This window comes from Thiorhodococcus mannitoliphagus, from assembly GCF_010915725.1.
GTDB lineage: Bacteria > Pseudomonadota > Gammaproteobacteria > Chromatiales > Chromatiaceae > Thiorhodococcus > Thiorhodococcus mannitoliphagus.
In genome coordinates, this window is sequence record NZ_JAAIJR010000009.1 from 1 (window position 1) to 57671 (window position 57671).

At 61.5% G+C, this 57671-nt stretch carries 46 protein-coding genes, 1 tRNA gene and 2 pseudogenes (1 of these 49 running past the window's edge); 23 read left to right on the top strand and 26 right to left on the bottom strand.

The window, feature by feature from the left end:
* Positions 1 to 240: 240 nt before the first annotated feature.
* The 6 genes from G3480_RS03565 to G3480_RS03590 all read right to left on the bottom strand — a co-directional run bounded on the left by G3480_RS03565 (position 241) and on the right by G3480_RS03590 (position 12304).
* Complete coding sequence (locus G3480_RS03565) at positions 241 to 3594, bottom strand: glycosyltransferase (RefSeq protein WP_164652303.1); 3354 nt, start codon at positions 3592 to 3594, stop codon at positions 241 to 243.
* 312 nt (positions 3595 to 3906) lie between these two features.
* Positions 3907 to 5136, bottom strand: a complete 1230-nt coding sequence (locus G3480_RS03570; RefSeq protein WP_164652304.1) for a hypothetical protein — start codon at positions 5134 to 5136, stop codon at positions 3907 to 3909.
* Between the two features lie 575 nt (positions 5137 to 5711).
* Positions 5712 to 6440 (bottom strand): hypothetical protein, encoded by a 729-nt coding sequence (locus G3480_RS03575; protein ID WP_164652305.1) that lies wholly within the window; start codon positions 6438 to 6440, stop codon positions 5712 to 5714.
* Between the two features lie 103 nt (positions 6441 to 6543).
* Entirely contained in the window at positions 6544 to 8925 is a 2382-nt protein-coding gene (locus tag G3480_RS03580) for a glycosyltransferase family 2 protein (protein WP_164652306.1), read from the bottom strand.
* A complete protein-coding gene (locus tag G3480_RS03585) occupies positions 8922 to 11486 on the bottom strand; it encodes a glycosyltransferase (protein ID WP_164652307.1) in 2565 nt (854 codons plus the stop codon). The genes G3480_RS03580 and G3480_RS03585 overlap by 4 nt, the downstream gene beginning before the upstream one ends.
* Positions 11487 to 11581: 95 nt before the next feature.
* Positions 11582 to 12304, bottom strand: coding sequence for a calcium-binding protein (locus tag G3480_RS03590; protein ID WP_164652308.1), 723 nt, complete (start codon positions 12302 to 12304; stop codon positions 11582 to 11584).
* A 1007-nt stretch (positions 12305 to 13311) separates the two neighbouring features.
* Between G3480_RS03590 and G3480_RS03595 the strand changes: the two genes are divergently transcribed.
* The 4 genes from G3480_RS03595 (at position 13312) to G3480_RS29410 (ending at position 17278) form a co-directional block, all read left to right on the top strand.
* On the top strand, positions 13312 to 15204 hold the full coding sequence (locus tag G3480_RS03595; protein ID WP_164652309.1) for a type I secretion system permease/ATPase: 1893 nt from the start codon (positions 13312 to 13314) through the stop codon (positions 15202 to 15204).
* Complete coding sequence (locus tag G3480_RS03600) at positions 15201 to 16577, top strand: HlyD family type I secretion periplasmic adaptor subunit (protein WP_164652310.1); 1377 nt, start codon at positions 15201 to 15203, stop codon at positions 16575 to 16577. Before G3480_RS03595 ends, G3480_RS03600 begins: the two co-directional genes overlap by 4 nt.
* A gap of 159 nt (positions 16578 to 16736) precedes the next feature.
* Entirely contained in the window at positions 16737 to 16949 is a 213-nt protein-coding gene (locus G3480_RS03605; protein ID WP_164652311.1) for a hypothetical protein, read from the top strand.
* 68 nt (positions 16950 to 17017) lie between these two features.
* A complete protein-coding gene (locus tag G3480_RS29410) occupies positions 17018 to 17278 on the top strand; it encodes a DUF1800 family protein (protein WP_206171475.1) in 261 nt (86 codons plus the stop codon).
* Here G3480_RS29410 and G3480_RS03615 read toward each other — a convergent pair.
* The 4 genes from G3480_RS03615 to G3480_RS03630 form a co-directional block, all read right to left on the bottom strand.
* Positions 17218 to 18003, bottom strand: coding sequence for a MinD/ParA family protein (locus G3480_RS03615; protein WP_164652312.1), 786 nt, complete (start codon positions 18001 to 18003; stop codon positions 17218 to 17220). The genes G3480_RS29410 and G3480_RS03615 overlap by 61 nt on opposite strands.
* Before the next feature lie 19 nt (positions 18004 to 18022).
* Entirely contained in the window at positions 18023 to 18625 is a 603-nt protein-coding gene (locus G3480_RS03620) for an SPOR domain-containing protein (RefSeq protein WP_164652313.1), read from the bottom strand.
* A 449-nt stretch (positions 18626 to 19074) separates the two neighbouring features.
* Complete coding sequence (locus tag G3480_RS03625) at positions 19075 to 20406, bottom strand: ParA family protein (RefSeq protein ID WP_164652314.1); 1332 nt, start codon at positions 20404 to 20406, stop codon at positions 19075 to 19077.
* A 315-nt stretch (positions 20407 to 20721) separates the two neighbouring features.
* Positions 20722 to 21495, bottom strand: a complete 774-nt coding sequence (locus G3480_RS03630) for an outer membrane protein (protein ID WP_164652315.1) — start codon at positions 21493 to 21495, stop codon at positions 20722 to 20724.
* Between the two features lie 238 nt (positions 21496 to 21733).
* Between G3480_RS03630 and G3480_RS03635 the strand changes: the two genes are divergently transcribed.
* Positions 21734 to 22069: a hypothetical protein gene (locus tag G3480_RS03635; protein WP_164652316.1), complete on the top strand. Its 336-nt coding sequence runs from the start codon at positions 21734 to 21736 to the stop codon at positions 22067 to 22069.
* A 331-nt stretch (positions 22070 to 22400) separates the two neighbouring features.
* Here the strand turns inward: G3480_RS03635 and hrpB are convergent, their stop codons facing one another.
* Positions 22401 to 24947 (bottom strand): ATP-dependent helicase HrpB, encoded by a 2547-nt coding sequence (gene hrpB, locus G3480_RS03640; protein ID WP_164652317.1) that lies wholly within the window; start codon positions 24945 to 24947, stop codon positions 22401 to 22403.
* A 300-nt stretch (positions 24948 to 25247) separates the two neighbouring features.
* Between hrpB and G3480_RS03645 the strand changes: the two genes are divergently transcribed.
* The 7 genes from G3480_RS03645 (at position 25248) to G3480_RS03675 (ending at position 31779) form a co-directional block, all read left to right on the top strand.
* Positions 25248 to 25964, top strand: a complete 717-nt coding sequence (locus G3480_RS03645; protein WP_164652318.1) for a transposase — start codon at positions 25248 to 25250, stop codon at positions 25962 to 25964.
* Positions 25965 to 26014: 50 nt separating this feature from the next.
* Positions 26015 to 26350: a cupin domain-containing protein gene (locus G3480_RS03650; protein WP_164652355.1), complete on the top strand. Its 336-nt coding sequence runs from the start codon at positions 26015 to 26017 to the stop codon at positions 26348 to 26350.
* Positions 26351 to 26520: 170 nt separating this feature from the next.
* The gene (locus G3480_RS03655) at positions 26521 to 27123 is read left to right on the top strand and encodes a flavin reductase family protein (RefSeq protein WP_164652319.1); all 603 of its coding nucleotides are present in this window, start codon (positions 26521 to 26523) and stop codon (positions 27121 to 27123) included.
* Between the two features lie 406 nt (positions 27124 to 27529).
* Positions 27530 to 28978: a pyruvate kinase gene (gene pyk, locus G3480_RS03660; RefSeq protein WP_338114054.1), complete on the top strand. Its 1449-nt coding sequence runs from the start codon at positions 27530 to 27532 to the stop codon at positions 28976 to 28978.
* A gap of 77 nt (positions 28979 to 29055) precedes the next feature.
* A tRNA-Val gene (locus tag G3480_RS03665) sits at positions 29056 to 29130 on the top strand.
* Positions 29131 to 29422: 292 nt separating this feature from the next.
* Positions 29423 to 30901: a SulP family inorganic anion transporter gene (locus G3480_RS03670; protein WP_206171476.1), complete on the top strand. Its 1479-nt coding sequence runs from the start codon at positions 29423 to 29425 to the stop codon at positions 30899 to 30901.
* 14 nt (positions 30902 to 30915) lie between these two features.
* Complete coding sequence (locus tag G3480_RS03675) at positions 30916 to 31779, top strand: universal stress protein (protein ID WP_164652320.1); 864 nt, start codon at positions 30916 to 30918, stop codon at positions 31777 to 31779.
* 22 nt (positions 31780 to 31801) lie between these two features.
* On the opposite strand, the gene G3480_RS03680 is transcribed toward G3480_RS03675, so the two are convergent.
* Both G3480_RS03680 and G3480_RS03685 read right to left on the bottom strand, forming a co-directional pair.
* Positions 31802 to 32278, bottom strand: a complete 477-nt coding sequence (locus tag G3480_RS03680; RefSeq protein ID WP_164652321.1) for a hypothetical protein — start codon at positions 32276 to 32278, stop codon at positions 31802 to 31804.
* Positions 32275 to 32520, bottom strand: coding sequence for a hypothetical protein (locus tag G3480_RS03685; protein WP_164652322.1), 246 nt, complete (start codon positions 32518 to 32520; stop codon positions 32275 to 32277). Before G3480_RS03685 ends, G3480_RS03680 begins: the two co-directional genes overlap by 4 nt.
* Before the next feature lie 520 nt (positions 32521 to 33040).
* Here G3480_RS03685 and G3480_RS03690 point away from each other — a divergent pair.
* Both G3480_RS03690 and G3480_RS03695 read left to right on the top strand, forming a co-directional pair.
* Positions 33041 to 33199 (top strand): hypothetical protein, encoded by a 159-nt coding sequence (locus G3480_RS03690; RefSeq protein ID WP_164652323.1) that lies wholly within the window; start codon positions 33041 to 33043, stop codon positions 33197 to 33199.
* A 240-nt stretch (positions 33200 to 33439) separates the two neighbouring features.
* Positions 33440 to 33919: pseudogene (locus G3480_RS03695) on the top strand (L,D-transpeptidase family protein); the annotation flags it as partial.
* Between the two features lie 23 nt (positions 33920 to 33942).
* On the opposite strand, the gene G3480_RS03700 reads toward G3480_RS03695, so the two are convergent.
* On the bottom strand, positions 33943 to 35217 hold the full coding sequence (locus G3480_RS03700; RefSeq protein WP_164652324.1) for a CNNM domain-containing protein: 1275 nt from the start codon (positions 35215 to 35217) through the stop codon (positions 33943 to 33945).
* A gap of 143 nt (positions 35218 to 35360) precedes the next feature.
* Here G3480_RS03700 and G3480_RS03705 point away from each other — a divergent pair, with 143 nt between their 5' ends.
* Positions 35361 to 36275: a recombination-associated protein RdgC gene (locus tag G3480_RS03705; protein ID WP_164652325.1), complete on the top strand. Its 915-nt coding sequence runs from the start codon at positions 35361 to 35363 to the stop codon at positions 36273 to 36275.
* A 184-nt stretch (positions 36276 to 36459) separates the two neighbouring features.
* Here the strand turns inward: G3480_RS03705 and G3480_RS03710 are convergent, their stop codons facing one another.
* From G3480_RS03710 to crcB, 8 genes are all read right to left on the bottom strand, one after another.
* Positions 36460 to 37467 (bottom strand): NAD-dependent epimerase, encoded by a 1008-nt coding sequence (locus tag G3480_RS03710; RefSeq protein ID WP_164652326.1) that lies wholly within the window; start codon positions 37465 to 37467, stop codon positions 36460 to 36462.
* A 49-nt stretch (positions 37468 to 37516) separates the two neighbouring features.
* The gene (gene tviB, locus G3480_RS03715) at positions 37517 to 38809 is read right to left on the bottom strand and encodes a Vi polysaccharide biosynthesis UDP-N-acetylglucosamine C-6 dehydrogenase TviB (protein WP_164652327.1); all 1293 of its coding nucleotides are present in this window, start codon (positions 38807 to 38809) and stop codon (positions 37517 to 37519) included.
* A 55-nt stretch (positions 38810 to 38864) separates the two neighbouring features.
* Positions 38865 to 40166 (bottom strand): FGGY-family carbohydrate kinase, encoded by a 1302-nt coding sequence (locus tag G3480_RS03720; protein WP_164652328.1) that lies wholly within the window; start codon positions 40164 to 40166, stop codon positions 38865 to 38867.
* Positions 40167 to 40242: 76 nt separating this feature from the next.
* On the bottom strand, positions 40243 to 41211 hold the full coding sequence (locus G3480_RS03725) for a metal ABC transporter solute-binding protein, Zn/Mn family (RefSeq protein ID WP_164652329.1): 969 nt from the start codon (positions 41209 to 41211) through the stop codon (positions 40243 to 40245).
* A 621-nt stretch (positions 41212 to 41832) separates the two neighbouring features.
* Positions 41833 to 43086: an LbtU family siderophore porin gene (locus tag G3480_RS03730; protein WP_240905566.1), complete on the bottom strand. Its 1254-nt coding sequence runs from the start codon at positions 43084 to 43086 to the stop codon at positions 41833 to 41835.
* A gap of 478 nt (positions 43087 to 43564) precedes the next feature.
* A complete protein-coding gene (locus tag G3480_RS03735; RefSeq protein ID WP_164652331.1) occupies positions 43565 to 43717 on the bottom strand; it encodes a hypothetical protein in 153 nt (50 codons plus the stop codon).
* Positions 43718 to 43863: 146 nt separating this feature from the next.
* Positions 43864 to 44202 (bottom strand): DUF190 domain-containing protein, encoded by a 339-nt coding sequence (locus G3480_RS03740; protein WP_338114055.1) that lies wholly within the window; start codon positions 44200 to 44202, stop codon positions 43864 to 43866.
* Between the two features lie 22 nt (positions 44203 to 44224).
* Positions 44225 to 44605 carry a fluoride efflux transporter CrcB gene (gene crcB / locus G3480_RS03745; RefSeq protein WP_476718464.1) on the bottom strand — a complete coding sequence of 127 codons (381 nt, stop codon included), beginning with the start codon at positions 44603 to 44605 and terminating at the stop codon, positions 44225 to 44227.
* Positions 44606 to 45091: 486 nt separating this feature from the next.
* On the opposite strand from crcB, the gene G3480_RS03750 reads away from it, so the two are divergent.
* Positions 45092 to 45622, top strand: coding sequence for a cell wall hydrolase (locus G3480_RS03750; RefSeq protein ID WP_164652333.1), 531 nt, complete (start codon positions 45092 to 45094; stop codon positions 45620 to 45622).
* 118 nt (positions 45623 to 45740) lie between these two features.
* Here the strand turns inward: G3480_RS03750 and G3480_RS03755 are convergent, their stop codons facing one another.
* The 3 genes from G3480_RS03755 to lexA form a co-directional block, all read right to left on the bottom strand.
* Positions 45741 to 47225 carry a DNA polymerase Y family protein gene (locus G3480_RS03755; RefSeq protein ID WP_164652334.1) on the bottom strand — a complete coding sequence of 495 codons (1485 nt, stop codon included), beginning with the start codon at positions 47223 to 47225 and terminating at the stop codon, positions 45741 to 45743.
* Positions 47203 to 47823, bottom strand: a complete 621-nt coding sequence (locus G3480_RS03760) for a recombinase A (protein WP_164652335.1) — start codon at positions 47821 to 47823, stop codon at positions 47203 to 47205. The genes G3480_RS03755 and G3480_RS03760 overlap by 23 nt, the downstream gene beginning before the upstream one ends.
* A 386-nt stretch (positions 47824 to 48209) precedes the next feature.
* On the bottom strand, positions 48210 to 48857 hold the full coding sequence (gene lexA, locus G3480_RS03765; RefSeq protein ID WP_164652336.1) for a transcriptional repressor LexA: 648 nt from the start codon (positions 48855 to 48857) through the stop codon (positions 48210 to 48212).
* Between the two features lie 366 nt (positions 48858 to 49223).
* Here lexA and groES point away from each other — a divergent pair, with 366 nt between their 5' ends.
* From groES to G3480_RS03800, 7 genes and pseudogenes are all read left to right on the top strand, one after another.
* The gene (groES, locus tag G3480_RS03770) at positions 49224 to 49514 is read left to right on the top strand and encodes a co-chaperone GroES (RefSeq protein ID WP_164652337.1); all 291 of its coding nucleotides are present in this window, start codon (positions 49224 to 49226) and stop codon (positions 49512 to 49514) included.
* 77 nt (positions 49515 to 49591) lie between these two features.
* On the top strand, positions 49592 to 51238 hold the full coding sequence (gene groL / locus G3480_RS03775) for a chaperonin GroEL (RefSeq protein ID WP_164652338.1): 1647 nt from the start codon (positions 49592 to 49594) through the stop codon (positions 51236 to 51238).
* A 162-nt stretch (positions 51239 to 51400) separates the two neighbouring features.
* Positions 51401 to 51841 (top strand): annotated as a pseudogene (locus G3480_RS27610) (DEAD/DEAH box helicase family protein); the annotation flags it as partial.
* Between the two features lie 144 nt (positions 51842 to 51985).
* On the top strand, positions 51986 to 52897 hold the full coding sequence (locus G3480_RS03785) for an aldose epimerase family protein (RefSeq protein WP_164652339.1): 912 nt from the start codon (positions 51986 to 51988) through the stop codon (positions 52895 to 52897).
* Positions 52898 to 52906: 9 nt separating this feature from the next.
* Positions 52907 to 55777, top strand: coding sequence for a bifunctional [glutamate--ammonia ligase]-adenylyl-L-tyrosine phosphorylase/[glutamate--ammonia-ligase] adenylyltransferase (gene glnE, locus G3480_RS03790; protein ID WP_164652340.1), 2871 nt, complete (start codon positions 52907 to 52909; stop codon positions 55775 to 55777).
* 106 nt (positions 55778 to 55883) lie between these two features.
* Positions 55884 to 56807 carry a branched-chain amino acid transaminase gene (locus G3480_RS03795; RefSeq protein ID WP_164652341.1) on the top strand — a complete coding sequence of 308 codons (924 nt, stop codon included), beginning with the start codon at positions 55884 to 55886 and terminating at the stop codon, positions 56805 to 56807.
* Positions 56808 to 56865: 58 nt separating this feature from the next.
* On the top strand, positions 56866 to 57060 hold the full coding sequence (locus G3480_RS03800; RefSeq protein ID WP_164652342.1) for a zinc-finger domain-containing protein: 195 nt from the start codon (positions 56866 to 56868) through the stop codon (positions 57058 to 57060).
* A 131-nt stretch (positions 57061 to 57191) separates the two neighbouring features.
* Here G3480_RS03800 and G3480_RS03805 read toward each other — a convergent pair whose 3' ends face one another.
* A protein-coding gene (locus G3480_RS03805; RefSeq protein WP_164652343.1) for an MBL fold metallo-hydrolase crosses the window boundary here: on the bottom strand, positions 57192 to 57671 show its final stretch. It continues 489 nt past the right edge of the window; 480 of the gene's 969 nt are visible here — the last part of the coding sequence; its start codon lies off the right edge, out of view; it ends in the stop codon at positions 57192 to 57194.

The following is a 57671-nucleotide window of genomic DNA, read 5'->3' on the forward strand; positions in this document are numbered from 1 at the left end:
GTCGCGCAATCGCGGCGGGGCGCCGCTCCCACGTCGCTTTGCCTTGAAGGATTCACGGTGTCGACTCAACCGACTGGACGGTTCGATGATCAACGCCAAGTTCCGCAATCAAGCAATAACCGCATCGTGCACTGGCGAACCCTTGTCCGACGCCTGCCTTATGAAGGATTCCAGCGCCCTCAAACTCATGATTCAAGTCGGTTAGCGAACGAAACTCAAGCATGGCCTCATTCGTGACGCTCATAGCGACGTCGATTGTCGTCCACGCGCGGGCTTCCTCGTCCTCACTTTACCGCCTTTAGCCGATTGTACAAGCGCTTGGATCACTTGGCTGGATGTCATCGGGCAAGGCAGAACCCACCCGGCCGGCAAGGCGCTAACGCGCTCTCCCAAGGCCCCGAGGTTCGGCACGATGGGCGTCAGCCCAGCAGCTAATGCTTCGGACAACGTATAGCTGTAGGTCTCCGGCCAGGGGCTGAGAAAGAGCGCGAGATGACAGTCGCTGTCGGCCAGCAGATCCGGCAGCCTCTCAGGCTGATATTCCCCGCTGATCTGGACATTCCCAAGGGCGTCGAGGGGGGTATCGTCCATGGTGTAACCCACGAGGAAAAATCGCAGGTGCGGCGCCTCCCGGTAGGCCCGCTGAGCCGTTTCGACCAGCAGATCGTAGCCCTTGTTGGGTCCGATGGCGCCGATGACCGCGACGCGCCGCTCCATGCCGGATTTTGGCAGTGGTTTGGGGGTGAAAAGCTTGTCCCTGTCATCGTGTGGTCGGACCTCAACCCGTTCGAGCCGAAACACTTGCTTGATGCGCGTGGCGGCATCCTGGCATGGCGCGGTGATTTGGCGCGCTGTTGCGAGTCGGGCCTGATGAAAGGCGCGCCAGTCGGCCATGCTGCCGCCGAGTTGTTCGAAGGCGTTCGCGACGGCATGTTCGAGCGGTTTCGCGGTGACGCAATAGTCACAGCGTCCCAGCGATGGCTGTTCACAAAATTGATCCCGATGATCCAGCAGGTGGATACGTGGGCAGGCCGCGTAGTAGTCGTGCAGGCTGTAATCGAAGGGGACACCGAGCATCTCGGCAAGGTTCCAGACGCCAAGCGGCAGACCAATCCACTGGTGCATCCGGACCGAGGAGACGCCCAGTTGACGGAGCGTGTCGAGGAGTTCCGATGATGACTGTGGCGAGGGGACGGATAGGCTGTCGAGATCGCGCATGGGTAGGCTGAGCGCGAGATCCGTTGCGGGTTGGATGAGTTCGATGCGTTCATCAAGGGTGGGCCGCAGGATGAGCGCCGCCTCCCCTTGTTGCATGCGCTTTTCGATCAGTTCATCGACATGGCGCCGGACGCCGCCACCCCAGGCATGTGTGATGTGCAGGACATGGTGCCGCGCGGACTGTCGCATCAAGGGTAGGACGATGCGCGCGCGCGCGCTGGCCAGTGGGTCGCGGCGGATGAAGCGGGCGACACGCTCGGCGTAATCGGGGTAGAGGGCAGTCAACAGGCCGAGGTTGTCCCGTATCCGGGCCTGTTTCTCGTCCTGAAAGGAGACGGCGCCATGATGTTGGACGAAGACATCGCAGGCGGCGACATGCCGCCAGCCGATCGCCGATGCCTTGAGACAGAAGTCGTTTTCCTCACCATAGCCCATGCCCCAGCGCGCTTCGTCGAAGTATCCCACCTCATCCAGCGCCTGGCGCTTGATGAACATGCAGAAGCCGATGGCGGTGGGGATGTCGATCTGGAGACCGGGGTTGGCGTCGGCGCACAGCCGATCCAGATCCGTGACCGTCATGTCTTTCGGCAGGTCGTTATCCTCCTGCGGGCGGGGGAGCGAGCAGATAGTGGCGCGGTTGGAAAAGGGCGTGACGGTCGCGATCCGTTCGTCGGCATGGGCGGCATGTCGCAGTCGGCTGAGCCAGTCGGCGGTGGGCAGACAGGTATCCGCGTTGAGCAGGATGACATCGCGCTCCGGGTGCAGGGCCATGCCACGATTGACGCTGGCGACGAATCCTTGATTTCGGGTGTGTTCCAACAGGGTGATGCCGGGATGAGCCTCGGTGAGACGACGCAGATCGGCGCTCAGTTCCGGGTCCGGACTGGCGTCGTTGATGAGGATGATGTCATGTGGCCATGGATCGCCGCATTCGAGGAGACTTCGAATGCAATCGAGCGTTTCCCGGCGGCCCTTGTAGACTGGAATGATGACATCCAGTGTCCGCTCGGACGGCGCATCCGGCGCGGCTGGAACCTCTTTATAGAGGCTTCCGTCGGGCGTTTCCCTCTGACGAAGCTGTTGTATGTAGTCATGGATCCACCAGCGTAAATCGGGGTCGAGTTGCGCCGCGCGCTCGGCGACACGCATGATTTCAGCCCGTGCGCCAATCAGGATGTCCTTTCCCGTTGCGGACTGGCGTGTGCCGGCGATCGTGAGTCGAATCCGCCTGGCTTGGCTGTTTTGCATGGCCGACGGTAAGTGGAGTGTCAATCCTACCCGCCTAATTTTATCTGTGTCTTTGCGCTTTTTGCCATCTGGCGGGATTGGATGCGTGTCATTCGCTTGAGCGGAGGCGATGCGCCGTCCCTGTTCCCAGGCCTCGACCCTGATCTGTTTGAATGGCGATTCCTCGATAAACATCCAGCCGACAATGATGCTGTTGTTAGCGTATGTGATGCCATGACGCAGGGTCGCGATGAACCGCTGTTCACCATTGGCGAGGATGTCGCCCGTTGCCTTATGACGCACGACCAGGGTGTGGGGTTCGCCGTCGAGGTATGGACCTGGAACGCTGAGCGCAAAGCCGCATCGCGTGTGTTGGAGTCGAACGCTTGCGAAATCCTTGCGCTGGAGGTCGGCCTCCTGTTCCAGCACTTTCTCGCCATCGATCCAAAGCTCAACCTTGGCGGTTGTCTCGCTTGGACCGGAGAGCGTCGCCCAACCGAGGAGGTCGATCCCGTCGCAATCGGCGACATGGCCCCAGCCTCGGACTTCCATTGGGTTCAGGGGACTTCCAGCGAGATCCTTGCCGCTGTCGCGATGAATGATGCGGATGGACTTACCGTGATCGCCTTGGGATAGGAGCCAGCGCTTGAGATCGACACGATAGCCGTGGGCGGCATCGGCCATGCCTTGTTGAACGATGTCTGGACGAGGGGCAGTGATGTCCCCGCTGGCGATTTCCTCGTCATCCAGCAGCGCCACGACCGAGGGCAAGGCTCTGTCCGTGGTCTGCTTAACCCAGCCGAACACAATGCCATCAACGATACCATCAATGTTGCCCACGAGCGGATCAGTTGTGATGGCCGCTGTTGGCAAATGCTCGCCCTCAAGCCACTCGCCGGATTGCATGATGCGCGCGCGCAACGGGCGGCGGGCGTTCATCGTCTTGGCGGGCAGGGGGATGGCGAAGCCATGGTGTCCATCGCCAAAGCCTTGTTCGACGAGATCCTTGCGAAGAAGGTCGGCACACCCATTGGCGATCGGGGTCTCACCATCGAGTATCTCGATGACGGTTTGTGTTCCAGGTTGGTCTGTGACGAACGCCCAACCGATCGCGTGGTTATCTTGGATGATGTCGAGGCAGCCTGGCATGAGGTTAGTGAATCCAAGGGAGATGTGTGTAACGAGATTGCTCTTACCCTATGTGGCTCTCCTGACCTTTGATGCTGCTTCTCTACAGGCCAGGATTTCAGCCACGCGTCGTCTGGTGGTCTATTCCTCGATCATCGTTTGATTCAAGGCTGAGTTGAGCCTTGATCGTCAGTTGGACCGGTAGGTTGGACGAGCGAGAGCGAAGTCCAACCAATTCCTCACCGTTGTTGGTAGACTGCGCTCCGCCCCTCGTAACGTCAACGAATACATGAGATGCGTATCAATTCGGCTTGTAAACTTCGCTCGATTGTATTAGCTGGAACGATCATTGTAGACTTTGAGCTTGTCGTTGATGAGCGGTCCGTTCGGGCGAAAGCGCTGTGCAATCGTCATGAGCTTCTCGGCGCCATGGACGTTGGTTTCCTCAATCGCGATTGCCTCGTTGCGGACGAGGTTGATGGCATCCTCGCGCAATGCCTTTGGCAGCTTGCGAACGATGTCTTCGAGTGCCTCAATCGACGCGTCGTTGGACCATGGGATGATATCTCGCCCATAAGTCTCCTCAGGGAACTCCGCATAGTCGACGCCAGAAGCCGCGAGCAGCCAGCCACGATCATTGAATGAGGTGTTCCAGATCTTGCGTGCGATATCGGAACGAAGCCGATATCTCGGTCCGGGGATGCCCTGCAGCTTCGCCTTGATCTTGATGTAGCCGTCTTCACCACCGGCGAGCTGCCTCCTTCCGGCCATTTGATTCAGCCTCGAGAGCAAGCGCACGCACTCGGTAGATAGGCTTTCGTTTAGCTTTGAGCAGTTTACCGACTTCGCGAGGGCGTCGGGAGCCCCGATGCGATTCAGGAAGAAACCAAGGGGGCCGGTTTGGAAATCCACAGCTTGCTCGTAGGGGTAGATTGAAACGGCATCGCCGAACTCCGCGAGCCAAGGCTCGAGGCGTGATCGAAAGAGCTGCGAAGAATCCCCAACGAATTGTGACACGGCTGCGTTGAAAGTCGCGCCGCCCTTGATACGTTCCTGCACCGCACTTGAGCAGAATGTCACGGTATGCCGAGTGAAGGCTATCGCCCTGATCTCGAAATCCGCTACCGGATGCTCTAGGAAGAACCTATGCAACCGTTGGATCTCGCTTGCACGCATAAAAGATAAGTCTTCACCTGACAAGATGAGTGTAGGATTCTGGAGTACTTTGATTTTGTTAATCCAAGTATCGAGCTGATTGCGCGTTGATGCATTTTGCGCAACGATTTCGTCTGTCGTTAATCGCGCGTTGCGGTTTAGAACGTAGTCGGTCGGGCTGTCACAGAAAAAACTATAAAGTGCATGCGAATGATTACTATGGATGACACCATTGACGTCGAACGTTGGAAAATATGTTTGATGATTTTCAATAGTCCTGGGGTTGTTTGCAAGATCGTTTTGAATGCTTGTCGTGGCGGTCTTATGGAGTCCAATATGCAGAATGAGCCGCACGAGAGGACGAGCCGACTGGGGCGGGTCTAGGCGGCGCGTCTCAGCAGTTTTCATTCAGCTGACCTAAGAACGCGTCCATCAATTGTTTCTCGGTGCGAGCGATCCCGCCCGAAATCCCCCCTGGCCCCCTTTGCGAAAGGGGGAGGTTGTTGATGGTCACTTTCTAAGTTAGAAAAATCGGTTGGCATAATATGCTTTGGTTCTTGTCGCAGGCGAATACGAGGATGCTCAGGTCGCTTGTCTGGGCCCTTTGCCGTGGGAGGGACTATTCCTAAGTTTCTCGATGCGAGCGATCCTGCCCGAAATCCCCCCCTGGCCCGAATGGCGCTAACTTAAGCAGGACACCAATATAGATTAGCAGCTTAGCGACGCCCGAGGCTGCCAACCAGCGGCGTTTCAGGTGCCTTCTCGGGTCGAAACCGGCCGAAACCAGGGCGGGACGACAGACTCTTCCATGGCGGTGCTTCTGTAAGTCTCCGATCTATAATGGGAGCGCCGTTAAGTTAGCGCCATTCCCCCCTGGCCCCCCTTTGCGAAAGGGGGGAGGTTGTTGATGGTCACTTTCTAAGTTAGAAAAATCGGTTGGCATAATATGCTTCGGTTCTTGTCGCAGGCGAATACGAGGATGCTCAGGTCGCTTGGCTGGGCCCTTTGCAGTGGGAGGGACTGTTCCTAAGCTCGGTTCCACTCGGGCCGGCATAGGCTCGGACTTGATCCCCGGGGGCGAGTGCCTCGTCCGATGATAGCTCGAGTCGGAATCCGCAGTTACCAGTCGGATGAAGCCCGTGCTCCAGGATGTCTGGCCGCATGTAATCAGCCAGAATTTTGAGCACGCGATCATCATTGATGCGCACTTGGATCTCGCAGGGCTGCTCCGTCCCCATCTGCATCGCCCAACCTGTGATTAACCGCGGGGTGACTTTGTCGATGCAGCCCTTCACCTCGGGCACCGACGCCGTTTGTGTTGCCGCAGCCTCGATTCTGACAGGGGCTTCGGCATCCAGGAAGGCTTCCAGTGCCTGCATCGCAGCGGTGATTCGCAGCGCAATGTAGCTGGCCTCGGGGTGATCGGTCGTGGCCAGCCAGCGCTCGGCAGTGGCAAGTGTCTGAGGCAGCCGGAGTGAGGTGATGGCGTCTTCCAGCGCCTCCGTGTCGCGGTCAAAGGCACTCAGTTTTCCGATCCATCCCTTGAGCGCTTCGAGGTCTTTGGTGCTGCATGACTCTCGCAGGTCCGCCGTCATGGTGTAACCGCCTTCACTGAGCCTGCGGATGTAGCCTAGGGGCTCATGGCTCTCGGGTTCGTCGGTCTTTGCGCGACCGACCTCGATGTCCTTCTCGTTCAGTCTGAAAACAAGCATGCGACTTCGTGTCTCGATAAGTGTGACGAGATCGGTGATGGCTCGGTCAGCGATGGCGAGGTAGCTCCAAGCCGGTTGGGAAAGAACTGCAACATGTCTTGTTTCAGCGGGGCTTGCGGTCGCGGGGCGGTAACGCGAGTCCCTCGAATGGCGACTGGCGGGCGTAGAGGGACAGGCTCGGATGGTAGTAGGGGTCTGCGGCGATCCGGGCGCCCCAGCGTCGGTGCAGCATGGCGATCTCGCGTCGGGCGCGCGCCTGCTTTTCTGGGATGGCGTGATCGAGTCCGCGGCTCTGTGACTCAAGGTGGTAGAGCGTTGCGAATGGCGTCCACAGCACCCGCTGTCCGACTTCTTGGACGCGAAGGCAGTAGTCAACGTCATTGAAGGCGACCGGATAAGCATTGGCATCCAACCCGCCAAGCTCGAGATAGAGGGGCTTGGGGGTGAGCAGACAGGCTGCGGTGACTGCGGAGGATGCGTGCGGCAATTGGTTTAGATGACGGTAGCCGGAATCCCTGTCCATCCAGGTGTTCCCGATATGGCCGGCGATTCCTCCGACGCCAAGAACGACTCCGGCGTGCTGGACCATATGGTTTTGCCAGATCAGCTTTGCGCCGACGGCGCCAACGTCCGGCTGCTGTAGGCGACTGACCATCTCCTTTAGCCAATGCGCAGAAGTTTCCGGCACCAAGGTGTCGTTATTGAGGAGGCAGAGCAGCTCGCCCTCGCTTGCCGCGACTCCCAGGTTGTTGATCCGCGAGTAATTGAAGGCACCTGGGCAGGGAATAACTCGGCAGCGCGGTTCCTGGGAGAGCTGTTTCAACCAGTCTAGCGTTTCGGTCTCCCGGGAGTCGTTGTCGAGGATCAGGACCTCAAAATCGGGGTAGTCGGTGTGTGAGAGCAGGCTTTCGACACATGCTCGGAGGAGATCCAGCCGGTCGCGGGTCGGTATGAGTATGCTGACCTTGGGAGAGTTATCGGCAGGCCATCGGACGTATCGAAGCGATGGGTCTCCGCTTTGATGGGGCAGCACCTCAAGCGTGCGATTGGTGTAGATGGTCTCAAGAAGGCTTTGCACACGCTGGCGTCTGCGTTCGCTCATTTTTGGGCCGAAGGTGGCTGTGTGGCGGCGATGGTAGAGCACGCGCGGCAGATGCCATGGGCGAGAAGGTGGCGATCTTGTTAGCAGTGCCTCCGCGGCGATGAACGGCAGGTCAGTAAGGCGATTCAGCTTCGCGCCATTCAAACAGGCGGCTCGGACGACGAAGAGGTGATGGGTGTAGTCGACGGATTGAAAGAGTTCGAAGTCCCAGCTTGGCTTGAGCCAGGGGGCTGTGCGCTCGCCGTTTGGACCGTCATGATCGCAGTCGGTGTAAAGGGCATCTATGCCGCCTGCTGAAAAGCTCTGCGCAACCCAGGCTAGGGCATGCGGAGGAAGATGATCTCCTGCTTCGACGAAGGTGACAAGTGTATCTTCAGCGGGAGCGTCGGCATCAATGCATGCGAACTCTGTCGTTTCGGCGCTGATCCGTGGGTCATCGGATAGGGTTACTCCGGCTGGAGCGCCGATGACGCGCGCTCGCCAGTGGGCGTGCGTTTGATTGACCAGGCTGTTGAGCGTCCGCCCAAGCTCCTGGCCATGCCGGATTAGTACGAGGAAGGGGGTGCCGGGAGTTGTGAGCGGCTGCTCTTGAGATTCGAAGGCGTCAAACCAGGCTGGGTAGTCAGCGAAGCTTAGGCCCTGTGGCAGTCGGAGTTCCGATTCGTGGAGCAGCCGATCCATGACCGTGATCTCGGCTGTCAGGTTGCTCAAGGGGATCCCAGACCCGATGCGGTCGATGATCCCATGAAACAGATGCTGCACCCCGCGCCGGTGCGAAAAGACGCTGACGGGACTTCCTGGCATTTGGCGGTCGTTGGCGAGCACTTTGACCTGGTGCTCTTTGCCGTCGGCAAGGGTCAGGGGGAGCGCCGCGGCGAAGCGTTGATCTGCGTCTGTGACTGTTCGGCAAAGCTCTTCGCGCTCTTGGTAGAAGACGATCGTTACCGGTTGGTCTTCTCGGCTCGGGTCATTCACCCAACCATGAATATGAAGGCCGCCGTCTGAAACGACGAGTTCGCCATCCAGCGGCAGGGAACTGGGCAAGGGGGCTTTGGCCGGATCAATGGGGCCGCCCAAGTGGTAAGTCCCAGGCAGCGATCGATCCGTATTCGCGATTCGTGCGCTGATTCGTCCCCGATCACCAAGCAGGCTTTCGGGGAGGGCGAAGCAGAAACCATGGCAGCCGTCACCGATTCCGGCCGCTGCAAGCCCGGGGTAGTGCAGCCGCGCCTCAACGACGGCAAGTGCGAGATCTTCGAGGAGGATCTCAACCCACCAACGCCGTTTTGGTGCCGTGGTGCTCCAGGCCCAGCCGTGGATCAAGTTACCGTAGGGTGCCCTGAGTTCGCCTCTGAGCCCATGGGTCGGGGGAGGGGTGCTCATGGGCCCTGTTCTGTTCCTTCTGTCAGTGCCTCAGCGATGACACTCAAAAGCGCTTCTGAGCTTGCGTTGATCGCAACGCCATACGTCATCGGTTCAGTAAGATAGGCTAGGCCGTCGGCGGCCCTGATTCCCACATAGGGTATCATCAAACGCCGACTGGCCAAGAATGCGCTTGGATCTGGCCCTGGAGATCGGCTTGGATGCAGAATACAGCGACACCCGATCCAGGCGAGATGCTGTAACAAGGTCGAAGGGGATGGGTTAGATAGACATTCGCATTGGCCTGTCGATAGGAATGCGGCTTCATCGTACACCTGTCCCACCAAGAGCCATCGGATTGTAGTTTGGCGAATCCGGACCAGCTCAATGAGCCGCTGCTGCTCTGATGCACTGATCTCTTGGCTCCAGACCGCGACCCATGCCGGCCCCTCTGGTGCCTCGATCGGAGCCCAGAGATTGTCGATTCGCGTGTCGAGCGGGAGGAGTTGGGTCTGATTGGGCGCAGTGCCACGATGGCCGCTGCTGCGAAGCCAGCGGGCGATACGGTAGCGGCTGTGGGCGCGCCGAACGTGATTCACTGGTAAAGGCGCCCTCAAGTAAGCATTGTCTTCCAGAGAGTCGTCAAGACAGATGAGATCGAATGCCTCTGACTTGCTCGCCAGGATGTCTAGGAAGAGTGCCGGACAGGCGCGATCGTGCAGTATCGTCGTCGTCTCCGACAGATTGAGTGAGAGCAGGGTTTGGACGAGTTCTGCGCGCTGTTCGGGCAGTTGGAAGCTGAGATTGTGCGGGGGTGTCTCCAATGCACCCTCGAGCCTTACGGAGGGTCCGTGACGACTTTCGATGTGGCGGACCTGCAGGTCTCGGCAGCCTGAGCGTTGGCGTCTCAGCAGCAGGTCATAGGTGAAGTAACGGTTGGCTGCGCGTTCGGAGAGCAAGAAAAGTCCGTCCCAGTCGAGATTGTCCGCGAGCCACAGCCTTTCCAGGCGCGCGCGGGCTTTGAATAGCGGGTCCCGGCGCTGGAAGACCCCGGCCTCTAACCGTTGGGCTGGATAGCGTTCTTGAATAACAAGATCGTTGTCTTTGCTCAGCCTCGCTTTATCGAGCTGGAAGGAAGCGCCGCCTTTATGCGCGACGAACACGTCTGTGGCGCAGAGGTGTCGCCATCCCGCGCTGGCCAGCCTAAAGCAGTAGTCGATTTCTTCTGCGTAGCCTAAGAGATAAGCTCGGTCGTCGAGACGCCCGGCGGCACTCAGCGCCTCCGCCTTGAGATACATGCAGAACCCGATGGCTGTCGGGACTTCCTCATAGGCTCGATCGTTCGCCAGCGCGGCAAGGCGATGCAGCAATGCCGTTTTTTGAGCGTTCGGGAACGGGTTGGCCGTCATTGGCTGCGGGTAGCTGAACAGTTGGGCGTTGTTCGACAACGGCGTGGCTGTTGCGACATCCGGATCGGACCATGCGGCCGCGCTGAGGCGATCGAGCCAGTCGCCGTAGACGATGGTGTCTGAGTTGAGCCAGACCATGTCGCGCCCTCTGCAGACATCCATCGCGAAGTTGATCGCGCCAATGAAGCCGAGGTTGCGTTGGGTCTGCAAGTACACGCCCTGCGCATTATGCGCGACCGCCCTTAGCCAGGGTTTTATCTCGGGCTCGGGCGAGCAGTCGTTTACGAGGACTAGGCGGAATGCTGTGCTGTTCGCGGCTTTGCTGGTGAGTACGGAATCGATGCATCGCGCCGCAAGTTCATGCCCACGATACACCGGGATCACGAGGTTGACGCCCCCAGATCGTCGTGAGGGAGAGCCGGTTGGCGCGCGACACTTGGGCGGCGGCGGCGGAGGCCCGTAGCGCATAGGGGCTCCGGACAACCGGGTGTGATCTGCAGCGAATACGTCGATCATGAGCCCCTCGCGTCCAGGTATGTCCGGGAGGCTGTGGGAGAAGGCTCGGCCGAGGGGGAATCGTTCTGAAGGAATCAGGGTGCTGCTGAGCCGCCCGTTGGAGTAGATCTTGATCTCGGGCGCATGTGTTGGGAAAACGCTGTCATAGGCCCAGCCTTTGAGTTGAGTCCCTTCGATCCATGCGGCTCCCAAGATTTGGCGGGCCTCCCCCAGCGACCGTGATGCCCGACGAAGGGCCCGGCGGTTGTGTGACCGCAAGTGCAGGAACTCGGCCTTGGCTAGGCTCTGAGAGCTGGGCAAGGCAGAGAGCCCGAGCTTCTCCAAAAGTATCCAAGTGTGCCCTAAGGCGCTGGCCTGACGCGGATCCTCGCTTGCCAGGGCTAGCCACTGCTCAAGGGCGAACTCTGGGCGGCCGCTTTGTTCAAACGCCCTCGCCAGTCCTTGGGAGAGCTGTTTGTGGCCAGGGTGGCGTTGAATCGCGGCCAAGAATCGCACCACAGCGAGTGCCGGCTGACCAGCGCGCAGCGCAGTCGAGGCGCGCAGGACGGCGATCCCCTGCCTGCCCGGAAAGGCCCCTGTAGCAAGGTCGAGCCAGCGGATTGCTCGGGCGGGATGCGCGCGACTCTCTTGGCGGAGATGTTGCAGGAACTGTGACATTCACAGGGTCGCGCGAGTCTATCGCAGGGTTCATACAAACGATGAGGGCGGCCTAAGAAGGCCGCCCAGATCTCAGGGGCGAGTTGGCGCGGAACTCAGAAGTCTTCTGGATCAAGATCGTCGACGGTATCGTCGACGTCAAGCTGCTTGCCCAACTCGTCCCCGTAGTTGATCTGTTCCACGTTGACCACTGTTACGGTTTGCCCGGTAGCCGCGTTCGTGTAGGTAACTTCCCCGGTGCCCTCATCGGTTTCCGAGGTCCAGTCGTCGGAGGTGCCGGACAGCGTCAAGGTGTCATTTCCTTCGCCGCCGTCTACGTAGTCCGTTCCTCCGCCGTTGATGCGGACGATGTCGTCCCCGGAGCCCATGAAGAGTGTCTCATCGCCATTACCCGTGACGACAGTATCGTCTCCGCCGTCTAGCACGGCCAAGAGGTCCTCGTCGCCGCCGATAACCGTATCGTCATAGTCCGATCCGTAGATGACACTGTTCGCGTCGGGTGAGGCGTCAGGATCATCGGGGCTCAGATCGACGAAAATGCCGGACTCTGCGTTGCTAGCATCTACGGCGACCCCGTTCGCCAGGTCTTCCGCATTCAGCACAATCTGGTCTTCCGCTCCTCCATAAACAGCCAGAATATCCGTGCCATCAGGCGGCGGAGTGTTGGACTCGCCTGCGTAGTATCCGTGGACAGAGAGCATTCCATCATCGTCGACCGCTTCATCAATCAGGTCGTTCAATATGGCTTTGGCTTTCGGTGCGAGATCAGGGTTAGTGTCGATGTTATCCCTGGTCTGGTCAGCGTAGATATCTCCCACTTCACTCTCCCCCCCCGATTCTGAACGACTAAACTCGATGCTACCGTCTGCCGACTAAACCGAACGATGCCGACGTTTCGCAGAAGAGTAGCGGATACTGGCTCCGATGTACAGTTCCTAACCTATTGCTAACTTCGTCACGTTATCCTTGTCGTCCAGCATCCGCTGGACTGGGGGCTGGGCAAAGTCGGCGCAACGGAGTTTGAGAGGGCCCATCCTGATTTGGCCCACCAACGCCCCAAGCGCCCTGGCGCGCCGAGCCATGCCGACGCCATGCTTGCCCTGCGGCTCACGCGCGCCAGAGGCAAGTGGGAGGACTGCTGACAGGAACTCACCAAGCAAATCGCGTGACAGATAGGCTCGATGCGCCATTTTGGGTCGTACCCGCCTCGCAGCGTGCTCCTCCCCGGCCTTGTCGGTTACGGATTAGCCTCAATCGGCTGGTAAAATCGACCTTCCTAAATAAGATACAGCCCGGTAACGAGGCTTGTTCGGCGGGTATGCGATGGCGCTCGAGAGGCAGGCCTCGGCTTCAGTCCGAGCGGGAGTCCGCCTTCCTGATGGTGCGATGTATTTCGCGAGGTTGCGGGTGGCGTGCACACATCACCCTCTGCTGATATTGTCCTGTGGCAGCACTGCTTGCTGAATCCTTTCTATCAAAAGGGGCTGAGTGTTGGGGAGTGCGCATGTTTTCGCCACGATGCGTTCACGTGTTTTTAGCATGCAACATCACTCAGGCTCAAGAGTGAGCGCTTGAAGACGTCTTGGGGCGAGTGCTATTACGCGGTTCCTCTTCGAGCCAACAAAATATCCCTACAAACGGACACCGCTACGCGAGCCAATATTAGCGAAGCATGATATGGCGGCCCATAGTGTTCACATCATGTGAATGCAAGTCTCTCGCACCTTTTTCTTATGTTTAGTTCGATTCCCCATTCGCGTAATTGTATTATTCCTGTCTGTATCCTAGCCGGATATCCATGGCTAAGAACGAGTGAGCTTTTTCCATGAAAACGAAGGGAATGAACGAGTTGCGTCTAGCGCGTAAAGACGTTATGCGTGGCATGGGGGCCGTGTGGCTATTCTCATTCTTAATCGCTCTTGGGGCACTAGCTCCTGTCGTTTATACGATGCAAGTCATGGACAGGGTGTTGAGTAGTCGCAGTGAGCCGACGCTCTATGCGTTGACGGCCCTTACGGGTTTCGTCGTGATTCTGCTCGGTGTCATGATGTTCGCGCGTGTGCGCTTGATGACTCGTTTGGCGAACCGCCTCGATGACAAGCTTGGGCCACGTGTCTTCGAGATGGTGTTTCGCATTGCACTTGAGCAACCCACGCGGACATCACTTCAGCCTGTCGAAGATCTATTGACTGTGCGCAAACTGATTAGCGGCAATGCAATGCTTGCTTTGATGGATGCCCCTTTTATTCCTCTGTTCTTTTTTGCACTCTATATTATTCATCCCTTAATTGGTATAACGGCATTGGGTTTTGGTGTGGTCAATGGTGTGCTCTTGGTGCTCAATAGCGCCGCCAGCCGCAATGCCATTCGTGAGGGGCAGCAGCAGGGGCGAAAATCCAGCGATTTTCTGCTGACGAGTTTGCGTAATGCAGATGCTGTGCAATCCATGGGTATGTTGGAGTCCCTGCGCTTGCGATGGCTGCAAAGCCATCTCGCACAGGGGGTGGAGCAAACGCGAGGGAGTGACTTAGGCAGTATTTACGGGACTGCTGCGAATACTGTACGAAGCTCTGCCCGCATTGGTGTTGTCGCAGTCGCCGCTTATCTCATCTTGCAGTTAGAGTTGTCGCCTGGTCTGCTCATAGCTGCAATGATCTTGACTGGTCGTGCCCTTAGCCCCTTGCAGAGCCTGATCAGTAGTTGGCCTCAACTGATGGAGGGGCGTCTCGCCTATCGACGGCTCGGTGAGATGCTAGAGCAGTATCCACCTCGCCAGCGCCAGATTCGCTTGCCTGAACCTGAGGGCGAAATTCGCGTCGAAGCTGTGGTCGCTGGGAGTGGAGGGCAACGGGGCAGCGGGGATCCGCCTATTCTCCGCGGCGTCAGCCTTTCGGTCAGACCTGGAGAGACGCTGGCGATACTGGGTGCAAGCGGCTCAGGTAAGACGACGCTCGCACGGGTCATGCTGGGACTTTGGCCGGTGCTTTCGGGAAAGGTGCGCTTCGATGGGGCCGATGTTCGACACTGGGATCCGCTGCAGTTTGGCCGATACGTCGGGTACTTACCGCAGGATATTCAGCTGTTCTCTGGCACCATTGCTGACAATATCGCCCGCTTTGGGCGTGTCCGGTCAGAGAAGATTGTCGCCGCAGCCAAGTTGGCCGGTGTTCACAGTATGATCCTCAATCTAGGGAAGGGATATCTGACCGAGATTGGACCTGGCGGCATCATGTTGTCTGCGGGTCAGCGTCAGCGCATTGGGCTTGCTCGGGCGCTCTATGATTATCCGAGGTTCGTGATCATGGATGAGCCAAATTCCAACTTAGACGAAGAAGGGCATGCGGCACTGATGTTTGCGATTGAGGAGCTGAAGCGTGCGGGCTCGTCCATCGTCTTCATTAGTCATCGGCGCACCATTCTTTCCAAGGCCGATCAGGTGCTCGTGCTCGCAAACGGACAAGTCCGCTTTTTTGGCGCGCGAGAAGCCTTTTACGCTGCGTATGCCGGAAACTCGGCGGAAGGACAAGCTGGTGTCGTCCTTTCTGGTCCGACGTTAGCGTCCGCCGGCGATACTAAGTTAACAACACCCAGGCTCACCCGTGACCCACCTAAACTGACGGTTGAACCTTACGACGATGCCTACGATGCGGACAAGGTCATCAGCCGCTGGAGACCAATTCGCGTCGCGGAACCTTCACAGGAGTCGAATCCATCATGAACCAAGGCGCGCTGACGACGACCCGTGAGGCACCGCTGGGCGAGGATTTCGAACTGCCGAACGTGGAGCTGCCGAGTGTTCCCAAAGATGCCTGGGCCTACAAAGGTTTAGGCTACCTGGCTCTCTTAGTCTTCGTCTTTGGCATGGTCGGCTGGGCGGTTTATGCGCCTCTGGCAAGTGCGGTCATCGCGGTTGGCAGTGTTCGCGTCGAAGATCACAGTAAACAGATACAGCATCTAGAAGGCGGCATCATTGATGAGATTCGCGTCGCTGAGGGCGAAACCGTCACGGTCGGTCAGGTACTGCTAGCGCTGGGCGACGTTCGAGCGCGCACTGAACTTAGGTCAACGGAGCTTCTGCTCGCCGGCTATCGAGCCGCCGATGCGAGGCTGGCTGCTGAGCGTTCCGGCACGACGGACATCGACTTCCCCGAAGACCTTGAGCGTTTGGCCAGGGATGATGCGGAGATCAAGCAGCTGATGAGGCGGCAAACAAGCCTCTTTGTTTCCCGGCGCAATGTTCGCGAGAACGGAAAGAGCATCCTCGAAAAGACGATTCTAGAGTATCAGTCACGGATCAAGGGGATGCAGAATCGTGTCGAGACAGCCAGGCAGCGCTTGGAGTCTTATGATGCCGAGTTAGCAAATCTGCGGACCTTGTATGCGAGAAAGCTTGTGGAGAACACGCGGATCTCAAGCATGGAGCGGTCTCGCGCCGAAACGGAAGATGATCTGTTTTCGTACGAATCGGAGATTGACAGTTCCCGGGTCAAGATCAATGAGGCTGAGGCGCAGCTGCTGCAGACCGATTTCGACTTTCAAAAAGAAGTGGAAACGGAGTCGCGTGAGACCGAGCAGGCCATCGCGGAATATTCGACGCGAATCGCCAGCCTAAAAGACACGCTCCAGCGCACACTCATTCGCTCACCTGTCGCTGGCGTTGTCACCGGTCTTGAAGTCACGACCATCGGAGAAGTCGTTGCGCCTGGCGATACGTTGATGGAAATCGTCCCTACGGATAAGCAGTACGTCATCGAGGCGATGGTCTCTCCGACAGACATCGACGAAGTACAAATTGGTCTGCCGGCAGATATTCGATTCGGTGCCTTTACGCGTATTGACACTCAAATCATTCCTGGTCAGGTGGTTAAGGTATCCGCAGACGCATTGACTGATCCGAACAAGGACTTCCAATATTACATGGCCGAGGTCAGTATCAGTGATGAGGGGCTCAATGTCTTGAGTGAAAACGGACTTTCTCTCATCCCAGGCATGCCGGCTGACGTCGCGATCAAGACCGGCGAGCGGCCGTTCCTCAGGTACCTGGCTGGGCCCGTCTTCGAGATTTTGATGAAAGCATTGAGGGAGAAATAGCGCTTGGCTCACTTTCGTTTTCGGGATGAGGGCATAGAGGTCTGCCGCTTGACGGTATCTCCGGATGGCGAAAAAAAACAGCGGGAAGTCCTAGGCTTAATAGGTTCTCCTGATTTCACGGTAACTGATGCGCTGCGATCAAACTGCAGTCCGGAGGAGTTGTCGGAGATTGAGCACCGGCTCAGTCTGCTGAAGCAGACAGAGATGCTCCAGGCCGAGCTTGCGGCTCGTACCCTTCCGGATCAGATTCAGAGCGCCTACGTCTGGTTGTCGAGTTCAGAGCGGCAAGGAGAACTCGCGCATCTGGCGGACGATATCCGAGCGAATTGGCAGCGACTGCGCCGGACGTTGGACCAGCGTAAGCTAATCTGAGTAAAGCCGATTTTCGCGCGTCAAGCGAGGCTGCGTGGATCATCTCATCGCAAGTCGGCGAAAGTGACTTGGCACCGGCAGAACGGCAGGCACGCCACAAGGAGCGGCGACAGAAGGCGGATACGCTACGGCAGTGGTTGTTCGGTGAGATGCGGACCACAACGTCTCCACTGACTGAGCGTATGACGCTATTTTGGCACGGCCACTTCGCTTCGGCTTTCATTCAGTTCGGCTCCCCTGCTGTCTTCCGCAGCAGTTTCCGCCGAACTCATTGGCCGAGCAGCTTTTGCAGGAAGCGGCCGAGGCCAGGTTTGGAATCCGCCACCTGACCGCCGATGAGGCGCATGGCGGCCTCTTGCATGCGCTGTGCGCTGGTCGACGTAGGATGAAGAACAAGGTGCGGCTGCTGCTTCATGATGCTCTTTTCGACCAAGCTATCGAAGGGAATGTAGCCTATGCACTCGAGCGTGCCGTTTAGAAACTTGCTTGTCACTCCAGTTAGTCGATCCGCAGCGCTGCGGGCGTCGCGGATTGAGGTGACTGAGTTGACGATTAGCTTGATGGCTCTCGACTCATGCGTGAGTACCGTCTTGATGATGCCGTAGGCGTCGGTCAGCGCAGTCGGGTGGGGGGTTGTAACGATCAAAACGTCATCCGCGGCTAACACAAAGCGCACAACGTTGTCACCGATTCCCGCTCCCGTATCGATGATCAATACGTCGTAGCCACGCAAGCCCTCCAGCCCGCGGATGACATTCTCGCGCTCTTCCTCGCCCAAGTCCGCAAGCTCCGCGATACCTGTTGCACCTGCAGCAAGGCTAATTCCATAGGAGGTTTGAATGACGATCTGATCCAGTGTCTTCTGGCCGCGCACGACATCCTGGATCGTGAATCTAGGGATGACGCCTAGCATGACGTTGAGGTTTGCCAGGCCAAGATCACCGTCGAGGAGTAAGACGCGGCGGCCTGCTCGCGCCATGGCGATACCGAGATTCACGGATAAGGTTGTCTTGCCGACTCCACCCTTGCCGGAGGTGACGCAGAGAGTACGCATGGTGCCGCTTAGCTGTGAATCATGGGGTCTTCAGGAATGGAGCCTTTTCTTCTTGAACTCCATCATTTCCGACGCGAATGACCAAGCATGCTTGGCCTTGTACGCTGAGTCGCTCGCACCACTCGGTCGCCTTGGCAGGATCAGCCCAGTCGAGGACGCGCAGGCGGTAGAACCCATCGCGCGCGTCTCCGTAGTCCGATTGGCTGATCGATAAGTTGCGCCCATCTAGGATATCCGAATAGCGCTCGATGAACAGGCGACGATCTTCCTTTACCTTTGCCAGGGAGCGCCCAGCAAGCACCTGCACCTGCCAACGATAGTGCGAGCCGGCGGTATCTCTTGCAGGGGCATCGGCGGACGCGGTGTCCCTCCCCGACCTATCTGGTGGCGCGACTGCGGCAGGCAACACCCAGAGGGGGCCTTCAGTTGCAGGCGCGGTCTCCGAGACGGTTGTTACGGGCTTCGACTCGCCGGGTATGGTCTTAAGCCGGTCGCGATCCGCCCCCTCGTTCGATGGTTCCAGCGTGCGAGGTTTCGAGTTGACCGCCTCTGCTAGATGCGCAGGCATTTGTTCGATGGGCTTCTCATGTTGCTGCGCCAACGCCGAATGCTGAGGACTCATCGAAGCCTCTCCAGCGTCCTCAGTTCGCGCCGGTGGATTCGCAATGGCATGAGGCGTTGTCTGCGGCTGTGTTGCGGTCTCAGGTCTGAGTTCGACTAGGGCGGGCGCCACAGGTGAACTCGGCCGGTTGGTTTCGATAGGCTGTAGGCTCTGTGAATCGGATTGCGGTATAGCTTGCGCCCGTTGCTGCTTCGGATCGGAAACATGTGCCGCACGGCTGGAATGAGCAGGCAGCGGCGCTAGCTTGGGTAGCGGTATCTCGACGGGTGGAAGCTGCTGCATCCAGCGGCCGCTTGGAGTGCCTTCTGCTGAAGGGAAGGGTATCTCCGGCGCGCTGTCACCTTTTGCCGCTTGCGAGAGGGCCACAGAGGCAATGAGCCACAGGGCGGCTTGCAGTGCGACTGGCCCAATCTCCCGATGCACAAATGGTTCTTCGATGCCGCGCCCGATCATGGGCGAGGGGACGCCATCGGCACATGGATCATGCAGGCCAAGCCAGAGGTCGGGTTGGTGTTGTCATTGCACAAGATGAGCTGCTCCCGATTCTCTTCGACCAGGCGAACAGCGAACAAGAGTTCGCGATAGGCGACCGCGTCCGCCCGCGAAAGAAGAACGCTGCCGGCTTTCCAGTAGTGATCGGAGCCTACCAGCCCGGCTGCAATATCGATCCGATGATCGGCTTCCGACAGCCAGCCGAGGATCACAAGGATGATGATGGCGATGCCGGCGATCAAACCGCCCCGCTGCAGCGTCTTGCGCTTAGGGCGCCAGTCCAGTCGGATGCGGCGAACAGGCGCTGCAGTCTGATACAAGGCCTCGAGCGCCATGGCGTCCTGTTGGCGCATCACGTCGTCGGTATCGTAGAGAGGGGACGAGCGGTCGATCGGCCAGCGGCTGAGCCCCTTTAGCATTCGCTCGCGATGCTGTTCCATGCGCGCTTGGCGGGCATCGAATAGCCAGGTGCCGTCGGGTTGATTGCCTGGCTCGCCGAGTGTCAGCCATTCCGAGGCCATCGACAACAAAGCCTGTCCCGCCTCACTGCGCGGAGCATGAATCAGCAATGGTCGACTTTGGCGAGTGGCCTCATGCACGGCATCATCAGCGGGGATTTCGCTGAGCAATGTCATCCGGCCGTAGTCCTGGCGCACCCTGTCCACGAGCACTTGGCTGGCTGGCTCCGTATCGTGCCCGCTGATCAAGAGGTGAATGCCATAGAGCGGGTGAGAGAGGCCGGCGCGCAGTCTATTGATGGTTGTAAGTAGCCCAGGAAGACCGTTCAGGGCCTTGGTGTCGCAGGGCAGTGGCACCATCACCCGGTGCGCGGCGATCAGCGCATTGCGTGTGAGCAGATCTAGCGACGCCGGGCAATCGAGTAACACGTGCTCGAAGTGCAGCACCGATTCAGACAGCTTGGTAAGCGCTTGGTACAACCGGGTCTGGCTGTCGCCCATCATCGCGAGTTCGCTCTCGACTCGGCTGAGTCCCGTTCCGGCGGTAGCGAGACAAAGCTCCCTGATACGCGTTTCGACGACCATGTCTCTGTCCAGACTGGCCTCGAGCAGGATCCGCTCGGCGCCGCCGCGAGCCGTGCTCTCGCAGCCAAGCATCTGACTCGACCGTCCTTTGGGGTCGAGATCGATCAGTAGGACCGAGCGTCCGGCGGCGGCCAGTGCGAGCGCTAGGTTGACAACAGCCGTTGTCGTGCCCGCGCCCTCTTGCACACTGACAGCCGCGATGATCTCGGTTGATGGCAGCAGCTGGTCAGGCGGAGCCTGCGTCATGACGTGTTCTTCCGTGTGTGTTCGGGAGGGTCCGGACAAGAATAATCAAGTGTCCGCCACCGAGACGATGAATCATTGGAACGGCTAATTCACCATAGTTTAACGCCCAGGTCATGCTGCGGCATACCTGGTGGTGATGCAGAATTTGAAGGCGTCGCAAGATGTAAGCGAGGCGCTGAAGAGTGGCTGACTTGTCTCGCGGCCCGCCTTGTGTGTCGCGCCGGCGTTCGCAGAGCAGGGTGATGCTCTGCCGGTGCTTCTTGAAGGTAACCCTTGATCCGGCGCCAGCTGATATGAGATTTTCCGGCAGTCGCCTTAGAACAGATACCGCAGCCCGATCCGCACCCCCTGGACGCGCAGGTCGCCCTCGGTGCCCGCGATGTCGAGGACACGGGTGCCCCGGGTGCGCAGGATGGTCGCCGGGCCGGCATCGGACTGGACCTTGCCGAGATCGGTATAGTTCCAGCCGAGGTCGAGAATGAAACGGGTATCGAGCAGGATCGCGATCCCGAGATCGATGCGCCAGGCGAATTGATCGCTGTCGCCGCCCGACACTAGGGTGGCGGCACCGGGCGCCAGCCCTGGAAAGCCATAGGTCATGCGGTCCAGGTCGTGACGCGCCCAGCCCGCCCCGATCCCGATCCATGGCTTGACCCGCTCCCAACCCAGATCGATATCACGCACGAGCTGCGCCAACAGCAGATGAGTGGTTAGGTTGCCCGAGACCGGCTGCCCACCCGAAACATGGCTAAAATTGGCCTGACCGGAAAAGTCATAGCCGCCGGCTTGCGAATAGTTCAGCTCGACTCGCCAGTCTGGCGTGAGCCGATATCCCGCGCCCAGCTCCCAGAGCCAGGACGACCCGAAATCACCGTACGCGCCGATCGGCCGCCCATCGTCGCCGACCGCGCAGCCGAACAAGGCCGGCGGGGCGGTACTGGCGCAATCCTGGTCACCCAGATGGATGCTGTCGGACTGCTGCCAGCCCAGACCGACGCGTCCATACCAGGGCGACTCAGCGGCAAACGCCAGCGGCGCGCCAAGGACGGACAGGACAGCGATCAAGTCGCGTGGGCGGAAACATCTCATATGAATCTCCAAGCGTTAGTGCTTCCTGCATCCCGGTTCCAGTCCAGGCTTGTTGCGACGGAGGTTATATGTCCTCCGCTGCCGGGAAAAGGTGGCAGCCGTGTGGGCGTCTAGGGCAGGCATCGCGTACCTTGCGCCATCCCCTTTGGATCGTCGTGATCGCTGGATCAAATCGTGCCATTTTACGATTGGTCCGGAGTGGTCTTGCGTGCGCTGAACGGTGCGTGGTGCTTACCCTATGGATGCGCTGCGATCGATCGCGGAAGCTCTCCGTGATGTCACATTGGCGCCGCTGTCATTTGCCGGGCGGGTCGTTGTTCCTGACGGTGGTGACGGAACGCCGCGCCGGATTTTATGTGCCGATCTGACACGCGCTGGCCTGCGGACGACGATTCTGGAATGCCGAGGCCAACTCCCCTTCGATCTGGATTCGATCCTGCTGTTGTCCGATCATTTTGACGCGATTCTGACCTCGCCGTCGGGTGATGTCGATGATTCTAAAGGCATTGGCATCATCGAAAAACGCTTCACCAGCCGACCTGACGAATCGGGTTCGGTGACCAAGGTCAACTGAGATCCTCTGTCCTGGCTAGTGCGTTCGAGGCACTGAGCGGCTATCCCGAGGGCTTCCTGCGCAGGCATGGCGTTTCCTCGAAACAGGTTCGATTCCATGCCGTACGGGCTGGTCCCTGTGTTGGGGGGAACCATGACGAAGTCTGTACGCTTGGCCAGGGCCTCGCAATCCTCGCCATCATTGGGGTAGACCGCGAGGCTGCGCCGCTTCTGGCGGTCGCATTGCAACCCGGCGCTGCTGGTTCCCCAACCGTCATGAGAGCCTCAAGGCCGCAGGTTCGGTGTCCACTCCGCTGGATTGCGGCGGTGCGCAGGTGATCTTTGGCAAGACCCTATCCGGAGGTCCTCACCCCCCGACGCTTGATTCCGCCAACCAGGGCCCGTGCCTCGGCCGGATCCTCCGGCCAGTGATGTTTGGGATAGCGTCCGCGCAGCTCTTTGCGGACCTCGGCGTAGCCGCGTGCCCAGAAGCCGGCGAGGTCTTGGGTGACTTGCATGGGGCGGCGGGCGGGGGAGAGGAGGTGGAGCAGGACGGGGACACGGTTCATGCAGACGCGAGGTGTGTCGTCCAGCCCGAAGAGTTCCTGGAGCGGGGCGGCGAGGACGGGGATGTCGCCGGCGCAGTAGTCGATCGCGCGCTTGTTGCCGGCTGGCGTCACGAAGGCGGTTGGCGTCTCCTGCTCCAGGCGTTGTTGCTGGTCCCAGCTCAGGCGGGCGGTCAAGAGGGTGGCGAGGTCGAGGCGTTGGAGTTCGGCGAGCCGGGTCTTGCCCTGGATCCAGGGGGCGAGCCAGTCCTCTAGGGTGTCTTTGAGCGTCTCACGCGACAGGTCCGGCCAGTCGCCGCTCGAGTCGTGCCGGCGCATGAGGCCGACTCTCGCCTGGAGCTGGCGCGCGGTTTCGGACCAGTTGAGGGCGCGATCGAACTGCTCGCCGATTCGCTCGAGGAGGAGCCTGGTCGCGTCGTCCCCTGGCTGCAGCGGGACGGGGCGCGATGACAGCGTGATGGCGCCGAGGCGGGAGACTGCGCGGCAAGCGACGGCTTCGCGCTCGGCGTCCCAGGTGACTTCGCGTGCTTGGTCGATCCGCGCGTCGAAGCGCGCTTGGAGTTCGGCTTCATCGACCGGCAGCGCGAGCTGGATGCGACCGTCGCGGCCCTTGGCGTCCATGGCGGCGACGACCAGATAGGGATGAACGGCGAGCGCGTCGTCGCGCGGCAGGACGGCGCCGGCGCCGGAGGCGAGCAGGTAGCGGTCGTCCGTGCCGTCGCGGCGTTGGGCGACTCGGTCCGGATAGGCGAGGGCGAGCAGGGCGCCCGGGGAGCGCGTCTGGTTGCCGGATTTGGCTTCCGAGCGTTCGATCATCCGCATCAACTGGGCCGCGACACGCTCGACGGCCTTGAGACGATTGCGGTCCATGTCACTCGGCGGACGCCTGTCGCGCAGTGCCTCAAGGGCATGGAGTCGCGAGCCGAGATCGGCCGGGCGCGGGCGGTCTGCTCCGGTGATGAAGGGATCGCGCTCCGAGACCAGGGCGCAGAGGTTGGCCGCGGTGAGCCGGTCAGCCGGTGAGGCGGACAGCAGCATGACGGCGAGCCGCGGGTGCAGCGGTAGCTCCGCCATGGCGCGGCCGAGGCGGGTGATGCCGCCGCTGTCATCCAGCCCGCCCAATGCCCGCAGTAGGTCGATGGCCTGTGACCAGGCTGGGGCGGGGGGCGGATCCAGCCAGCTGAGTTGGGTCGGGTCTTTCACGCCCCAAAGCGCAAGCTCAAGGGCGACCGGTGCGAGGTCGGACTGCAGGATCTCGGCGGTGCGATGCTCGGGGCGACCGTGTTCCTGGGCCGGCGTCCAGAGCCGATAACAAACACCTGGGCCGAGACGCCCGGCGCGGCCGGCGCGCTGCTCGGCGGAGGCGCGCGAGATGGGCTCGGTGACCAGGCGGGTCAGGCCGGAGCCGGGGTCGAACCTGGGCTTGCGGGTGAAGCCGGTGTCGACGACAACGCGGATGCCCTGGATGGTGACGCTGGTCTCCGCGATATCGGTGGCGACGATGATGCGTCGTTGGCGTCCGTGGCCCGGCAGGAGCGCCTTGTCCTGCTCTGCTGTGGGCAGACTGCCATGGAGCGGCAGGATGTCGACGCCGTCAGCGGTGAGGTTGCCGAGCTGCTCAAGGCAACGGTTGATCTCTCCGGTGCCGGGAAGAAAGGCTAGGATGTCGCCCGCTTCTTCCACCAGGGCGCGCCGGATACTCGCGCTGGCGGACCGGGCGACATCCGTCTCCGGCGCGCGATCCGCGTAGCGCACCTCGACTGGGAAGCTGCGACCCTCGCCCCGGATGATCGCCGCCCCGCCGAGGAGCGCGGCCACCGGCTCGGCGTCCAGGGTGGCAGACATGACCAGCAGTCGTAGCTCGGGCCGCAGGCTCTGGGCGACATCAAGGGTAAGGGCGAGCCCCAGGTCGGACTGAAGGTTGCGCTCGTGAAACTCGTCGAAGATGACCAGTGCGACACCTTCGAGCCCTGGATCCCGCTGCAGCCGGCGGGTGAGGATTCCCTCGGTGATGACCTCGATGCGCGTGCGCGGGCCGACGCGACGCTCGAAGCGTACCTGGTAGCCGACGCGCTCGCCCAAGGGCTCTCCCAGGAGTGCGGCCATGCGCGCCGCAGTCATCCGAGCCGCGGGCCGTCTCGGCTCTAGCATGAGGATGCGCTGATCGGCCAGCCAGTCTTCCTCCATCAGGGCCAAGGGCACCTTGGTCGATTTGCCGGATCCCGTTGGGGCCTGCAACAGAGCGTGACCCTTTCGAAGCGCGGCGCGTAGCGGATCCAGGACGGGATCGATGGGTAAGCATGGATCGGCGGGGTGCGTATCGCTCGAAGACATAGGGGTTTTTTTGCTCGGGGGACCTGGCTTGGCTAAAGGATGCGCTGATTCAATGCCTTCCGGCATCTGCGCAGCTTATGACTCTGCAAGTCGGGTCTCTGAGATCCTTTGTGTTCCGTGGCTTGAAGGCCCGCGCGCATGGATGGTTCATACCTTGGGCTACGGCGAAATCGATCGACCTGCGTTGTCGAAGGAGGCTTGACATGATCCAGCGCAAACAGAAGCGATGTCTCGGGTCGCAGGGCAGTTGACGCTGTCTATACTCGGGGACAGGTCAATCAACCGGATCCGACCCTACTCATGGCCCGTCTACCCCGTTTTGTCATGCCTGGCTACCCGCAGCACGTCATCCAGCGCGGCAACAACCGCCAACAGATCCTCTTCGAGGAAGAAGATTACTGGTTCATCTGGGAGAGGATGGGCGTTGCCGCCGAGAAGTTTCAGTGCGAGATTCACGCCTATGTGCTGATGCCGAACCATTTTCATCTCTTGCTGACGCCCTACTTGGAGAATGGCATCGGGAAGCTGATGCAATATATTGGGCGCTACTACGTCCAGTACTTCAATGGCCGCTACGACCGCACGGGGACGCTCTGGGAAGGGCGCTATCGTGCCACCTTGGTCGACCCGAAGCACTACCTGCTCGGCGTGTCTCACTATGTGGAGGCCAATGCGGTGCGCGCCGGACTGGTCAGTTCGCCCGCCGAATACGGCTGGTCGAGCTACGGGTGCAACGCTGAGGGCGCCGAAGACAATCTTGTCAAGCCGCATCGCGAGTACGAGCGGCTCGGCCGCAGCGCCAAGGCACGGCGCGAGGCCTACGCGAAGCAGGGCGAGACGCCGATGGCAGACGAAGTGCTCAAGCAGATTCGGGATTCGACCAACAAGGCTTGGGTGCTCGGCGGCTCCGAGTTCTGCAATGAGGTTGAGGATTTGCTGAATCGCCGTGCCTTGCCGCGTCCGCGCGGGGGAGACCGCAGGTCAGAGGCCTATCGGCGCAGCGTCGGTCGGGCGTGAGCAGCGCCCATGCCATTGTCCATTCGCCCGATGAGGCGGATGAGTACTTCATGGTCGAGGGCTGTTTCATCCTGGAGTCTTGGAACAGCCCGGACGACCCCGCCGTTTCCGTCGCGCGCGCCCGGGTCGAACCGGGCGTCACGACCCGGCTGCACCGGCTTGAGGGCATCGTCGAGCGCTATCTGATCTTGTCCGGAAAGGGCATCGTCGAGGTCGCTGGGTTGCAGTCCAAAGCGGTCGGCGTCGGCGATGTCGTCTACATCCCAGCGGGATGCGGCCAGCGGATTCGTAATCATGGTGAGGTTGATCTCGTCTTTCTCGCGATTTGCAGCCCGCGCTTCCAGGCGTCCGCCTATCAAGATATCGACACCGCGCCCCTCACCTGATTGGGCGATGAATCGGTCAGCCCATGGCGCCTCCTCACGTCCGCGTGATTGCAGCCGTAAGCGCTCGAACCGATTTCCATCGACAGCCAATCGCGAGATCGTCATCCAATCGTGCTATTGATGTGAGCTGAACCGGCTCCTGGATTTGGACCTCTTCGAGCGCCTTACCTATGCAAGAACACCGCAGCTTGTCGTCCGAGGCGATGGACGCCATCGAATCCGCCTTTCACCTCTACGACCCGCCGTTGTGGCTCGTGACCGCGCGCGCCGGCGAGCGCCGTGGCGGACTGATTGCGACTTCAGCCGTGCGGGCCTCCATCGTTCCCGAGCTGCCGCGCATGCTGATCGCCATCGCGAAACAACACCATACTTGGGGGTTGATCGAATCCTCGGGACGCTTTGCCTTGCATCTGCTGCCTGTTGATGACCTGGAGGTGGTGTGGCATTTCGGGCTCACGACTGGGCAAGATACTGATAAGCTGGCCGGCTTGGAGATGGGCGAGACTCCCGAAGGCAATCCGCGCTACCCGCGGGCTGCAGCCTGGATGGATTGCCGGGTCGAGACCAGCATGGACATCGGTGATCGCACCGTCTACCTCGCGCAGGTCGTCGGAGGGCGAGCGTCGGTAGAGGGAACTGTACTGACGGTCGCCAGTCTGAGGCGGGATGCGCCGCCGGAGCGCAAGGCCGAGCTGGATCGCCTCTACGCCAGGGACCAGGGCATCGATGCCGCCGCTATCCAAGCTTGGCGACGCGACCTGCCAAGCCCCTAGGCGATTTCTGTCAAAGAAAATGCCCATCAATTGTTTCCCGATGCGAGCCATGCCGCCCCAAATCCCCTCTGGCCCCCCTTTGCGAAAGGGGGGAAGTTGTTGATGGACACTTCCAAAGCTCATATCCGCTGACGTTTCTCGAGATCCGCCTTGCGTGTCGCACCGACGGTCACAGAGTCCGGCTATGCTCCTGTCGGCGCTCCTTGAGGGTAAACCTCGATCTGGCGCAATCTGGTATGAGGTTTGCCTTCCTGTTGCCTTAACCTGAAAGCGCCCCAGGCCATCTCTATTCTCGGGTGGATGTCTCGGTATGTGCGCAAGGCCGCTCATGCCGGGCTCATCGCCCATTTTCCCCGTCATCCATCTCAGCTCTGTCGAGCAGTATCCCAACTGGGAGGAGTCCCCCGTGAAGTTGCCTGACCACAAGACCAAAATCGTCGCCACCATTGGCCCGGCGTCCGACGCGCCCGAGATGCTTGCCAAGCTCATGCAGGCCGGCTTGAATGTTGCCCGCCTGAATTTCTCGCACGGTGATCTCGACTACCACGCCGAGATCATCGCGCGGATTCGCAAGGCCGCGGCGGAGACCGGCAGACGCGTTGCCATCATGGGCGACCTCCCTGGCCCCAAGATGCGTATCGGCGATCTCAAGGAAGAGCCCATCGAGCTGCAGCGCGACGAGGAGCTGATCCTGACGACTGATGAGATCCTTGGGGACAAGGAGAGGGTTAGTATCAGCTTTCCTAACTTGGCGGACGCCGTGCAACCGGGGGATCGGCTCTATCTCAACGATGGATTCATCCTACTCAAGGTGCTGGAGGTGGTTGGCAATGACATCCGCTGCAGCGTCCGTGTCGGCGGGGAGCTGTCCTCGCGCAAGGGCCTGAATCTGCCGGGAATCGATCTCGGCATCAGCGCCTTCACGGACAATGACCGCGAGTGGCTAGGCTTCGCTGCCAAGCATGGATTGGATGCCGTGAGTCAGTCCTTCGTCGCGACCGAGGATGACATTCTCGCGGTGCGCCGGGCGGCGGCGGACCTGGATTATGCCCCCTTCATCATCGCCAAGATCGAGCGGGCCGATGCCCTCGATAACCTTGAGCGGATCCTAATGGCGGCGGACGGCATCATGGTTGCGCGCGGTGACCTGGGTGTCGAAATTCCCATTGAGCGCATTGCCGTCGTCCAGAAGCAGATCACGGAGCTGGCGAACCGTCTCGGCAAGCCCGTCATCACCGCGACCCAGATGCTCGAATCCATGGTCACCTTCCGGCGGCCGACCCGCGCGGAGGCGACGGACGTCGCCAACGCCATTCTCGGCGGGACCGACTGCGTGATGCTGTCCGCCGAGTCTGCCATGGGACGCTATCCGGTCGAGTCCGTTGCCATGCTGGCCGGCATCGCCGCCCAGGTCGAGCCGGAGCGCAGCAAGCAGCCATTCGTCCGCACCATGGGGGGATTCAACGGCAGTGACCAGACGCGCGCGGTGGACCTCATCGCTGCCAGCGTTTACCACACCATCAACAACAGTGAGCCCGAGGTTGTGGTGGTGCCGACGCAGTCCGGCAGTACGCCGCGCAACGTCGCGCGCTTTCGCCCGCCGGTTTGGATCATCGCCTTCAGCCCGAACGCGGCCACTTGCCAGTCGCTCCAGTTCTCCTACGGTATTCACGCCGTTCAGGTCGATGACGACCGCCCGGACTGGTCGGGCTTCGTCCGTCAGTGGCTGCGCGAGCGCGGCGTCGACACCGGCCTGGTGCTGCTCACCCAAGGGCCGACGGCGCACAATCCTTGCGGCAACTACCGCATGGAGATCCTCGAACTCGGCCTGCAGCCGGGTGTGCACTGCCCCTAACCGGGTCGGTCAGTGAATTTGATGCCGCAGACGTTGACTGTCGGGCTCAGGGTCCAGTAGACTGCCGCGTCTGATTTGGGCGCATAGCTCAGCGGGAGAGCACTGCCTTCACACGGCAGGGGTCACAGGTTCAATCCCTGTTGCGCCCACCAAATTCAGCGAGCATTGATCAATCGAGAAGGCCGGCTCCGGCGCAACCGGGGTCGGCCTTTTTGTTTGCCGCCGAGTTGTCCTCCAAGTGACGGCAGGTGCTGGGAGTGCCGGCCTCCAGGCCGGCAGGTGTTGACCTGGAGGTCAATACTCCCAGCGGCTCGACTCTTCAGGCGCCTGCGCAGTCCCTGATCTTAGGTGTAGTCGGGCCGTCCTTCGCGGCGGCTCGGGGGCGTGCTTTTGTTTCCATCGACGCCCGGTGTGTGCGGGCTGTCCCAGCAGACTCAGTGATCCATGATGAAAGCTCTACGCCAGGAATGGTTTTCCAACGTCCGCAACGACCTGCTCGCCGGCCTGGTGGTCGCGCTGGCGCTGATTCCGGAGGCCATCGCTTTCTCCATCATCGCGGGTGTCGACCCCAAGGTCGGCCTCTATGCGTCCTTCTCCATCGCCACGGTGACCGCCTTCCTCGGTGGGCGTCCGGGCATGATTTCGGCTGCGACCGGCGCGATGGCCCTGCTGATGGTGACGCTGGTCAAGGACCACGGGCTGGAGTATCTCCTGGCCGCGACCGTGCTGACCGGCGTGCTGCAGATCCTGGCGGGCATGCTGCGGTTGGGGGCGCTGATGCGTTTCGTCTCGCGCTCCGTCATCACCGGCTTCGTCAATGCGCTGGCGATTTTGATCTTCATGGCACAGCTGCCGGAGCTGATCGGCGCGACCTGGGAGGTCTACGCCATGGTCGCCGCCGGGCTGGCCATCATCTATCTCTTCCCCTACGTCACCAAGGCGGTGCCTTCGCCTCTGGTGACCATCCTGGTGCTCACCGCCGTGACCATGGTGCTCGGGCTCGACATCCGCACGGTCGGCGACATGGGCCAGATGCCGGACACCTTGCCGGTCTTCTTGCTGCCGGACATCCCGCTCAACCTGGAGACGCTGGAGATCATCTTTCCAGTTTCCGCGACGCTGGCGGTCGTGGGTTTGCTGGAGTCACTGATGACGGCCGCCATCATCGATGATCTAACCGATTCGACCAGCAACAAGAACCGCGAGTGCGTGGGGCAGGGCGTCGCCAATATCACCACGGGCTTCATGGGTGGCATGGCCGGCTGCGCCATGATCGGTCAGTCCGTCATCAACGTGAAATCGGGCGGTCGCGGGCGGCTCTCGACCCTGGTCGCTGGCATTTTCCTCCTGCTCATGGTCGTCTTCGCCAACGACTGGGTCGCCCAGATCCCCATGGCGGCCTTGGTCGCGGTCATGATCATGGTGTCCATTGGCACCTTCAACTGGGCCTCCATCCGTAATTTGCGGGACCATCCGCTGTGGGCGAATGTCGTCATGCTGTCGACCGTCATTGTCGTGGTTGCGACACATGATCTGGCGAAAGGCGTGCTCGTCGGGGTGCTGCTGTCCGGGTTCTTCTTCGCCAACAAGGTCGGCAAGGTGCTGTATGTGGGTTCGCTGTCGATGGACGAGGGGCGGCTGCGCGCCTATGTCGTCACCGGTCAGGTGTTCTTCGCTTCGGCGGACCGCTTCGTCGGCGCCTTCGACTTCAAGGAGGTCATCGAGCGCGTGCGCATCGACGTCAGTCGTGCTCACTTTTGGGACATTACCGCCGTGAGTGCACTGGATAAGGTCGTCATCAAGTTCCGGCGCGAGGGCACGGAGGTCGAGGTCGTCGGGCTGGACGAGGCGAGCGCGACCATGGTCGACCGCTTCGCTGTGCACGACAAGCCAGAGGCTGTCGAACAGCTCATGGGCCATTGAGAGAGGGAGTCATCATGCTGAACGAAGACAAGATCTTGGCCTGTGTCGACCAGTCGCATTTCGCCGACACCGTGACCGACGCTGCCGCCTGGGCGGCCAGTCGCGCCGCCGCGCCCATGGAACTGCTGCACATCATCGATCGTCACCCGGAGATCTCGACCGGCGACGACCACAGCGGCGCCATCGGTATCAACGCCCAGCAGCACCTGCTGACGGAACTGTCCGAGCAGGACGCCGCCCGTAGCCGAGAGGTCCGCGAGCGTGGCCGACTCTTCCTGATGCGCCAGCGCGAGCGTGCCATTCAGGCCGGCGCCGCGGCACCGGACGTGCGGCAGCGCTATGGCGAGCTTGAAGAGGTGCTGATCGAGCAGCAGCCGGGCGTGCGCCTCTTCGTGCTCGGGCGCCGCGGCGAGTCGGCCGAGACGACTCAGCGCGATCTCGGACGCAACGTCGAGCGTGTGGTGCGGGCGCTCAAGCGGCCGATCCTCGCCGTGACCGAAGACTTCCGGGCGCCGCGCCGCGTCATGATCGCCTTCGATGGTGGCATGGTGACGCGGCGCGGCGTCGAGATGGTCGCCGCGAGCCCGCTGTTTCGCGATCTGACGGTCCACCTGCTGATGTCCGGCAAGGAGCGCAAGAACGACGCCAAGCAGCTCGAGTGGGCGAAAACGACGCTCGAAGCAGCCGGACTGGAGGCTCCCGCCGCGCTCATCCCAGGCGACGCCGAGAGCATCATTGCCCGCAGTGTGCGTGATCAGTCCATCGACATGCTCATCATGGGCGCCTATGGGCACTCGCCGATCCGCACCCTCTTGTTCGGCAGTAAGACCTCGGACCTGCTGCGTTCGGCAACCATTCCGACCCTCTTGTTGCGGTAGGCTGCAGTCGGCTGCATCCAAATCATTCGAGTCGAATCGCTTTGGCACCAAGGATGATGTAGAGCATGGCTAAGGAAAACCCGATGCTGATCGAAGCCAGTCGTGCAAAGTGTCCCTTTTCTTCCATTGGGCTGAGCGCCCATCGTCGGATGTAATAGGCTAGCAGGAACAACATGACGCCCAAGAAGAACGTCAGCTTCTCTGGGCCAAAGTCCTCGCTCAAGAGCATGAGCGATCCGGCGCTAAGGGCCGCGGCGGACAGCACGAAGAGGACTAAGGATAAGAGGAGTGCAGGCGTCTTCAGTTTGGAGATGAGTTCCCTGATGCTTTCGTTAGCGTGCAGGTGTTTGACAAGGTAAGTCATTGAGAGAACCAGCAGGAAGATCGTAAAGAGGAAGCCGCCCAAGCTAAAAAGCGCTTCATCACGGCCGGAGCAGCCGGTCGTGATCATGGTTGTGCCGAATGCGACGAGCCATGTTCTCTTGCCAGGCGGATTCACTGCTTTTCGTCCCTGTCGCTGCTCTCCTTGTTGCGCATCTCCGTCCTGACCTCCTTGCTCCATCGCATGATTTGCGGGAGATTGGGCAGCACAACGACGAAAATGATTGCCAAGATGCCCAGCAGGAAGAGAATTGTCGTCACGCTATGGGTCGCAAAATACGCCAAGACCCCAGTGCCTGCTGCAGCGGCAAGGATGACGACAATAATGAGCCAAATTGGAACAATGATGGGTGCAGCCATGAAGCGAGGTTTCACCTGTGTTTGTGTGCCTTTCGGCTCCCCTCAGGGGGGTGCTTGTCCCTGCGGAAGACGACCGACCGGAGCGATGATCGACGCCCCTTTGTTGTTGCTATTACCGCTGCCGATGCTCGGCGTCCCATCCTGAGGCGCTGATGGCTCGGATGGAGGTGCTATCCCCGCAGTCGGCAGGGAATCCCGATCTTGATGCCGAAGACGGCGGCCAAAAGAAAAGCGACCTCTCGCCTTTTGATCCCATCTGTCCCGTCTTGATCGCGGACACCGGCTCGCATGCCTGAACGCCTTCAGCCAGGGACGTCGCGTCGGTCGGTCCTGTCGTGGCTCCCGACTAGCACCCTAGGGCGGGCTTGTCGTCCGAAAACCTGTTCAAAGTATCGACAGACTAGGCGCAGGGCTTGTGTTTTCAGATCTAGGCACGAACTACTCGGCTAAGGAATGAGGTAGTGTCCAGGATGGCCCAGCACGTCATTCTCCTTCCAGTCATCTTAACGAGGTCCAAGCCATGTCCTTTCCGCAGTCAACACTGATCACCGGTGGTCTCCTTGCTGTCATGATGTTCTTCGGCACGGTCGCCACCGTCCAAGCCGGTGACGGTTGCACCAGCGACAAAAAGTCCGCGTCGACAGCATCGCTGACTGAGGCGCCCGCCGTAATCCTCTAGCTTGATCCCCGACCACATCGGTCGACATCGGCGCAGGGATGCGCCACACCCCTCCATAGCCGCACGCCGGCATTCCCTTTATCCTCGCCGGTCATGATTCTCCCGCAGCATTAGACGCTGTTTGGAAACCGGGCTCAAGCCAGTCGGTTAGCCATGCGTTTGCTTGTGATCGATGGGTCGGATCTAAAGGCGGATCAGTCGTTGTATCCCATGTTGGTGCTGACCATAGTGTTGAAGGCGATGCTTGCGCTGGTGGTCGCTGTCCTTGCGCTCTGGGCCTATGCGCATTGGCCGCGCGTCGGGCTGCCGCCGGAGGTGAAAGCCGATCGTATCTTGGTGCTCAAGTCCAAACGCCTGCTGAAGCTCTATCGCGGTGATGACTTGCTGCGGGTCTACCCGATCTCACTGGGCTTCGCGCCCGTCGGTGCCAAGGAGCGCGAAGGTGATGGCAAGACGCCCGAGGGGTGCTATGTCATCGATTACCGCAACCCGAGGAGCCGCTTCTATCGCTCACTGCACCTTTCCTACCCGACGGCCTCCGAGATTGCGCGGGCGCAGGCGCGAGGCGTCTCTCCAGGCGGCTTGATCATGATCCACGGGCTGCGCAACGGTGCCGGCTTCTGGGGGCGACTACAGCGTTTTCGGGACTGGACGGCTGGATGCATCGCCGTTACCAATGCCGAGATGGCCGAGATCTGGCGCACGGTCCCTGATGGAACGCCGATCGAGATTCGGCCCTCGCCTCAGTTCCTTGCCTTGCGTTGCGGTCGCGGGACGATCTTGACTGTTTTCACGCCACTGTCTGCGGTTTGGATAATCTCGATGGGGTGGTCGTGCAGTTTGAGGCTCGTGCCGGGCTCGGGAATGGTCTCGAGGTATTCCAGGATGAGGCCGTTGAGGGTCTTGGGACCGGTTGTTGGGAGCTCCCAACGCAGCGCGCGATTGAGGTCGCGCACGCTGATGCTCCCGTCGGCCATCAGGCTGCCGTCCTCGCCGCGATGGACCTCGTCGATGCTGTCGGAGGGGTCCGTGGTGAACTCGCCGACGATCTCTTCCAACAGGTCTGTCAGGGTGATGAGCCCCATGAAGTCGCCGTACTCGTCGACGACGAGCCCGACCTGCTGCTTGTTTCTCTGAAAGTTGAGCAGCTGCTGATAGAGCGCCGTGCCCTCGGGGACGAAATAGGGATCTTGGGCGATCCCGGGCAGGTTTTCGCTGTTCAGACCATGCTCGAGCAAGGCATGCAGTGCGTTGCGTGCGTGCAGGATCCCGACGACGTTGTCGATACTGCCGTCGTAGAGCGGTAGCCGCGTGTAGCTGGTGCTGCGGATGGTTTGGAGGATCTCGTCCTCGTCGTCCTGGATGTCGACACCTTCCACGTCATTGCGCGGGATCATGATGTCTTCCACCGTGGCGTGCTCCAGGTCGAGGATCGCCAGGAGCATGGAGCGGCTGCGTTCCGGGATCATGGCGCCGGCCTCGCTGACCACGGTGCGGAGTTCGTCGCGGCTGAGAGCCATCTCCTGGCCGCCCTCCGGCGCGATCCCCATCAGCTTCAAGAGGCCGTTGGTGAAGAAGTTGACCAGCCAGACGATGGGGTAGAGTGCCTTGAGGAGCGGCGCGTAGACGTAAGAGGCGGGAAAGGCGAGCCGCTCGGGGTGCAGTGTGGCGTAGGTCTTGGGCGCGACCTCGGCAAAGATGAGGATGACCAAGGTTAGCAGCCCGGCGGCGATGCCGATGGCCGCCTCGCCACCGATGCGCAGCGCGATCACGGTGGCGAGCGAGGAGGCCATGATGTTGACGAAGTTGTTGCCGAGCAGGATCAGGCCGATCAGCCGATCCGGTCGCTCGAGGAGCCGACGCACGATGCGCGCCCCCCGGTGTCCCTGGTCCGCCATGTGCCGCAGCTTGTAGCGGTTCATGGTCAGGATCGCGGTCTCCGAGCCCGAGAAGAAGGCCGAGAGATTGATGAGGATGAAGAGGGCGAAAAAGAGACCTGAAAGAGGGATGTCGCTCACGGGAAGCCGGAAAATGGCTGAACATCCCGGCATTCTAGCGAAACGGGTGGCGCACGGCGAATGGTGGCGCTCGCGCGGATCATGCGACTTGCAGTTCCCTGAAAGTCCGGCATACTCCGGCGCTTTTTCGACAGGGGCTCACCATGTTCAAGAATGCTCGCCTTTACCGCCTGGACACGCCTTTCGCGCTGGATGCGACCGAGCTGGAGGCGCGGCTGGGCGGACGTCGCTTCCGGCCGTGCGGGCCGGTCGAGACCGCGACGCTCGGCTGGGCCGCGCCCTTGGGCGAGGACACGGCCGCGCTGGTGCATGCGGTCAGCGGCTGTTTTCTCATCTGTGCCCGCAAGCAGGAGCGTCTGCTGCCGTCCGCCGCCGTGGCGGAGGCGCTCGACGAGCGTGTCGGCGAACTCGAGGCCGGGGAGGCCCGTGATGTCGGGCGCGCTGAGCGCCGTCGTATGCGCGAGCAGATCATCACCGAGATGCTGCCGCGGGCCTTCACCCGTTCACGCCGAACCCTGCTCTACGTGGATACAGACACGGGCTGGCTGGTGGTGGACGCGGCAAGCGAGAAACAGGCCGAGGAGATCGTCTCCCTGCTGCGCGAGACCTTGGACAGCCTGCCCGCCAAGCTGCCGGAGCCCGACAAGACTCCGGCGACGATCATGACCTCCTGGCTCTTGGAGGGGACTGCGCCGGAAGATTTCGTGCCGGCCGATGCCTGTGAGCTGCGTGATGCCGACGACAACTCAAGCGTCGTGCGCTGCAGCGGCCAGGACCTTTCCAGCGACGAGATTCTCAATCACATGCGCGCCGGCAAGCGGGCCACCAAACTGGCATTGGAGTGGGACGAGCGCCTGACCTTCACCCTGGCCGATGATCTGTCGCTCAAGCGCCTGCGCGTTGGCGAGGCCCTGCTCGAGGACCTCGACAATGAGGACCTCGACCCGGCGATGCGTCTGGATGCGGAGTTCGCCATCCTGGCGCTGCAGATGCGTCAGCTGATTGCTCGATTCGACGAGGTCTTCGGCCTGGCTCCGCGCGAGGGGCGACCATCCTAGAAAAGCTGCTGAACCGCTAAGGCGCAAAGGTCGCAAAGGATTTCAGGAGGTTGCGCGGGTGGCGGTCTTTAGCAGAAGGATGAATGACGCACGAAAGACAAGTCATGACTTGTCTTTCGTGTCTGTGCGGTTCCAGTTTTCGAATCTAGGCCGAGAGACGGCGCCCTGGAGGGCGACACGCCCATCAGACCTGGTAGAAATCGCGATACCAATCGACGAACCGGGCAATGCCTTCCGCGACCGGGGTGCGGGGGTGGTAGCCGGTATCCCGCGCGAGGTCCTCGACATCGGCGTAGGTATCCGGCACGTCCCCCGGCTGCAGCGGCAGCAGTTCCATCTCGGCCTTCTTGCCGAGCCGCTCCTCGAGCACGCTGATGTACTCCATGAGTTCGACCGGCTTGTTGTTGCCGATGTTGTAGAGCCGGTAGGGCGCCTTGCTGGTCGCGGCGTCCGGGGCGTCGCCCGACCAGCTCGGATTGCCCACGGCAACTTGGTCCAGCACCCGGATGACGCCCTCGACGATGTCATCGATGTAGGTGAAGTCGCGTCTGTGCTTGCCGTAGTTGAACACCTCGATCTTCTCCCCGGCGAGGATGGCGCGGGTGAACTTGAAGAGCGCCATGTCCGGGCGACCCCAGGGGCCATAGACGGTAAAGAAGCGCAGGCCGGTCGTCGGCAGCTGATAGAGATGGCTGTAGGTGTGCGCCATCAGCTCATTGGATTTCTTGCTGGCGGCGTAGAGGCTCAGGGGGTGATCGACATTGTCGTGCACCGAGAAGGGCATCTCGGTGTTGGCCCCGTAGACCGAGCTGCTCGAGGCGTAGACCAGATGCTCGACGCCCTTGTGCCGGCAGGCCTCGAGGACGTTGGCGAAGCCGACCAGGTTGGTCCGGACATAGGCCATGGGGTTCTCGATCGAGTAGCGGACCCCGGCTTGCGCCGCGAGATTGACGACGCGGTCGGGGCGGTGATCGACGAATGCCTGGTTCAGCGCCGCCGTGTCCTCGATGTCCAGCCTGAGGTCCGTGAAGGCGGGGTGGCCACTGGTGCGCGCGAGCCGGGCCTCTTTGAGTCCGACGTCATAGTAGTCGTTGAGATTGTCGACGCCGATGACGGTGTCGCCGCGCTCGAGCAGTCGCAGGGACAGCGCGGAGCCAATGAATCCGGCGCTGCCGGTGACCAAGACTTTCATGGATGGACCTTCCTTTAGCTGTTTGAGCGCCAGGCGGGAGCGCCGCTGATCACAGGCGGCCGTCGACCGCGTCGCGCGGGAGCAGGGCCTTGACGTCGTAGAGGACCGCATTGGGCTTGCCGAAGGCGCGGATATTGTCTACGCCCAGCTCGACGAACTGCCGATGGGCGACGGCCAGGACGATGCCGTCGTAGTGGTTGGCCGTGGGCTGTTCGATGAGTCGGATGCCGTACTCGTGCTCCGCCTCGGAAGGGCTGGCCCAGGGATCATGGACATCGCATTGCAGCCCATAGTCCTCCAGCTCCTGGATGATGTCCACGACGCGGGTGTTGCGCAGGTCTGGGCAGTTCTCCTTGAACGCGAGCCCGAGGATGAGGATGCGGCTGTCCTTGTTGATGCTGCAGCGCCGGGTCATCAGCTTGATGACTTGTCCCGCCACGTAGGCGCCCATGCTGTCGTTGAGGCGGCGGCCGGCGAGGATGATCTCGGGATGGTAGCCGATCTGCTGAGCCTTGTGCGTCAAGTAGTAAGGGTCGACACCAATGCAGTGGCCGCCGACGAGCCCAGGCCGGAAGGGGAGGAAGTTCCACTTGGTGCCGGCCGCCTCGAGCACCTCCTCGGTGTCGATGCCGAGCTTGTTGAAGATGAGCGCCAGCTCGTTGATCAGGGCGATGTTGAGATCGCGCTGCGTGTTTTCGATGACCTTGGCCGCCTCGGCGACGCGGATGCTGCTGGCGAGGTGCGTTCCCGCGCTGATGACGGAGGCGTAGAGGGCGTCGACGAAGCGGGCGACCTCGGGGGTGGATCCGGACGTGACCTTCTTGATGGTCGTGACACGGTGCTCCTTGTCGCCTGGATTGATGCGCTCCGGGCTGTATCCGGCGAAGAAGCCCTGGTTGTACTTGAGCCCCGAGTGCGCCTCGATGATGGGGATGCAGACCTCCTCGGTCGCCCCTGGGTAGACCGTGGACTCGAAGACGACGACGCAGCCTGGCTTGATGACCTTGCCGAGCAGCTGGCTGGCGGACTCGAGCGGCCGAAGATCCGGCTGGCGGTGCGCGTTGATGGGGGTCGGTACGGTGACGACATAGACATTGCAGTCGGCGAGCCCTTCCGGCGTGTCGGTGTAGGCCAGTTGATTGGATTGCGCGAGTTCCTCCGGCTCCACTTCGAGCGATGAGTCTCGTCCCTCGCGCAGCTCTGCCAATCGCGCCTTGTTGACGTCATAGCCGATGGTGGGGTAGCGCTTCCCGAACTCGACGGCGAGGGGGAGCCCAACATAGCCAAGCCCCACAATACCGATCCGGGTTGCTTCCAGACTCAAGTCGAATGTCTTAGTCACCCAATGCTCTCCTCAAATCTCAGGTTAGTGCGCGATTCTAGGCACACTGGCCGGTTCAGGCCAGGTCCGTCGTCGCTTTCAATGCGAGCTTCGCGGCGCCGTAGGCCGCTTCCTGGTCCGGCGCGGTGATGACCGGCACGCCCAGTCGCTGACTGCGAATCCTAGTCCAGGCCGCATTGGCTGAGCCGCCGCCTAGGGTTGCGATCCTTGTCGGCATGGGTGCGCCAAGCTCGGCGAGCTTGGCGTAGCCTTCGGCTTCGATCGCGGCGATACCTTCGAATAGCCCTTGAAGAAACTCTTCGGGACTTTGGGGACGCGGTTCCAAGAGGGGCTGCAGACTTGGGTCGTGGCGCGGAAACCGCTCGCCAGCGGCGGGCAGCGGATAGTAATCGAGGCCGGTCTCCGTGCTTGGATCCATCAGTCGGCTCAGTGCCCTGATCTCAGCCTCAGTGAAGTATTGACGCAGCACGGCGCCGCCGCTGTTCGAGGCCCCGCCAAGGATCCAGCCATCCGCGAAGCGGTGACTGTAGACCCCATATCTGCTCGCCGTTATCGGCCGGTCCGCGACGACCTTGATGACCAAGGTGCTTCCGAGCGAAGTCACGGCGTCCCCGGGACGCGCCGCACCGGCGGCGATCGCGGCCGCCGTGCTGTCCGTTGTGCCGGCGAGGACGAGGATCCGGTTCGGCAGTCCTAGGCGCGCGGCCACGGCTGGATCTAAGAAGCCGACGGCTGTCCCCGGTGCCTGCACCCTGGGGAGTTGGATCTCCCGAGGCAGCAGTCCAAGCACCCAGTCTGGCCAGCCGAGCTGGATGGGGTCGAAGCCCGTCTTCAGCGCGTTGTTCCAATCGCTCCATCCAAAGCGCCCGCACAGCCGGCCCGAGATCCAGTCGGCTTGATGCAGTGCGAGGGCAGGTGCCCCTGGTTTGAGTCGATCCGCAAGCGCGATCAGCTTGGCGAGACCTGCGCTTGGGCCTCTCGCGGGCGAGTCGAGGGGCGCCACCTCGGCCACGCGCCGCGCGGCGTCGGTCGCGCTCTGGTCGCTGTACATCAAGGCGCGACCAAGTGCTTGGCCTGATGGGTCCGTCAACAGAACACTAGCTGAGGTGGCGTCGACGCAGATGGCGTTCGGGGCGTGGTGCCTCAGATCCTGCGCGAGCGCACCGAGCACTTGCTGTGCGGCAGCCCACCACAGCTCCGGATCCTGCTCAATGTGTCCAGGAGCAGGACGTTCGGGCGCGGGCAGTCCGACACGCGCGCGAGCGATCTCTTGCCCGCCCGCATCAATGGCGATCGCCCTGCAGCCGGAAGTCCCGAGATCCAGTCCGATGAAGGAGGCTTCAGCTTGCGGGCTCATTTTCAGTGGCTCTCCCGAGACGGATCGTTGCTGCTGCCCAGTGGCTTGAAGGGTGCGCCTTGGGGCATGCGTTCACTCAGGGGGTCGCGGGGTTTGGGGTCGCGGGGTTTTCCGTCTCGGCCAAGCTTCGTGCGAAGTGTCTTAGGTTGTCGAAGTAGTTTGGCGCTAGATTGTCGGCGAGGACGACGCGGCCGCCAATGGCTTGCGCGACCTTCTCGGCAGCCTTGCGGCTGAACTGCGGCTGGGCGAAGACGATGCGAATGTCATCGCGCTTTGCGCGCTCGATCAGCTCGGCCAAGCTGCGCGGGCCCGGCTCCTTGCCCTCGTGCTCGATCGGAATCTGCTCGAGTCCGTAGGTATCTGCAAAGTAGCCCCAGGATGGATGGAAGATCATGAAGCGGCGATGTTTGAGACCAGCCAGGATACGGCGGATGTCGCGGTCCAGCCCGTCCAGGTCGGCTTGGAAGGTCGCCAGATTGGCCGCGAAGTCTGCCTTGTGCGCCGGTGCAAGCTGACCAAGCGACTCGGCAATGCCCACCCCCATCTTCTTGACCATTTGCGGGCTTGTCCAGAGATGCGGGTCCAGCTCGGATTCGTCGTGATGGTGCTCCTCTGCTGCTGCGCTCTTCTCGGCAGCCTCACCCTGATAGGCTCTGTGATCTGCGCGCGCGCTGACCGGGCTCCAGTCGAACGGGCGGCGCGAGAGGCCGCTGCTGAGATCCAGGAAGGTGATGTCCGGGTTGACGGCGCGAATGCGTTTCATCCAGGCGGCCTCAACGGGCAGCCCAATACCGAGATAGAGATCGGCCGCGGCGAGTCGAGTCATCTGGCCCGGTGTGGGCTCGTAGCTGTGCGGACTGAAGCCCTGCTTGACCAAGGACTCGACATGGACGAGATCACCGCCGACACGCTCGACGAAGTCCTCTTGCGGCGGGATGCTGACAAAGACCGCGAGCGGTGTGCTCGCCGCTGCCGTTGTGCTGATGAGGGCGAGCAGTAGCAATAGCGTCCTCAGCAATAGCCTCCTCAGCAATAGCGTCCTCATGTCTCGATTGCTCCTACGCTGCTTGAATGTGTCTGTGCGGTTCGCGCCTCGCCTGGCATCAGGTGCTGTGTCTTCGCCCTGACTCGAACATGAGCAAGTCCGGGCAAGGCGCGTGCATGCCGGGCTCAGTGGATCGAGGCGTGGATTGTTATCTTGTCCTGCCTGGAGGGCAAGCCTGGGGCTTCGCATCCCTGCATGGCCACTCAGACGCGGTGGATTGGGTGCGGGGTGTATCCCAGCGCTTGGAGTTCAAGCTCAGTCGTGAAGCGAGCGTAATTGTCTGTTTATAAGAGATAATAGCCTCAAGGATGGTGGAATTTGATGTGCTTGAATCGTGACAAGCCAACCACTCAGAGAGACGAGGATAGATACTCTCACCCCCAGGCTGCCAGGCTGGCTGCTGAAAGCGGCCTGATGCGGCGCATGCCTGTTGGACTCCAGAGATCGGATTGGGCGAGCCACGCCTTGCTACGTGAGCCGGCTGCGCAGGCGTTGCAGCTTGGAGCCTCGTTGAGGGCGAGGTGGTCGGCCATTCGCGTTGAGGCCGTTTGCTACCCGAACTCGACCGGCCTAGCGGTTGGTCAAGCTGACAGCTTTGCAGCGTTCTCCTGAATCCTCGCGTCAGAATTCGACGGCGAGCTGGGCAGTCAGGGTGCTGGCCGTCTCACCCGTTCCGCCTTCAGCGCGATCGTAGTCCCGGTCGTAGGCCCACTCGAGCGAGAGGGACGTTTGCCTGTAGACCTCGACCGACCAGCCGATCAGCCAGCGCTCTTGCGGTAGCTCCAAGGCGAGCGCCTCCCGGGTGCCTTGGTAGGCGATCGCTGCGACCGACTCGCGTCCCATGAGATCGAACTCGACGTCTGCTTCGATGTTCCAGGCCGAGGGCTTTGCGCCGGCTTCCTCGAAAGCCAGGCTCTGCGGGGCGAAATCGTCTGTTGCGGAGAGATACTCGCCGATCAGGTTGAAGCGCCCAAATTCGGCTGCGGCGTTAATGGTCCAGCCGCCGGTGCGGGTGCTGGGGGCGACGCTGTATCCGGTGACATCCAGACCCGCTGCGATGGCCGTGTCCAGGGTCTCCACGCGATCTTCGTTGGTGATCTCTTGGAGACTATCGGAATCGCCGAGGTCGCTGATATAGCCGGCGCCGAGTGTGACCAGGAGGTCGCTTTCCTCGTAAGCGTAGCCTAGCGTTGCGCCCCAGGTGCCGATTTGGTTTTCGCCGTTGATCTTTCTGTCACCATTGAAGAGATAGGCGCTTGCCGAGAAGCTGTCGGCGACGAAGCCGACCTCTAAGGTGGTTTGACGCGTTTCACCGATGTCTAGCGTCAGCGGGGCGGAGACGAGGTTGGTCTCATAGCTGCCAAAGGGGACGTAGAGCTGACCGGCAGTGACAAAGATTGGCGTGACCTCGGGATTGGAGAGGGTGATCGAGGCGACGTCGATTTCGAGATCCGTCTCGTCTTGCTCATAGAGGAAGGAGATGCCGACATTCACCCAAGCGTTGATCTGGGCGGCGATGCCGAGTTCGGCGGTTGCTAGGGTGATGTCGCTCTCGCGATCGCCCTCGTAGGATGAGGCATCCTGTGCCTCGACCTCAATGAGGCCCGCGATCTCAATTCTGTCGAGCCAAGATTTCGCAGGTCGGGCGGCTGACTCGGCGCGTTTTTCCTCAATGTCTTGCTCAAGCCACTGCATGCGTTCCGGGCTGCCCTCGAGTGCGGCCTGTTGGTCGGCGATGGTGGCTGCTTGCCGCGTCGCCATGGCCCGAGGTTCCAGGGTTCTCTTCTCCGGACGATTGATCCGAGACTCCAGATCTTCCGCCGCGTTGACAGTCGGTGGACTGACTGAGAGCACTGCGATTGCGGCTGGAAGCATTGCCATTCTCATACCGCGCTGACTCCTTGGGTCGAGGCTGATAAGGCGGATACCGAGCGATGCGGCGTCGACTGCAAGGCCATCGGCAGTCACCCCGGGCGCTCGGCCAATCGCGGGGTCAGGGCAGAGACGCGAAGAGCTGAGCCGCCACAGGGTGCTCGGGTGTCGAGCCTTGGGCTTTTTATGTAATGCGAATCAGTCGCATTTATATATTATGACGACCGTGCTGTAAACAGCCAGGTTACTGGCGGGGTTAAATGGCCAAGAATGAATTCGAGATGCTCACCGCGAGATAGGCGCGCGGTCCACGGCTCGTGATGCGGGTTTGGCGTTGATCATCGGGCCGCGCGGTTGCTTGAGTCGGTACCGCGCATCGTTCAAGCAAAGCGACGCGGGAGCTGCGCCCCGTCGCGGCGGGGCGCAGCTTCCACCGACCGCGCGATTGAAGGTTCGCGCTGTGCTGGATGCGCTCGACGGGTCAGGCGAAAACGTCGAGACGTGGCTTATCGGTGGGTGTGGCTGAGTCGGTGTCTTGTGCGCGCGCCGGCGGGCTTGGCTCCGCCGGGGGCTGACGGTTCTCGATATTCCCGCCCGGCGGTGGCGTGGGTGCGGTCGGCTCGGCGGGTTTCATCTGATGCATCCTTGTGAGTGCGCCAATCTCCATGCGTATCTCCGCTTGTCTCAGGTTCTCAGCGACTCAAGTGTAGTGGGGAATCGGTCGTGGCGACTGTGATCTGGTCTGCCGAAGTCCACCGTGATGCCTGCGCGCTATAGACGTCAAGAATCGGGATTCGTGAACCCATACTCGACCGGCACCCGTAAGTAAAAGAGATTGAGGCCGTGGTCGTGGATGTGGGCAATCAAACGATCGGCCTCTTCGTTCGTGACGACGAAGCCAACCTCGACGGGAAGATCTCCAGCGAGTTCGAAGAAGTGTTCTTCGTGCAGACGCCCGTGCCGCCCAAAGCCTGCGATTGCCCGGAAAGCCGAGCCTCCCTGCAGCCCTAAGGTCTTGGCTTCTTCCAGCAGCCATTCATAGGCGAGCTTGTGCTGGTGTCGGCGATTCTCCGCGACATAGAACTTGAGGAAGCAGCCTTGCATGATGGTGGTCCTCATCAGGCGTATTGAGCTAAGCCGGCTAGCCGCGAGCCAAGAGGGCGTGGGCGAGCCCAATTCCGAGTGCGGTCATGCTAAGCGAGCCGACGAGATGGGCGAGCATGGCTCCTATGCCCCAGAGTAGCTCACCACGACCGAGAAGGTTGACGACCTCTGCCGAAAAAGTCGAGAAGGTCGTGAGCCCACCGAGGAATCCGGTGATGACGAACAGACGCAGCTCTGGAGGCAGACTTGGGTGGCGGCCAAGCCAGGTGAATGCAAAGCCGATGAGCAGGCCGCCCAGTAGATTCGCGGCGAGGGTGCCCAAGGGCAAGGTGGGGAAGACGGGATTGAGTCGGCTGCCGAGCACCCAACGAAACACCGCACCAAAGCCGGCACCAACGAAGACGGAAAGAACGGACAACAAGGACAAGTACCTCTGGCTGATCAGGGCATCATCACGACGATCTGCGCTCGAAGGCTAAAAGATCCCAGGCGGAGATGAAAGTTGGGAATGAGTCGAAGAATGCGTCCATCTAATGGTGTTCCGACGCGAGCGATGCCGCCTGAAATCCCCCTAGCCCCCTTTGCGAAAGGGGTGAAGTCGTTGATGGGCGCCTTCTTAGGGACCCGATGCGTGCGTCCGTGGGGCTAGCGCTGATCGTGCCTGGGGCGGCGCTCCCAGGCTTGTGGCAAAGCACCGCATTGGCGCGGTATGCCTGATCTGAAACACAGATAGCGCCTATCCCGGGGTGCGCACTGTGCGGGAATTGGCGATTGCGAGCCTCTTAGAGGCGACGTTGTGTGCTCGAGTGCGCAGATTTACGCATTAGGGATTTCCCTTACATCGATCTTTGTCCTAAGATGTCGCCAATGTCTTTCGCATGCTTTGCACAAGAGAATCCCGAATATGAGATTACTCTCCCTGACGGCCTTGTCTGCCATGATGTTCCCCGCACTCTTGGGCTCGACCCATATCGAGCTTGGCTCGTCTAAGCGCGTCGAGCAAGTCGCTCAGGCATCTGACGCGACCCCTTTGATTGATGAACAGGATTTGCGCTGCCTGGCACTGAACGTCTATCACGAGGCGCGCTCGGAGCCGGAATCGGGTCAGATCGCCGTCGCTCGCGTGACCTTGAATCGTGTTGACTCCAAAGCCTTTCCTGGCTCCGTCTGCGCTGTCGTGAAGCAGGGGGGCGTCAAGCGTAACCGCTGTCAGTTCTCTTGGTGGTGCGACGGGCGTTCGGATCAGCCGACCGATGCGCGGGCTTGGCGGCGGGCCATGGAGATTGCGCGGCGCGTGCTCAACGAGGCCGTTCCGGATCCGACCCGGGGCGCGCTCTACTACCATGCAAACTACACCAAGCCCTCGTGGTCGAGGGCCTATCACCGCACCACACGCATCGGTCGTCACTTGTTCTATCGCCCGACCAAGATTTAGCAAAGGCGAGAATTTGCGCTGAGGTTTGGCGCTGCTGCAGTCCTTGATGCGTTGCTCCATCGTTGGTCTCATCGCGAATCGGGCGGCGTTGGCTGACAGCTGAATGCCAGCCGCCGTGCTATTCCACCCGCCCGTGCACCAGCCAGCGCCGTCGTACCCGGTCGTAGAAAACCCAGAGTAGCTCGCCTTTTTGCGTCTCGGCGAAGTGATATTCGCGGTGAACCGGGCGTATCCACCAGCCGCCGGCGATGACGTAGGGGCCGGAGACGCGGACCACCGGGCCTTGCTCTAGGCCGTGCAGCATCCAGCCGTCCGGCTCTTGGCGGGGACGTGGCGGGAGCGGGATGGGCTGACGGTAGAGGCGGCGGATCAGACGACGGTGTGCGATCGGTCTGGGCTGCGCGGGCTCGAGCTTGGTCAGAAGCCCCCAGTCGAAGCCGTTCTCTGGCAGATGGCCGGCGCGCAGACGGGCGTGCACCACGGCCTGCTCGCCAAGTGCGGCGCGCACGCGTGCCAGGGAGCGGTTGGCGGCGTCTAGGCTTCGTCTCGGGTGCTCGGTGAGCAGCTCGAGCTGGCGTTGCTCCGGCGTGACGGCGTGGATGAGCAGGCGCACTTCCTCAACACCATCCGGTAGGCCTGTGCCGGCCAATCTCAGTGTGATCAGCTCTAGGAGCTGGCGTGCGTCGAGCGTCGGCGCGGCGGGTCGGATGTGCTCTTTATGCAGACCCAGGCGTTCGAAGCGGAACAGTAGCCGCAGGGCATCGAGGACTTGGCCGCGTCCGGCCAGCTCATCCAGTAACGGCGTTAGCAGCCGCTCGATCAGGTGCATCAGGCGCTCGGTATCGGTCTCGACGTGATCCAAGGCCGCGCGCGCCATGATCGGCTCAAGCGGGCGCTCGGGCTGTAATGGGAGACTGAGATCGCCCGAGGCTTGGCGGTACAGCGCGAAAGTGGCGGGGCCGTAGCGTTGGCGCACGCCCTCCGGCGGTAGCCTCAGGAACTGGCCCAGGGTCAGCACGCCGAGCTTGGCGAGCGCATCCCTCGTCTTGGGCGCGATCATCAGTCGGTCGAGGGGAACCTGCTCTAGGGCGCGCTGCTCCTCGGCGGGATCGGACAGCAGATGCACGCCACCTCTGGACTTGGCGAGCGCATAGGTGGCGAAACGGCGGAAGCCGACGATGATCGTTGCCCGGAAGCCTTGCGCGCTGAGGTCGCCCTCCAGGCCTGAGGCCCACTGCATCAATGATCCGTAAAGACCTTCAAGCCCGGAGGCGTCGAGCCAAAAGACACCTGGTTCGCTCTGAGCCGGCTCGACATGGGGCGTGTGGCTGTGTAGCCCTTTGGTGATGGTGTTGACGGCTCGGTTGATCGCTGTCTCGGGCACCTCGGCGGCGCGCAGGTCTGCGTTCAGCGAGAGCGCGGTCGCGAAGCGCATGCCGGTGCGGATGCGCGCGCATCGCGCGGGCTCGTTGACCCAGAGCAGGACACCCTTGGGCGTGTCGCGGTCGACGACGGCGACGGGGTGCCCGCGCCAGTCCGGGTGCTGCTTGAGGAGGAGCTGGAGCGGGAAGGCCGGGAGTTCAACAGAGGCCGTCCGGTCCATGGTAGCGCTCGCGATGCGTCCATCCTGGGCCTAGACGCTTGTCCTTGAGGATGCGTGCCTCGCAGTGGAAGTGCTGTTGGGCGCGCTCTGTCCGAGTTGCCTGCGCGCGTAGCGAGATCAGCGAGCCCACCGAGGGCTGATGTGCTTCCTTGCGGGTCAGGCAGAGGAGGGCGGTGTCATGCTTCTTCGCCAGCGCGGCGAGTCGATTCTGTGCGGCAAGCGGCAGGTCGTCGTCGCGGCCAAGATCCATGACGATCAAGCCGAAGGCGCCTGAACGCAGCAGCAGGTCGGCGGCGCGTGCGGCATCTAGGGTGCCTGGTGTCCAGACCACGGCCAAGGCGCCGAGATCGACTCCGGTCGCGGCGACATCGGGTGGATAGAAGCTGCTCTCGCGTCGCGTGATCCAGGCGACTGGCTCACCGCCTCGCTGGGTCTCGCCGACCAAGTCGACGGCCAGGCTCAATGCGGCCGTGGCCTCGGTGCCCGAGATCTCGCTGAAGCGACCGGCGAAGGCGCTCAGGTTCCAGGTGGCGGGTCTTTCCTCGCGCTTGAGGCCTTGCTGCAGGTCGGTGAGGGCGATGGCGGTCGAGCGTTGCATGCGCATAGGGCTTGATTTCAGAGCAGTCGTTGAGCCGCAAAGGCGTGGTTGCCGAGATCGGTCGGGAGAGGCGGCCTCTAGGAGCCTGTCCGACTTAGGATGAATCGGCTGCGGAATCGGGAGAAGGGTCCCTTTCGCCCCGCTTTTTCGTTACATAGAACCACTATGCGCCTCAAAACCGGAACGAAATGGCCTCGCTCTCCCACTTCCTCGCTTCGATCCCCCCAAGTCGGACAGGCTCCTAGGCCGACTTGTCTTGAGCGTTCCTGTGTCTTGCGGCAGCCTCCTTCGATTGTTGGTGTCGTTCTTGAGAGCGACACTCCGATGCCTGCGCTTGGATGTCGGTCAGTCATGGCGCAGAGCGCAGCCAGCATGGCTGGCCGCTTCTAATCCAAATAGCGTCGGACCTCGATGACGCGCCCGACGATCTCGAGCTGCTTGGGGTCTGGTGTCATGACCGGGTAGTCCGGGTTCTCCGGATGCAGCTCGATCCTTTCCTCACGTAGACGCAGGCGTTTGACCGTCGCTTCCTCACCGACCAATGCGACCACGATGGCGCCGTCGTCGGCTTTTGGCTGGCGACGCACGACGACGATGTCGCCGTGCAGGATGCCGGCGTCGCGCATGCTCTCGCCGCGCACGCGCAGGCCGAAGAGCGCGTCATCGGCGCCTGCCCGATCCGGTTCGATCGGGAGATAACCCTCAAGGTCCTCGACCGCCAAGCTAAAGGCGCCGGCTGAGACACGGCCAAGGAGGGGGATCAGGCGGGGTGGGGCGGCTGGCGTTCTTCCTTTAAGTCCGCCACTCGGTCCCCCTGGGCACTCACCGAGTCGGTAGCCGCGCGCCTTGCCTGGATCCTTGTCGAGGCGACCATCGGCGACCAATGCCTCGAGATGCTCACGTGCGCTCTGCACGGAGCGAAAGCCAAAGGCCTCCTGAACCTCTCGTACGGTTGGTGGTCTGCCGGCCGAGAGTCGATCCCGCATGAATTTGAAGACCCGCTCACGGGTTTGCCCTGCTGGTGTTCGGCCCAAGGTGCATCGCCTCCGGAGCGACAAAGGTCAGTGCGATAGAGGATATATAGCATACATTTGTATGGTCTGTGGAGTGAGATTTGGGTGATTGATACGCCTAGCTCAATCGAGAGTGCCCTGTTGGGGCGGGCGGCTGTCGCCTGACGGCTAGCTGAAGGCGGTGGCCCAGGCCGCGGTTTCGAAGTGGCGTGCATCGTCGGGAGAGGCGTCTGGAGCCGGACGCGCAAAACCACAGTCGTCAGCTCTTGACAGCTGAGGATTTGGCTCTACCATTAGCACTCGTTTCCGGTGAGTGCTAACAACCGGGCATCATCCCGCAACGCGGGCACTCGACAACTCCTTCTCAACCTAACGAGGAGCCACTCAATGAATATCCGTCCTTTGCATGACCGCGTCGTCGTCCGTCGCATGGAAGAGGAGCGCACGACCGCCGGCGGCATCGTGATTCCAGATTCCGCGACCGAGAAGCCAATCCAGGGTGAAGTCATCGCCGTCGGCAATGGCAAGATCCTGGACAATGGCGAGAGTCGTCCTCTGGACCTCAAGGTCGGCGACCGCGTCCTCTTCGGCAAGTACTCCGGCACCGAAGTCAAGCTCGACGGTCAGGATTTCCTGGTGATGCGCGAAGACGACATCATGGGCGTCGTCGAAGGCTAATCGCCCTCCGAGCCCGGCACTGACCTCACCAGGCAGTCAATTCAAAACATCGAATCGTAATCCGAGGAATCTAGAGAATGAGCGCAAAAGACGTTAAGTTCGGCGGCGACGCCCGTGCCCGCATGATGGAGGGCGTCAACGTCCTCGCCAACGCCGTTAAGGTTACCCTGGGTCCCAAGGGTCGTAACGTCGTTCTGGAGAAGTCCTTCGGCGCGCCGACCGTCACTAAGGACGGCGTCTCTGTCGCCAAAGAGATCGAGCTGAGCGACAAGTTCGAGAACATGGGCGCTCAGATGGTCAAGGAAGTGGCTTCGCACACCTCCGACATCGCTGGTGACGGTACCACCACCGCGACCGTGCTGGCTCAGGCCATGGTCCGCGAGGGCCTGAAGGCAGTTGCCGCCGGCATGAACCCCATGGACCTGAAGCGCGGCATGGATAAGGCTGTCGAAGCCGCCACCGCCGAGCTGCGTAACCTGTCTAAGCCCTGCACCGAGAGCAAGGCCATCGCCCAGGTCGGCACCATCTCCGCCAACTCTGACGAGTCGATCGGCAACATCATCGCCGAGGCGATGGAGAAGGTTGGCAAGGAAGGCGTCATCACCGTTGAAGACGGCACCTCTCTGCAGAACGAGCTGGACGTCGTCGAGGGCATGCAGTTCGACCGCGGCTACCTCTCGCCCTACTTCATTAATAACCAGCAGAGCCAGAGCGCCGAACTCGAAGCGCCCTACATCCTGCTGCACGACAAGAAGATCTCGAACATCCGTGATCTCCTCCCCGTGCTCGAGGGTGTCGCCAAGGCCGGCAAGCCGCTGCTGATTATCGCCGAGGACGTCGAGGGCGAAGCCCTGGCGACCCTGGTCGTCAACACTATTCGTGGCATCGTCAAGGTCTGCGCCGTCAAGGCTCCTGGCTTCGGCGATCGTCGCAAGGCCATGCTGCAGGATATCGCCATCCTGACCGGCGCCACCGTCATTGCTGAGGAAGTCGGCCTGTCGCTGGAGAAGGCGACCCTGAACGACCTGGGTACCGCGAAGAAGGTCCAGATCGGCAAGGACGAGACCACCATCATCGACGGCGCCGGCTCCGAGCAGGATATCAAGGCGCGTTGCGAGCAGATCCGCGCTCAGGTCGAGGAGACCAGCTCCGACTACGACAAGGAGAAGCTCCAGGAGCGTCTGGCCAAGCTGGCCGGCGGTGTTGCCGTCATCAAGGTTGGCGCCGCCACCGAGATGGAGATGAAAGAGAAGAAGGCGCGCGTCGAAGACGCCCTGCACGCCACCCGCGCGGCTGTCGAGGAAGGCATCGTCCCCGGTGGTGGTGTCGCGCTGGTCCGTGCTCAGAGCGCTGTTAAGGGCCTGACCGGCTCCAACCACGACCAAGATGTCGGTATCAGCATCGCCCGCCGCGCGATGGAAGAGCCGCTGCGTCAGATCGTCTCCAACGCTGGTGAAGAGCCTTCCGTCATCCTGCACAAGGTGGTCGAGGGTTCCGGCAACTTTGGTTACAACGCTGCCAATGGCGAGTACGGCGACATGGTCGACATGGGTATCCTGGACCCGACCAAGGTCACCCGCTCCGCGCTGCAGAACGCAGCCTCCGTTGCTGGTCTCATGATCACCACCGAGGCCATGGTCGCTGACGAGCCGAAGGACGACGCCCCGATGCCTGGCGGCGGCATGGGCGGCATGGGTGACATGGGCGGCATGGGCATGATGTAAGCCCGGTTTCGCACCTGTCTGAAAAAGCCCCGCTTCGGCGGGGCTTTTTTGTGGGTGATCGCTAAGTTACGCCCTCTAGCTGCTGCGCGGACATTCTGGTCACACGCCGAAGACATTGGGGCGATCCGCGCTTAGACTAACAGGCCAGGATTACGATATTACCAGCCTGTTGCCGTCAACCGCGCCATCAAGGTCATCGCCAAGGGGCAGCCGCGCGTGCTACGGGTCATGGCGACCGGAACCGGGAAGACCTATACCGCCTTTAAGATCATCTGGCGCCTGTGGAAGGTCAAGACCATCGTCTCTTGTGACGACCAGGACCATGCCGAGCGCATGCGCCAGGAGCTGGTGAAGATCATCCCGGCCGCGGCAAGCAACCGCCGCTCCGTGATGCGCATCACCGGCGACGACAACGAAGGCAAGGCCCAGCTTTCCTACTTCATCGACAACGACGAGGCTTATCCCGCCATCGCTACCACCTCCAAGCTGCTCACCACTGGGGTGGATGCCAAGACCTGCAAGCTCATCGTGCTGGATCAGCACATCAACTCCATGACCGAGTTCAAGCAGATCATTGGTCGTGGCAACCGCCTGCGCGAGGACTAGGTGCACCCTCCTTCGCAACGACCATCAGCTCGCGCGCCTAATTGGCTGAGGCCGCGCGGTTCGGCAAGTCAATATTCTCCAACGGAGCCGGTCAATGCGTGTCATTGATCGGGTGACCATCATTCATCTAAGGGAGCCAACGTGGATATCGACGCCTTGAATGCTGAGTTCGGCATTGCCGGGACCTTGCGCTTCGTCGAGGGGCGGAGCGGGTTTTTGATGATCGAGGTCGAAAACGCGCTGGCGACGGCGACGATCACGCCCTTTGGGGGGCAGGTTCTGCACTATCGTCCTCGTGAAGCGCCCGATGATCTGCTTTTCCTGAGCGATCAGGCGCATTTTACCGCTGGCAAGGAGAACAAAGGGGGGATTCCGATCTGCTGGCCCTGGTTCGGCCCTGATCCGGAGGGGCAGGGGAGGGCGACCCATGGCTTCATCCGCTGCTTGCCCTGGACGCTGCATGTCTGCGAGGAGCTTGAGGACGGCTCGACGCGGATTCACTTGGGGATCACGGACGATGAGGCGACGCGTGCGATCTGGCCCTTGCCTTTTGAGCTTGGGGTCGAGATCCTCGTCGGCTCGACCTTGGCGGTGACCCTCGTCAGTCGTAACAGGGGCGATCATCCCATGCGGATCACCCAGGGGCTGCATAGCTATTTCAAGGTGGGCGATGCGACACGGATTCGCGTGCTAGGGCTCGAGGGTTGTCGCTACATCGACAAGGCCAGGGGTGCGGGTGATGCGCGCATTGTGCAGGATGGTGCGATCACCGTCGGTGCCGAGGTCAATCGTATCTACGAGGCGGTTCCCGCGCGTCTCGCGATCGAGGATCCAGTGCTCGGTCGGCGTATCGGAATCGACACCCGGCACAGCCGCACCTGCGTGGTCTGGAATCCCTGGATCGAGACCTGCCGCGAGATGGAGGACTTGGGCGACGAGGACTATCGGCGCTTCATCTGCGTCGAGACCGTCAACACCGCCTCGGAAGTCATCGAGATTCCCCCGGGTCAAGAGGCCCGCATCGGCGCGGACTATCGTGTCGAATCGCTTTGAGTAGAGTCTATGACCGAGCAAAGCCGTTCTGATCTGCACCGTTCTGATCTGACTAACGACATCCACTGGCAGGCCTGGTGCGATTGGGCGTCCGCGGTGGGTGTCGCGATCCCCGCCTTGAGTGACTTCACCGCGGCGCGCGCCCGCGTTTGGGAGGCGAGCGAGTATGTCGCGATCTCGGTCGCACGCCATCCGGATGCGTTCGCGGAGCTGGTCGCGAGCGGCGATCTGGCGCGATCCTATGGCCCTGGCGAGCTGGCCGAGCGACTTCAGGGCGTGCTCGCAGAGGTGAGCGACGAGCCCGCGCTGCACAAGGCGCTGCGGCTGTTTCGCCGGCGCGAGATGGTGCGCATTATTTGGCGCGACATCGCGGGCACGGCGCCTTTGCCGGAGACCCTGGAGGACCTCTCCGAGCTGGCCGATGTCTGTATTCGCCAAGCGCTGGATCTGCTCTACGACTGGACCTGTGCCGAGATCGGCACGCCGCGCGATGCTGAGGGCCGGCCGCAACGCTTGGTCGTGCTCGGCATGGGTAAGCTCGGTGCGCGCGAACTCAATCTCAGCTCGGACATCGACCTGATCTTTGCCTTCGCGCACTCTGGCGAGGTCGAGGGCGGGCCGCGTTCACTGAGCAACCAGCAGTTCTTCGTTCGCCTGGGACAGCGGCTCGTGCAAGCCTTGGCGAACAAGACGGTCGACGGCTTTGTCTTCCGGGTGGACACGCGCCTGCGGCCGTTCGGCGATGTTGGTCCCTTGGCCATGAGCTTTCAGGCGATGGAGGACTACTACCAGTCTCAGGCGCGGGAGTGGGAGCGTTACGCTATGATCAAGGCGCGCCCCGTCGCCGGCGCCGCGGAGGACGTGGCCTCTCTCATGGAGATGCTGCGGCCCTTCGTCTACCGCCGCTATCTCGACTTCGGTGCCTTCGAGTCGCTGCGCGATCTCAAGCAGATGATCGCTAAGGAACTCCACCGGCGCGGCATGGACGCCAACATCAAGCTGGGGCCAGGCGGTATCCGCGAGATCGAGTTCATCGGCCAGGCGTTTCAGCTGGTCCGGGGCGGACGGGATGCGGATCTCCAGGTTCGGCCGATTCGTGAGGTTTTGGCCTTGCTCGCCGAGCGGGCGCTGTTGCCCGGAGACGCGGTGACCAAGCTGGATGCCGCCTATTGTTTCTTGCGTCTGGTCGAGAATCGGCTGCAGGCCCATCGCGACAAGCAAACCCATCGGCTGCCAGATGACGATCTCGGTCGTCTGCGCCTGGCCAGGTCCATGGGCTTTGCGGATTGGACGAGCTTCAGCGCCATTCTGAAAGCGCATCGGCGGTTGGTTCAAGCGCAGTTCGATGAGGTCTTTGCGGCACCGGCCGCCGAGAGCGATCCCTGTGAGACGGGGCTCAGCGCCGTCTGGCAGGGCGGGCACTCCGCAGACTACGATTTCAGCAAGCTGGAAGAGGCGGGCTTCGAGGATCCCTCGGCGGTGCGGACGCGCATCGAGCAGTTCCGCGATGGCACCGCGCGCAAGGGCCTCAGCAGTCGCGGCAGCGAGCGGCTGGCGCAGCTCATGCCTCAAGTGCTGCGTATCGTCGCCGGCAGCGACCACCCCGACCTTGCGCTGGAGCGTGTTCTGCGCGTCTTGGAGGCGGTCGCTCGACGGACCGCTTATCTGGCGATGCTCATTGAGCACCCGGTGATCCTGTCTCATCTCGCGCGTCTGGCAAGTATGAGTCCCTGGTTCACGGACCACATCGGTCGGCATCCCTTACTGCTCGACGAGATGATCGACCCACGGCGGCTCTACGCGCCATTGCGGCGCGAGGACCTGGAAGGCGAACTCGATGCGCTGCTGGCCTACGTGGATGCTGAAGATCTCGAGCAGCAGATGGAGCGGCTTCACCAGTTCGCTCAGGGGAACATGCTGCGGGTGGCCGCGGCGGATCTGACCGAGGTCATTCCGCTCATGGTGGTCAGCGATTACCTGACCGAGATCGCGGAGGTTGCCGTTGGTCGGGTGCTACGGCTGGCCTTCGATCACTTTGTCGCACGTCATGGCCGTCCGACCTCGATCACGGGCGAGGACACGGGGTTTCTGGTTTTGGGTTACGGCAAGCTTGGCGGGATCGAGCTGGGCTATGGCTCAGACCTGGATCTGGTCTTCCTGCATGGCACTGAATCCATTACAGCCATGACCGAGGGGCCGAAGGACATCAGCAACGAGCAGTTCTACGCGCGTCTCGGCCAACGCATTATCCATATGATGACGACCCAGACGGCCTCCGGCACGCTCTATGAGGTCGACATGCGGCTGCGTCCAGACGGCAACAAGGGCATGCTGGTGCGCTCGCTGCGCTCCTTTGCGGCCTATCAAGAGACCGACGCCTGGACCTGGGAGCATCAGGCCTTGGTGAGGGCTCGGCCGGTTGCGGGCGATGCTGCGCTGTTCGCGCCTTTTGCCGAGATCCGCCGGCAGGTGCTCTGTCGCGAGCGCGATCCGCAGCAGCTGCGCACCCAAGTGCGCGAGATGCGGCGCAAGATGCGTGACAGCCTGGACAAGACCCGCGACGGTCGCTTCGACCTCAAGCAGGGCGCCGGCGGTATTGCGGACATCGAGTTTATGGTTCAATACGCTGTCTTGCGCTGGGCGGCCGCACACCCTGAACTGACCGATTGGACGGACAATGTGCGACTGCTCGAGACGCTGGCGCGGCTCGATCTGCTGCCTGGCAAGGCCGCCGATGACCTCACTGAGGCCTACAAGGCTCTGCGTGCTGCCTATCATCGCAGCGCGCTGCAGGAGCAGCCGAAGACCATCCCCGTCGACCAGTTGGCTCCGGAGCGCGAGCGCGTGCAGTCATTGTGGCGCACCTTGATGGAAGATTGATGGCGTCCCCTTGGGGGGGCGGTGCAATCAGCGGCCCTGACCGGTGTGCGGCAATTTCAGATTCTATTCGGGATTGGGCACTGCCCGACCTTTGCGGAGTTGAAACATGGCGACGATGGCAGACCGTGATGGCCTCATTTGGCTGGACGGCGAGATGGTGCCTTGGCGTGAGGCCAAGATGCACGTTCTGACGCATACCCTGCACTATGGCATGGGTGTCTTCGAGGGGGTCAGGGCCTACCAGACCCACAAGGGTGCCGCCATTTTTCGCCTTGAGGAGCACACCGACCGCCTCTTCAACTCGGCGCATATCCTTGGGATGCGGATCCCCTGGGATCGCGAGACGCTGAATCAGGTTCAGCGCGACGTCGTGCGCGAGAACAAGCTGGAGTCCGCCTACCTTCGTCCCATGTGCTTCTACGGGCCTGAGGGCATGGGGCTGCGCGCGGATAACCTGGATGTCCACTGCATGGTGGCGGCTTGGTCCTGGGGCGCCTATCTCGGCGAGGACAACATGCGTAACGGTATCCGCATCAAGGTCTCGTCCTTCACCAGGCACCACGTCAACATCACCATGTGCCGGGCGAAGGCCAACGGCAACTATATGAACTCCATGATGGCGCTTCAGGAGGCCCTGCGCGACGGCTATGACGAGGCGCTGCTGCTGGATGCATCCGGTTACGTGATGGAGGGTAGCGGCGAGAATGTCTTCATCGTGCGCGATGGCGTGCTCTACACGCCGGATCTGACCTCCGCGCTCGACGGTATCACCCGTCGCACCGTCATGACCCTGTGCGACGAGATCGGTCTCCAGGTGGTGGAGAAGCGCATCACCCGCGACGAGGTCTATATCGCCGACGAGGCCTTCTTCACCGGGACTGCCGCCGAGGTCACGCCGATCCGCGAGGTCGATGGGCGTGCGATCGGCGCTGGAACGCGGGGTCCCATTACCGAGCGGCTGCAAAGCCTCTACTTCGATCAGGTCCACGGCCGTCGCGACCAGCATCCGGAGTGGCTCAGCCTGGTCTGAGGCTCAGGTTCCGCCTGTTCTTGATGTGATTAAGATTGTGGAGTAGGGAGGAGTCAAAATGTCAGAGGCAGCCGCCACTCAGACCCAAGAGGCACCGATTCAGGTTAGTCGTAAAGACCTGCCGCTGTCGTGCCCGATGCCCGGAGCCACCCTCTGGAGCATGCATCCGCGTGTCTATCTGCCGATCGAGGACGAGCCAAACAAGGAAGCGACCTGTCCATACTGCGGCGCGCGCTATGTCCTGACGGACTGAGCACGACTGGAGCGGCCAGCCTCCGGTCCTCATCATTCCAATCTCAGGCGCGCTCGGCGCGCCTGAGTCTTTCCGAACAGGCATTCCTCCCTGCGTCCCCTAAACCGGCTGACGCGGAAGCAGTGCTGGTTTCAGCCCGCAGCGCGCTTCTCTCGGCGTTTCAGCCAGACTTCTAGACCCTGCGCATTCAGCTCGGTATCGACCGCGAGCAGCTCCTGGATATGCCTGTCCTCGAGGTCCACACCCTGTGCTTGCGCGCTCGCGATCAGATGACTGGTGACGGCTGCCTTTAGCCGCGCCTGGCGCTGGTCGTCTGCCTTCCCTTCCTCGGCCAAGGCGATTTCGGCGAGGTCTGCGATGCTCTTGCGCAGGCCGTCGATCAGCTCTGCCGGACGATCCACGCGGCCATAGTGCGTTAGATACATCGCCTCCGGCTCATAGCTCATGAGCTTGTCCAGACTGCCTTGCCAAGACTCTGGGTCAAAGGCAACGGGCGTCGTTGGCGCGAACAGCCAAGGGCCTTTCGGGGTGTCGAATTCGCGGTAGGCGATGCCGAAGGTGTCGCCGGTAAAGAAGCCCTTGGTCTGCGCATCGAAGATGCAGCCGTGGTG

Bases quoted from the DNA above. Each gene is read 5' to 3' on its own strand.
- G3480_RS03565 (WP_164652303.1), bottom strand. From the start codon at position 3,594: ATGCCAGGCTGCCTCGACATCATCCAAGATAACCACGCGATCGGTTGG.
- G3480_RS03570 (WP_164652304.1), bottom strand. From the start codon at position 5,136: ATGAAAACTGCTGAGACGCGCCGCCTAGACCCGCCCCAGTCGGCTCGT.
- G3480_RS03575 (WP_164652305.1), bottom strand. From the start codon at position 6,440: ATGCTTGTTTTCAGACTGAACGAGAAGGACATCGAGGTCGGTCGCGCA.
- G3480_RS03580 (WP_164652306.1), bottom strand. From the start codon at position 8,925: ATGAGCACCCCTCCCCCGACCCATGGGCTCAGAGGCGAACTCAGGGCA.
- G3480_RS03585 (WP_164652307.1), bottom strand. From the start codon at position 11,486: ATGTCACAGTTCCTGCAACATCTCCGCCAAGAGAGTCGCGCGCATCCC.
- G3480_RS03595 (WP_164652309.1), top strand. From the start codon at position 13,312: ATGAAAACGAAGGGAATGAACGAGTTGCGTCTAGCGCGTAAAGACGTT.
- G3480_RS03600 (WP_164652310.1), top strand. From the start codon at position 15,201: ATGAACCAAGGCGCGCTGACGACGACCCGTGAGGCACCGCTGGGCGAG.
- G3480_RS03615 (WP_164652312.1), bottom strand. From the start codon at position 18,003: ATGCGTACTCTCTGCGTCACCTCCGGCAAGGGTGGAGTCGGCAAGACA.
- G3480_RS03620 (WP_164652313.1), bottom strand. From the start codon at position 18,625: ATGAGTCCTCAGCATTCGGCGTTGGCGCAGCAACATGAGAAGCCCATC.
- G3480_RS03625 (WP_164652314.1), bottom strand. From the start codon at position 20,406: ATGACGCAGGCTCCGCCTGACCAGCTGCTGCCATCAACCGAGATCATC.
- G3480_RS03630 (WP_164652315.1), bottom strand. From the start codon at position 21,495: ATGAGATGTTTCCGCCCACGCGACTTGATCGCTGTCCTGTCCGTCCTT.
- G3480_RS03635 (WP_164652316.1), top strand. From the start codon at position 21,734: ATGGATGCGCTGCGATCGATCGCGGAAGCTCTCCGTGATGTCACATTG.
- hrpB (WP_164652317.1), bottom strand. From the start codon at position 24,947: ATGTCTTCGAGCGATACGCACCCCGCCGATCCATGCTTACCCATCGAT.
- G3480_RS03645 (WP_164652318.1), top strand. From the start codon at position 25,248: ATGGCCCGTCTACCCCGTTTTGTCATGCCTGGCTACCCGCAGCACGTC.
- G3480_RS03650 (WP_164652355.1), top strand. From the start codon at position 26,015: ATGGTCGAGGGCTGTTTCATCCTGGAGTCTTGGAACAGCCCGGACGAC.
- G3480_RS03655 (WP_164652319.1), top strand. From the start codon at position 26,521: ATGCAAGAACACCGCAGCTTGTCGTCCGAGGCGATGGACGCCATCGAA.
- G3480_RS03670 (WP_206171476.1), top strand. From the start codon at position 29,423: ATGATGAAAGCTCTACGCCAGGAATGGTTTTCCAACGTCCGCAACGAC.
- G3480_RS03675 (WP_164652320.1), top strand. From the start codon at position 30,916: ATGCTGAACGAAGACAAGATCTTGGCCTGTGTCGACCAGTCGCATTTC.
- G3480_RS03685 (WP_164652322.1), bottom strand. From the start codon at position 32,520: ATGGCTGCACCCATCATTGTTCCAATTTGGCTCATTATTGTCGTCATC.
- G3480_RS03690 (WP_164652323.1), top strand. From the start codon at position 33,041: ATGTCCTTTCCGCAGTCAACACTGATCACCGGTGGTCTCCTTGCTGTC.
- G3480_RS03705 (WP_164652325.1), top strand. From the start codon at position 35,361: ATGTTCAAGAATGCTCGCCTTTACCGCCTGGACACGCCTTTCGCGCTG.
- G3480_RS03710 (WP_164652326.1), bottom strand. From the start codon at position 37,467: ATGAAAGTCTTGGTCACCGGCAGCGCCGGATTCATTGGCTCCGCGCTG.
- G3480_RS03720 (WP_164652328.1), bottom strand. From the start codon at position 40,166: ATGAGCCCGCAAGCTGAAGCCTCCTTCATCGGACTGGATCTCGGGACT.
- G3480_RS03725 (WP_164652329.1), bottom strand. From the start codon at position 41,211: ATGAGGACGCTATTGCTGAGGAGGCTATTGCTGAGGACGCTATTGCTA.
- G3480_RS03730 (WP_240905566.1), bottom strand. From the start codon at position 43,086: ATGCTTCCAGCCGCAATCGCAGTGCTCTCAGTCAGTCCACCGACTGTC.
- G3480_RS03735 (WP_164652331.1), bottom strand. From the start codon at position 43,717: ATGAAACCCGCCGAGCCGACCGCACCCACGCCACCGCCGGGCGGGAAT.
- G3480_RS03740 (WP_338114055.1), bottom strand. From the start codon at position 44,202: ATGAGGACCACCATCATGCAAGGCTGCTTCCTCAAGTTCTATGTCGCG.
- G3480_RS03750 (WP_164652333.1), top strand. From the start codon at position 45,092: ATGAGATTACTCTCCCTGACGGCCTTGTCTGCCATGATGTTCCCCGCA.
- G3480_RS03755 (WP_164652334.1), bottom strand. From the start codon at position 47,225: ATGGACCGGACGGCCTCTGTTGAACTCCCGGCCTTCCCGCTCCAGCTC.
- G3480_RS03760 (WP_164652335.1), bottom strand. From the start codon at position 47,823: ATGCAACGCTCGACCGCCATCGCCCTCACCGACCTGCAGCAAGGCCTC.
- groES (WP_164652337.1), top strand. From the start codon at position 49,224: ATGAATATCCGTCCTTTGCATGACCGCGTCGTCGTCCGTCGCATGGAA.
- groL (WP_164652338.1), top strand. From the start codon at position 49,592: ATGAGCGCAAAAGACGTTAAGTTCGGCGGCGACGCCCGTGCCCGCATG.
- glnE (WP_164652340.1), top strand. From the start codon at position 52,907: ATGACCGAGCAAAGCCGTTCTGATCTGCACCGTTCTGATCTGACTAAC.
- G3480_RS03795 (WP_164652341.1), top strand. From the start codon at position 55,884: ATGGCGACGATGGCAGACCGTGATGGCCTCATTTGGCTGGACGGCGAG.
- G3480_RS03800 (WP_164652342.1), top strand. From the start codon at position 56,866: ATGTCAGAGGCAGCCGCCACTCAGACCCAAGAGGCACCGATTCAGGTT.